We start from the raw sequence: 57,671 nt of genomic DNA on the forward strand, positions 1-57,671 counted from the left end.
CCTATGGGAACAGCGCGTGTCCGAAGACCCCGGAAGAATCGCTTTTTGATTCTGAGGAGGCTGAGGCCGTGCCCATGGAAAGCGAAGTATTCTGCCGGAACGGCATGTAAGCATTCAACTTTAATTACTGTCAGAGATAAAAGATACTACGACGTAGTCTATGGATATTCTGTCACAACAATGGTCTTATAAAAAAACATCTTTTCATACGCCAGATAGGCTATAACTCTCAAAAACTCCTCAATAGATTTATGCCCATTATTGCCTTGGGTGGTAGCGGAAATGATAATAAATGAATAGGTTAATCATGTAGATTGAATTTAGAGGGAGGAACAGTTCATAATGCCAAAAAGAGGAAATAATGGTTCTAATCCATATGGAAATCAAATGAATTGGGATCAACAACCATATCCACCAAACTTTGAAGGCCCGTTACCAGGCCCAGGCGGAGGAGGCTGGAATCAGCAGCCATACCCGCCAAACTTTGAAGGCCCGTTACCAGGCCCAGGTGGAGGAGGTTGGAATCAGCAGCCATACCCGCCAAACTTTGAAGGCCCGTTACCAGGCCCAGGTGGAGGAGGTTGGAATCAGCAGCCATATCCGCCAAACTTTGAAGGCCCGTTACCAGGCCCAGGTGGAGGAGGCTGGAATCAGCAGCCATACCCGCCAAACTTTGAAGGCCCATTACCAGGCCCAGGTGGAGGAGACTGGAATCAGCAACCATACCCGCCAAACTTTGAAGGCCCATTACCAGGCCCAGGTGGAGGAGGCTGGAATCAGCAGCCATACCCACCAAACTTTGAAGGCCCGTTACCAGGCCCAGGCGGAGGAGGATGGAATCAGCAGCCATACCCGCCAAACTTTGAAGGCCCGTTACCAGGTCCCAACAACGCAAACTGGAACCAGACGCCATCTAACCAGCAAGGCTTAAACAATGGAGCTTGGAATCAAATGCCATCAAATTTTGGGTCGTTACCGGGTCTTTATAACGAGTAAGAGAATAAGAAATTACCAAAAAAATTAAGAGAACTGCTTTAAGGTTAACTATTCGTTTAGTTAACCTTTTGTTTTGAATAAAACAAATAAGAGGAGCGGATACCTCTGGAATGTCCTAATGCTTTATATAATTTTTAAAAATATAATTTTGCTGTCGGTCTATCTAAGTGATAGACTATTAAGAAAACTGGAGATTGTTAGACTTATATTTTCATGAACAGAACGCGAGATAGTGATTTTTTAATCCTTTGATCCATAGATATGTGGGTAATTTAAGTGATGATGCTAGTTTGATAAAATAGGGGGTAATACTAAATGATTCAAAATGTAAAAGAACAAATTAAAACTACTAAAAGTTACTTAAGAAAACAAACACTAAATACAATTCTAGAACAATTTGATGGTAATTTAATGGGCCTTAGTCAGACAGAACGTCGCATTAAATATGACAAGATGAAGGTAGACGCTTATAGCTTTTTCCGAGGAAGTGCTTATTTATTTTATTATGATGTGACGAATATTCCATTTTCCTATCATACACCTGAAGATAAACCGACATGGGTGATGGGTGACCTTCATTTTGATAATTACAGCGGCTTTCAAAACGAAGATGAACAGATTGTATTTGATGTTGATGATTTTGATGAAGGTTATCTCGGTTCCTATTTATTTGATGTCTTACGCATGGTAGTCAGTATTCGCTTGTTCACGGAACAGCAAGGTTTTTCCGAAGCAGACCAAGACAAATTTGTGGAAGTGTATTTAAAATCCTATTGCAAGAAACTAAAGAAGTTTGCAGAAGGGGAAGCTGACCCGGTTACAACACAATTTACAACTGAAAATACAAAGGGCCGTATCAAGAAGATGTTAACAAAACTAGAAGACCGTAAAGCAACTCATGAACTTCATAAACAAACAACTATCGATGAAAATGGCAACAGAATATTTACTCGAGAGAGCATAAAGTTGGAATCCATATCGAATAATGAGTACAAGGGAATCATGAAGAACTGGAACCAATATCTCGAAAGCTTAACTGAAGAATCCTTTCTAAATGAAGAACACTATCAAATTAAGGACATTGTTAAGAAAAAAGGTTCGGGCATTGGTTCGACTGGATTAAAACGGTTTTATATATTGATAGAAGGACAACAGGATAATGTACATCATGATGACATCATTTTAGAGGTAAAGGAAGCACGTGCGCCTATTCCAACGTACTTCTTTCCCTATAATGAAGCATTTTGGAATGCAAATAAACATCAAGGAAAGCGCGTAATAACAACTCAACAAGCAATGCATCACAAAGCGGACCCGTATTTGGGTTACTTTACCATCAATAATCGGGAATTCTATGTCCGTGAACGCTCTCCTTATGAGAAGGATTTAAAACCCAAGCATCTTCAGGAGTGGAAGGAAGTAAAACGAACATTAAAGACGATGGGTAAAATAACGGCAAAAATTCACTCGCGAGCTGACACGGATATTGAGCATGGAATTCTTAATTATCATAGTGAACAGGAAATCCTAAAGGCAATCGACGGAGACAATAGTGGATTTGTAAAAGAAATGGTTATGTGGTCAAAGTTTTATAAAAACCGTGTGGAAGAGGATTACGGATTATTTAATGAATGGTTAACGGAGAGCTTCTACAAGAAATAGTTTTTTATAACTTTCTCACAGTCCATTTTTTTGCTCAACAAATTGGAGTGTGAGAAAGAATTTATTAGATCTTGAAATTTTAATAGAGGGGTTAAAATATGTTAGAAAAACACCGAAAAGTATCAGCTAAATCTGTTAACTGTACTATTATCACTGTTAGTGACACTAGAACAGAGGAGAATGATAAAAGTGGGCAGTTGATTAAAAAACTGTTAACTGAACAAGGACATGTCATATCAGATTATACAATTGTACATGATGAACAAGATGAGATTAATCGAGCGCTCGAAAAGGCAACTGAAGATTCGGGAGTAGCTGCGGTTATATTAAACGGAGGAACAGGTATAGCAAAAAGAGACGTGACGATCGAGGTAGTTCAATCATCATTAGACAAGGAAATTCCCGGGTTTGGAGAACTCTTTCGAATGTTAAGCTATCAAAAGGATATCGGGTCAGCTGCACTTCTATCACGTGCAATTGCAGGGGTGATAAACAATACGGCTGTCTTTTCAATCCCGGGATCTTCTGGTGCTGTTCGTTTAGCAATGAATGACCTAATCCTACCTGAATTAGGTCATATTGTAATGGAAGTAGAGAAAGATAACTGAAAAGTTGGCATTCGAGTCAATTTCATAATCACCTTACACAGCAATTTGCAACTCCCTATAATTTGAGTACGATTTGGCCCAATTATGTGTGATGACAATTTAGAAAATTAGTATTATGAAATTGACTAATTATGATTAATTGTTGTCTCGTTTGTAATCGCCACTTTTTCCGCCAGTTTTTTCTTGTAAGTATGTTTGTCCAATAACCATGCCTTTGTCAACTGCCTTACACATATCGTATATGGTTAGAGCAGTAACAGAAGCCGCGGTAAGTGCTTCCATTTCAACACCTGTATTCCCCTTAGTTTTGACCTCTACCGTTATTAATAACTCCTGATTTTCATGCTCATGTAACTGCCAATCAAAAGTTATGTCAACTCCGCTAAGTGGAAGCGGGTGGCACATGGGAATGATTGTAGAGGTTTGTTTGGCTGCCATAATACCAGCAACTTGGGCAACAGCTAATACGTCTCCTTTACCAACTTTATGATTAGTGATTTGTTGGTATATTTTTTTATTAACGAAGATGCTTGAATGGGCGATTGCTTTTCGGAATGTTGCTGATTTCTCTGTAATGTCGACCATCTTTGCTCGACCTTGTTCGTTCATATGTGTAAATTCTGACAAATTCATCACCTCAATATTACTTTTGTTAATCGTATCCTACATTATAACAAAAAAGTAGGTAAAGTATTTACTCCTAGTAGACCTATACTTATGCTATTGATAGAATTGGTATGTAAGTATTGTGAAAGGTCGGTCATCGATGAAAAAAAGTAGACATTACCATCTGTTCTTAATTGGTATAATTATTTTATTATCCGCATGTTCAATGAATTCAACTCCAAATGAGAATCAAGAAGAAAATATAGATTTAACTATTTCGGCAGCCTCTAGTATGGTAGAGGTCCTAGAAGAGCTTCGTACAAATTTTGAACAAGAAAACAACACAATTAATGTTTCATTTAACTTCGGCTCATCCGGATCCTTGCAACAACAAATAGCTCATGGTGCACCGGTGGACATATTTATCTCAGCTGCAGAGGATAAGTTTCACCCTTTGCTTGACCAAGGAATGATAGTAGATAACTACTATACAACTATTGTAGAAAATGAACTTGTCTTAATTGAACCAACCCATCAGGATAATAAAATGATGTCTTTTGATGATTTGCTGGGAGAAGAAGTTCAGACTATCGCCATTGGGACGCCAGAAACCGTTCCGGCAGGTTACTATGCAAAGGAATTACTAGAAAATTTAGAGCTATATGATCTACTTCAGGAAAAGTTGATTCCTACAAAAGATGTACGTCAGGTATTAAATTATGTAGAGACAGGTAATACTCGGGCAGGAATTGTTTATCGAACAGATGCATTAAGCTCTAATTTAGTTCGAATCGTTGAGACTGCGAGCAAAGAGAGTCACTCTCCTATTAATTATCCGATTGGGGTCCTAAAACAATCTCAACAAAAAGAAGCAGCTATTTTATTTTTTAATTACATAACGAGCGAGAAGTCTTTAAAAATTTTTGAAGAGTATGGGTTTGTGCCTGTGAGGGATTCTTGATGCTAACAAGTCAATTTTGGGAACCAATTCAATTATCACTACTAGTTGCTACTTGTGCAGCAATTATTGTTGCCTTTAGTGGTACGGTTATTGGTTGGTTTATGTCCAGAAAAAAATTTAAAGGGAAAACGGCAATAGAAACAATAATGCTATTACCTATTGTGTTACCACCAACAGTCATTGGCTTTTTGCTAGTCATTTTATTTGGTAGAAATGGGCCAGTTGGTGAACTAATTCATTCACTTTTCAATCAATCTATTTTATTTACAGTTTGGGCCGCGATCATCGCTGCGATTGTTGTTTCATTTCCTTTAATGTACCAATCAGCTAAAACAGGGTTTCAATCAATCGGAAAAGATATTCATGAAGCGGCCCGAATTGATGGTGCAAATGAACGGGAAATCTTAAGATATATATCAGTTCCACTATGCTATAAGTCACTCGTAGCGGGTGTAACATTAAGCTTCGCTAGAGCATTGGGTGAATTTGGTGCAACAATCATGTTTGCTGGAAATATCCCTGGAAGGACTCAAACAATCCCGACAGCTATCTATGTAGCTTTTGAGTCGAATCAAATGTCATTGGCATGGGCTTGGGTTCTTTCAATCATTGTAATATCCTACATTATGCTTTTTCTGTTACGCAGGTCTAATTAAATGTGACATTTTAGTGACAATAACCCTAATACAAATGGCGTGTGGGATATAACCCCCACACGCCATTGTTTTAGGATGGATTAATAGCTTCTTCTAAATCCTCTTCTTTTGGTACATCCTCACTGTCCTCACTATCTTCAGTATCACTATTGTTCATATAGTTAGTAATAACAGCGGTTACAGGGCAGTACCGGACGATTCCCTCAGCGATTTTCATTGCAGCTAAAACCACTAAAACCATCGATCCTTGATGATAAGGACGACGCATCATTTTAACGCTAGCATAGGTCAAAAGAGTAAAACCACATGTAATTCTTACTAGTGCATTCAATATACCGATATTTTGTCGAATCATTTCTTTCCATCCTTTCATAACTTAGTGCGTTGTATTTAACGGTGTGTTACTATAAAAAAAACAAGAGAATTTGGGGAGATTTCCATGAATGAGCATCTTTATCGTTGGAGAAATAAAGAGTTAAGAGAGCATGTATCTGTTGTTGATGGAACACTTGCACCAACCTTGGTTCTTAAAAATGCAATTTACTTAAATGTTTTTTTAAAACAATGGATTAAGGCACATATATGGATATACAAAGATAGAATTGTATATGTGGGAGACAATTTCCCGACGAATACATTAAATACGGAAATAGTTAACTGTGAGAAAAAATACATTGTACCAGGCTATATTGAACCACATGCACATCCTTTTCAACTATATAATCCCCTACAACTGGCAGAATATGCATCAAAAACTGGTACCACAACTCTGGTGAATGATAATTTGTTGTGGATGAATCTAATCACTCAAAAGAAAGCGTTTACACTATTGGATGATTTCATGACATTACCGATTTCTATGTACTGGTGGACTCGCTTTGATTCACAAACCTTGCTTCAAAATGAACATGAAATATTTCATGATTCAAATATTTTAGCCTGGCTTAACCATAAAGCTGTGATACAAGGAGGAGAGTTAACTTCTTGGCCACAAGTCTTAGCGGATGATGACCACATTCTTTATTGGATGCAAGAAGCTATCCGACTAGGGAAACCAATCGAAGGTCACTTTCCTGGAGCTTCTGAGAGTACATTAACTAAAATGAAATTACTTGGAGCCAGCGCTGATCACGAGTCAATGACAGGGGAAGAAGTGTTTAAACGTATTAGTCTTGGCTATCAGGTTGGTTTAAGGTATTCTTCCATCCGTCCAGATTTACCAAGAATTTTATCTGAACTCAAACAATTGGGGATGAATAACTTCGATGCGTTGACAATGACGACAGATGGCTCTACACCTGCTTTTTACGAAAAGGGATTGATGAATCAGTGTATTGAAATAGCAATACAACAAGGCGTTCCAATCATAGATGCTTACATGATGGCTAGTTTTAACGCAGCTAAACATTTTAATATGCATGAACGTTTAGGAAGTATTGCTCCGGGTAGAGTAGCCCATCTTAATATATTGGAATCGAAGGAAAATCCAACCCCAACGTCAGTAATAGCTAAGGGTCAATGGATGAAAAAGGATGGGCAATTCAGCAATGATAAAGTAAAGATTGACTGGAGAAGCTATGGAATCCAACCGTTAGAGCTAGACTGGGATTTAGAGGAATCAGATCTGCAATTTTCACTGCCAATTGGCTTGCGGATGGTAAATGATGTCATTATTAAACCATATGCAGTCTCGATAGACGGAAATGTAGAAGAAATAGATCGAAATCATGATGAATCATTTTTAATGCTTATTGATCGAAAAGGTAAATGGCGTGTAAATACACTAATTAAGGGGTTCACTACCAACCTCGGTGGACTAGTAAGTTCATATTCGACAACTGGTGATATCGTGCTTATTGGAAAAAGTAAACATGATTTAACAATAGCTTTTAACAGAATGAAAGAACTGGGTGGTGGAATTGTTCTTGCCGATAAAGGGGAGATTATTTTTGAACTTCCTTTAACACTGTCAGGTTTAATGTATGAAGGTAGTATGGAAAAGTTAATTGAGAAGGATAAGCAATTAAATAACACACTGAAACAATATGGATATATGTATAATGATCCCCCTTATAACTTGTTGTTTTTATCATCGATTCATTTACCCTTTATTCGTATTACCCCTCAAGGGATTGTTGATGTTAAAAAGAAAGAGATATTATTTCCTGCTATCATGAGGTAAGTTTGTTATAATCAAAAAAAGAGAAATTTCACTATAATGTATGATAGAAGGGGTGTACGGGGATAAATGAGAAACTATTATTGGAAATCTTTGATCTTAATTTTTTTAATTATGACTGTAATAGTAGCATGTTCAAAAGAGGAACAAGTGGCAGAACCTAATCCGAATAATGAAGTAGAGGACCCAGAACCAATCGAAGAACCGGAGGAACCGGAACCAGAAGAACCTGCTTTTAAAAACATGTATCCGTTTAGTGGAGAACCGACAAATGATGAGGTAAACGATCGTGCTGTAGCAGTGATGGTTAATAATCATCCACAAGCTAGACCACAGACTGGACTTAACAAAGCGGATATTGTCTTTGAAATATTAGCGGAAGGAAATATTACTAGATTGATGGCGATATTTCAAAGTGAGAAACCGGATGTTGTTGGACCAGTAAGAAGTGCGCGTCCTTATTACTTTAATATAGCCGATGATTATGGTGCTATCTATGTTCACCACGGTGCAGCTGGATTTATTTTAGATATGCTGAAGGCAGGAGCTGCTGATCATTTAGAAGGTATGTTTTATGATAATGACCGTCATCTTTTTAAACGTGAGGATTTCCGAGTTGCTCCTCATAACTCATATTTAATATTTGATGCTGTCTATGAAGTTGCACAGGGTAAAGGGTATGAAGTGGAAGAGGATCACAAAGCCATACCATTTTTAAATGAAGAAGAGATAATGGCAATTTCAGGAGAAGTTGCTAATGAAATTAGTTTTAATTATGAGGCGACTCCAGTAAGATACACCTATGATACTGAAAGCGAAAAGTACTTTCGGTTCAATGGAGAAGAACAAACTACAGATCTTGAAACAGGGGAACCGATTCAACTTGATAATGTTTTCTTTGTAGAAACTTATCACGAAGTAGTTGATAGTGCGGGAAGACGAGAAATAGACTTTAGTTCCGGCGGAAATGCTTATCTATTTCAAAAGGGTAAAGTTCAATCATTAGAGTGGCAAAACATAGATGGACAAATTATACCAGTTCAAAATGGCGAGCCGGTAGGTTTTGTACCGGGTAAAACATGGATTAATGTGATACCTACAAGTACAGGTTTAGAAGGTGCCTCCATTCAGTAATATGTCCAGTATAAAGAGAGGTGATCGGAATGCAAATTGATAAGTTGCGCGGGGAACAATTAGATCAATTGTTTGATGCAATTCTAACGCTACAGGATAGAGAGGAATGTTACCGTTACTTCGACGACATTGCAACAATGAGTGAAATTCAGTCGTTTGCCCAACGATTACAAGTAGCAAAAATGCTTAGAGAAGGTCGTACTTATCAAGCTATCGTTCAAGAGTCTAGCGCTTCTACTACAACGATTTCACGTGTGAAACGATGTCTAAACTATGGGAATGACGGCTATCAAATGGTGTTAGATCGCATCGATAATAGTGGTCTAAAAGATAAAGAAAAAGGAAAGTAACTAATTCTAAATCGTGATTACTCCCAAATCTTTAAAAGAGGTGTATCGATGGTTCGCTTTGGCATAATAGGAACAAACTGGATAACGGAAAAATTTATCAATGCAGCCTCTGAGGTTGATGATTTTTCATTGACAGCTATTTATTCAAGAACACAAGAAAGAGCAACTGAATTCGCAGACAAATTTAACGTAGATAGAACATATACGAGTTTAGCTGAATTTGTTCAAAGTGATGATGTAGATGCTGTTTATATTGCTAGTCCTACTTCCTTCCATGCGGAACATGCTATTGCATGTATGAAGGGTGGAAAACACGTTATCGTTGAAAAAGCGTTAGCTTCAAATTCTGAAGAAGTTAAGCTAATGATTGAAACTGCGAAACAGAACAATGTATTATTAATGGAAGCTTTGAAGACTACACACGTGCCTAATTATAAAGCAATTAAAGATAATCTACATAAGATTGGTACAGTACGACGCTATTTTGCAAGCTACTGTCAATACTCTTCACGTTATGATTCATATAAAGAAGGAACTGTTTTAAATGCATTTAAGCCAGAGTTTTCCAATGGTTCATTAATGGATATAGGTATTTATTGTATTTATCCTATGATTAATTTATTTGGTAAACCAACCAAGTTAAGCGCAAATGGTTTGATGTTAAAATCCGGTGTTGATGGGCAGGGTAGTGTCATATTTGATTATGAAAATTTAAATGGAGTTGTTATGTTTTCAAAAATTTCAAATTCCTATGTTCAATCGGAGATTCAGGGAGAAAAAGGTTCTATTCTATTAGATAGTATTAGTGAACCAACCCACGTGGAAATTAAGTACAAAGACGGCTCTACGGAAGACTTAACTCAAAATCAGAAAAGCAATACCATGTATTATGAAGCAAAGGCCTTTATTGAATTAATTATGAACAATCAAACAGAGTCGTTGATTAATACTTTTGAAAACTCCCTAAATATAGCAATTGTTTTAGAACAAGCGCGTAAGCAAATGGGAGTCGTATTCCCTGCAGATCAATCTAAAGTCTAACTAGTTTGGCTAGTCCTTATGTAATGAGGACTAGTTTTTTTCTGTAATTAGAAGTAGCACTTTGATAACGATTTTAAGAATCTTCCTTAATCCATTCAACTATGGTATTACTTTTTGATATAATGAATCAATGGATAACTAGTGCTAACTATATCATTAGTTACAGAAAAATTAATTAGTATCATGATCATCGTTTATAGAAGGAAATAGAGTTACTATTGCTATTCAATTTATACTAAACTTCGACGTTTTAGTCGGTTTACAATATACGGGAGGTTTATTGTGTATAACATGAAGGAATGGAAGCATGTTTTTAAGTTAGACCCCAATAAAGAAATTTCAGAAGGACAATTAGAGCAGGTCTGTGAATCTGGCACCGACGCTGTCATTGTTGGAGGTACAGACAATGTTACACTTGAGGATGTTTTACAGTTATTAAGTCGTATTCGTAGATTTACTGTTCCTTGTGTCCTCGAGATCTCCAATTTAGATGCAATAACCCCTGGGTTTGATTTCTACTTTATTCCAATGGTGTTCAATAGCAAGGACAAAAAGTGGATGTTAGATGTACAACACCAAGCGATCAAAGAGTTTGGAAATATAATTAACTGGAATGAACTTTTCGTTGAAGGTTATTGTATTATGAATCAACAAGCAAAAGCATTTCAGCATACAGATTGTTATCTGCCTGAAAAAGAGGATGTCATTGCATATGCGCAAATGGCTGAGAATATGTTGCATACACCAATCTTTTACTTAGAGTATAGTGGCGTTTATGGTGATCCTACTCTTGCAGAACAAGTGAAAAGAAATCTTTCGAATACATTATTATTCTACGGTGGTGGAATTAGATCAGCTAAACAAGCGCAAGAGATGGGAAAACATGCAGATGTAATTGTCGTTGGAGATGTACTATACGATGATTTTAAAAATGGATTAACGACTGTTGAAGCAGTAAAAGGAAAAAAGTAAAGGTGGTTCATTATGAGTCGAACAATGGATGATTTATTAAAAGGATTAAATAATAGACAAATAGAAGCAGTGAAACATACAGAGGGACCGCTCTTAATAATGGCAGGGGCAGGTAGTGGAAAGACTAGGGTACTAACACATCGAATCGCGTACTTATTGGGAGAAAAAGAAATTTCCCCTCGTAGTATTTTAGCTATCACTTTTACAAATAAAGCGGCAAGAGAAATGAGAGAGAGAGTATATAGACTAGTTGGTTCTGAAGGCTCAAGTATATGGGTTTCTACCTTTCACTCGATGTGTGTAAGGATACTAAGGCGAGATATTGACCGAATTGGGTACAACAGTAACTTCTCGATTTTGGATGGTGGGGATCAATTATCAGTTATTAAAAATATCCTTAAAGACTTGAATATCGACCCTAAGAAATTTGAGCCAAGAGCAATGCTTGGTGCAATTAGTTCTGCTAAAAACGAACTTATTACACCTGAGGAATATAGTAAACAGGCAGGGGACTTTTACGATCAGCAAATAGCGAAGGTCTATGAGAGTTATCAGAAAAGATTAAGAAAAAATCAGTCACTAGATTTTGATGACCTGATCATGCAAACAATTAATCTATTCGACCGTGTTCCAGAGGTACTAGAGTATTATCAACGTCGTTTTCAATACATTCATGTTGATGAGTATCAAGATACGAACCATGCCCAGTACTATCTTGTGAAGCAAATGGCCAATCGTTACCAAAACCTTTGCGTCGTTGGTGATTCAGATCAATCGATCTATCGTTGGAGAGGTGCGGATATTAAAAACATCCTTTCTTTTGAAAAAGACTATCCTAATGCTTCTGTTGTCATGCTCGAGCAAAATTATCGTTCGACTAAATCGATTCTTCAAGCAGCTAATACAGTTATTGAGAAAAACTCAGGACGTAAGCCGAAGAATTTATGGACGAATAATGATGAAGGTGCAAAGATTAATTATTTCCAAGCGGGAACCGAACAAGAGGAAGGTCTATTTGTTGCGAATAAACTAGATGAGTTAGTATCATCCAAGACTTTTAGCTATAAGGACATCGCAATATTATATCGAACAAATGCTCAATCCCGTTCGATAGAAGAAACATTTGTTAAGGCTAATATTCCTTATCAGATTATAGGTGGAACAAAATTCTACGATCGAAAAGAAATAAAGGACATGCTCGCTTACTTAAGATTGATTGCGAATCCTGATGATGATTTAAGTTTTGCGAGGGTTGCTAATGAACCAAAAAGGGGCGTTGGTAAAACGTCGTTAGAAAAATTACAAGCCTATGCTGCCGATCACGATATTTCCCTATACACTGCCGTACAAGAGGTTGATTTTGCAGGTGTTAGTGGTAAAGCGGCAAAATCATTAGCTGAGTTCGGTGCATTAATAAAAAACTGGATTGATCAGCAGGACTTTTTGTCAGCAACTGATATGGTTGAGGAAGTTTTAAAACGGACAGGCTATGAAGAAATGTTAATCAATGAAAGAAGTATTGAATCACAAAGCCGCTTGGAAAACTTAGAGGAATTTAAGACTGTAACAAAACACTTTGAGGAAAACAGTGAAGAGACGAGTTTAGTTTCTTTTCTAACTGACTTAGCACTTATTGCTGATATAGATCAAGTCGATGATGACCCAATGGCTGACGATAAAGTAACGTTGATGACATTGCATTCGGCTAAAGGATTAGAATTCCCTGTTGTTTTTTTAATAGGTATGGAAGAAAATGTCTTTCCTCATAGCAGGTCGATGATGGATGATGAAGAAATGGAAGAAGAAAGAAGATTAGCTTACGTTGGCATTACTAGGGCAGAGAAGCATTTACATCTTACTCATGCAAAAATGAGAACATTGTACGGTAGAACGAATATGAATTCCGTTAGTCGATTTATAAATGAGATACCAGGTGAGTTGTTAGAAGGTATGGAGGAAGAGAAGCAGACGACGTTCGGATCTGCAATTTCTCAACAAAAACCCAATCCTTTTGCAGCACCTCCAAAGCGGATGACGAAAAAAGTAAAAGCTACAACAGGTGGAGAATCTATTGGATGGCAACCGGGTGATAAAGCTAACCATAAAAAATGGGGTCAAGGGACTGTTGTTAGGGTTAATGGTGAAGGTGAAGCGATGGAATTAGATATTGCATTTCCAGCCCCAACTGGTATAAAACGACTATTAGCCAAATTTGCCCCAATTACTAAAGAAGAATAATAGAGGTGTCCGGGTATGGATCAAGAACAAGCCAAAAACCAGATTGAACAATTACGAACGGAAATTAATAAGTACAATTATCAATATCATGTAGAAGATAATCCAACGGTTTCTGATTATGAATATGATCAAAAGATGAACGAGCTTATTCGGATTGAAACAGAGTTTCCCGAGTTAATAACGTCTGACTCTCCATCACAGCGAATAGGTGGCCAGCCGTTAGATGGATTTGAAAAGGTACAACATACAGTTCCAATGCTAAGCTTAGGAAATGCCTTTAATCAAGAAGATTTAATAAGCTTTGACCGACGTGTTCGTGAAGGATTAGGTGTGGAACAGGTTTCTTATGTTTGTGAGTTAAAGATTGATGGATTAGCCGTTTCATTACGTTACGAAAATGGAGTGTTCGTCCAAGGAGCAACACGTGGGGACGGTTCTACTGGAGAAGATATTACAAACAATTTGAGAACCATTCGTAGCATCCCTTTGCGTATTGATCAGGGAGATACGATTGAAGTCCGTGGAGAAGCATTTATGCCACAAAAATCATTTCTTGGATTAAACAAGCAAAAAGAGGATAACGGTGAAGAAGCCTTTGCCAATCCACGTAACGCTGCTGCAGGTTCTTTGCGTCAATTGGATCCTAAAATTGCCGCGAAAAGAAATTTAGACATTTTTCTTTATGCAGTGGGGCAATGGGAAGCGGGGACATTAACTTCTCATAGTGAGCGATTAAAGTACTTGAAAGAACTTGGATTTAAAACAAATCCAGAGTGGAGAGTCTTTGATCGGATGGAGACTGTGATTGACTATGTAAACAGTTGGGTAGAAAAACGTCCTAACTTAAGCTATGATATCGACGGAATTGTTATAAAGGTAGATCGCTTAGACTATCAAGATACATTAGGATTTACAGCAAAAAGCCCGCGTTGGGCTATTGCCTACAAATTTCCAGCTGAAGAAGCTACTACTAAACTATATGATATCGAACTTAGTGTAGGTAGAACCGGAGTAGTCACGCCAACTGCACTACTCGAGCCGGTAAAGGTAGCGGGAACCACCGTACAGCGGGCTTCTTTGCATAATGAAGACCTCATACGTGAGAAAGACATACGTATTAACGACACAGTAGTAATAAAAAAGGCAGGAGATATTATTCCAGAGGTTGTTCGGGTGCTTACTGATCAACGCACAGGTCTAGAACAAGCTTTCCATATGCCCAAGGAATGCCCTGCTTGCGGAAGTGAACTAGTTCGACTTGAAGAAGAAGTAGCCCTCAGGTGCATCAATCCTAGTTGTCCTGCACAGCTAAAAGAAGGGTTAATTCACTTTGTATCGCGGAATGCAATGAACATAGACGGACTAGGTGAGAAGGTAATTGAACAGTTGTTTGACGAAAAGCTCATTCATACCATTGCTGATTTGTATAAGTTAGAAAGAGAAGAACTGCTAAAATTGGAACGAATGGGTGAAAAATCTGCGGATAATTTACTTCATGCAATAGATGTATCCAAAGACAATTCATTGGAACGGTTATTGTTTGGTTTAGGAATACGTTATGTTGGTTCAAAAGGGGCTAAGACGCTAGCCGAGAATTTTGAAACCATGGATCGTCTAGTTGAAGCAACATTTGAGGATTACATTTCCGTCTACGAAATTGGTGAGAAAATGGCTGATTCTATTGTACGGTACTTTGACGAAGAACAAGTAAAGGAACTAATTGGAGAATTAAGCTCTTTGGGTTTAAACATGGAGTATAAAGGTCCAAGGAAATCTGAGCAGCCGGAGGATTCTGTTTTTATGAATAAAACGGTTGTGCTTACAGGTAAATTGGAAGTATTATCAAGACAAGAGGCAATTGAAAAAATTGAAGCTTACGGTGGAAAAGTGACTGGAAGTGTTAGCAAAAAAACAGATATACTTGTTGCTGGAATTGATGCTGGTTCAAAACTAGATAAGGCAAAATCACTTGGTATTAGCATATGGGATGAGCAACAGTTGACAGAAGCCTTAGGGGAATAAGGAGTGAATATGGTGAGATTAAAAGTTTTTTTGATGATAATGATACTCCTAATATTAGCTAGTTGTGCACCATCTTTTAATAAGCAAGATGAGGTAATTGAAGAAAATCAGGATGAGTCACGGCAAGAAACAGCGATTATTCCTAGCTACAATATATCAGATGAAAATTATAGAGTTTTACTACCTTATAAAATAAGTAAGGCGAGAGGCGTTATTGTTAACCAAGTTGCAAATCGCCTGGACATTGATGAATTTGAGGAAGGTTTAATGCGCCATTCCAAAGATGCGTTTGAACCGGATAACTATTTTTTTCAAGAGGGACAGTACATTACACAAGATATGGTATATGGTTGGCTAGAAAGGTATGAAGAGGGAGAAGATGAACTTGGTCTTAACCCAGAGCTGAACATTGAATTGGACGAAAACGATCCTGATTATACAGAAGAATTAATAGATCAAGAAGAGGAAAATCCTAAGTATTTATCTCACATACTAGAACAGAATTATTTAACTAAAACAGACGAAAACGTAGTACAGCTTGGCGGAATCTCCATCGGGATTGCATTAAAATCAACTTATCGATTCCAAACTGAAATCGGTGGCCCATATTACTATGAGGATATTTCAGAGGATGAAATGTTAGAAGAAGCGAATGGAATTGCCCAAGAAGTATTGGAACGAATCCGACAAATAGCTGAATTAGAAACGGTACCAGTGATGATTGCCCTTTATCGTGAGGAATCCTATGACTCAATTGTTCCAGGAAGTTTCATCTCAAAAACAGTGGTATCAGAAGGTTCTTCAATTAATGAATGGGAGTCTATTGACGAAGAGTATGTCCTGTTTCCAACGACAACTGCCAAAGAAAATTATCCTGATACTTCAGCAAATTTAGCCGATTTTGAACAGGATGTAGCCGACTATTTTCCTAATTATACTAGTGTGATTGGTAAAGGATTTTATGCAGATGAACAGCTTCAAAAACTTACGATAGAAATACCAGTTTCATTTAATGGAAAAGCTGAAATAGTAGGCTTCACACAGTATGTATATGGGTTAGTCATGGATGGTTTTCAATCACATTATGCATTAGAAATTAATATTACATCAAATGATCGCCAAGAGGGTTTAATTTCCCGGAAAATAGGGGAAGACGAACCTACAGTTCATATTTATCACTAACTCTGAACTAGATTATTTGAAGTGTTAAAGACTATAGGTTAGAATTATTAGTGGCTAAGCCTTAGTAGTCTATTAAGTTAGTACAAAGGCAAATTGTCCGAAATAAAAAAGGAGGTCATTTCATGGTAACACCTTACAAGCACGAACCCTTCACAGATTATACAGTTGATGAAAATCGTAAAGCGTTAGAAGCGGAATTGAAGAAAGCTGAAAAGAACTTAGGTAAAGACTATCCACTTATTATTGGTGGAGAACGTATTACTACGGATGAAAAAATTATTTCATACAACCCTGCCAAAAAGGATCAGGTTGTTGGTTATGTTTCTAAAGCAAATAAAGAATTAGCTGAAAAAGCAATGCAAGTTGCTGATGAGACATTCCAATGGTGGCGCAAAACTAAACCAGAAATGCGCGCAGACATTTTATTCCGTGCTGCAGCAATCGTTCGCCGTCGTAAACACGAATTTACTGCTCACTTAGTGTTAGAAGGTGGTAAACCGTGGAAAGAAGCTGATGCAGATACAGCAGAAGCAATTGATTTCATGGAATATTATGGTCGCCAAATGCTTAAGCTAAAAGATGGCGTTGAAATTAATAGCCGTGAAATTGAAAATAATCGCTATAATTATATACCGTTGGGAGTAACAGTTGTTATTTCTCCGTGGAACTTCTTGTTTGCGATTATGGCAGGTACTACATTAGCACCTCTAGTAACTGGTAACACTGTATTATTAAAACCAGCTAGTACCACTCCGGTAATTAGCTATAAGTTAATGGAAGTATTAGAAGAGGCTGGTATGCCAGCTGGTGTCGTAAACTTCATCCCAGGTAGTGGTGCTGAAGTAGGAGATTACCTAGTAGATCACCCTCGTACACGTCTAATCAGCTTCACTGGTTCAAGAGAAGTTGGTACACGTATCTTTGAACGTGCGGGTATTGTACACGAAGGACAAAAGTGGCTAAAACGTACCATCATAGAAATGGGTGGTAAGGACACAATTGTTGTAGATAAAGGTTCTGATCTTGAACTTGCTGCAGAGTCAATCACTTACTCAGCATTTGGTTTCTCAGGTCAAAAATGTTCTGCATGTTCACGTGTAATTGCTCATGAAGATGTATATGATGATTTATTAGCTCGTGTAGTTGAATTAACAAAAGAAATAAATGTCTCAGACCCTACAAACCATGATACGTACATGGGTCCAGTTATTGATGAAAAAGCCTATAATAAAATTCTGGATTATGCAGAGACAGGCAAAAAAGAAGGTAAACTAATGGTTGGCGGAACAGGCGACAATTCTAAGGGTTGGTTCGTTAATCCAACAGTATTTGCTGATCTTGAGCATGATTCAACAATTATGCAAGAAGAAATATTTGGACCAGTAGTCGGCTTTTCAAAAGCAAAAGATTTTGATCAAGCGATTGAATTTGCTAATAATACTGACTATGGCTTGACTGGTGCGGTATTCACAAATAACCGTGCTAACTTAGAAAAAGCTCGTGAAGATTTCCATGTTGGAAACCTATACTTTAACCGAGGATGTACGGCGGCTATCGTTGGTTACCATCCATTTGGTGGTTTCAATATGTCAGGAACTGACTCTAAAGCCGGTGGCCCTGATTACTTGGTTCACCATATGCAAGGTAAAACTACATCTGAAATGCTTTAATAGCTCCGCCCCCTCATTCTATGTGAAAGAGGGGGCGTTTTTATTATAAGTAAGAACGAAATAATGCGTTTTCCTAAAGTTCTTTTTTAAAGGACAAATGTGTTATTATATAAACAATACATAAGTTAAAGTAGCTACAAATACTTGAAAATAAATGCACTTTTTGAGGTGGACAGGCAAATGGATGTAGGTCCTTTTATTAAACTACAAAGAATAAAACAGAATATGAAACAAGAGGATTTAGCGAAAGGGATTGTATCGGAGTCTTACTTGTCAAAAATAGAAAACCAAAAGACAAATGCCAGTTCCAAAGTTATTCAAATGTTATTCAGACGTTTAGGCGTAGGTAACAGTGATAATGAGGATGTATACATTAAAGAAAAATGTAATGAATGGTTCAAAATGCTGTTTGGTACAACGGATAAAGAAGAGCTAAGAAGAAGGTATGACGAGCTCGAGGGCTTAATTAGCCTGTGCTATACAGATATACAAACACAGTTTGAAATATTTAAAGTTCGTTACTATTTATTGATTGATGATCAATCAAAATCTTTGGAGCAACTACTTATGTTAAAGGAATTAAGAGATTCATTTAATGAAGTAGAATTATTCTTTTGGTATAAATTTGTTGGGAATTACCATTCTTATACGGAAGAATTTAATCTGGCGATGCGCTTTTATAAATTAGCAGAAGAGAAATTGGAGCTACTAGATTTAGATGAATCAGAATCAGCGGATCTAAATTATACTATTGCTGTAACATATAGTAAGCTTAGGGACACATTGAAGGTAATAGATTACATAACTAAGGCTTTGAAATTCTATAGAAAAAATTATCATTTAACAAGGTGTGGTCAAGGCCACATATTACTAGGAATCTCTTACAGGAGAATCCGAATGTTTGATAAAGCAATAGAGAACTATAATCTGGCTGATGAGATATCTAAAATAAACAATAATCAAGAGTTAAAACGGTTGGTAAACATTAACTTGGGTTATCTATATGCATCTAAACGAGAATCGAAGAAAGCAGTCAGTTACTTTGAGTTAGTGTTAGAGGATAAGGAAGCGACTAATAAGGATTTATTAATTGCTATAACTAGTCTTGCTGAGGAATATTATTATACAAATGAACTAGATAAAAAGAGAACGGTGATCGACCAGGGCTTGAAGCTATTAACAAAATTGGAAGCAAGTGGTGATAAATACCGCTATTTTCATATGAAACTGCATGCTCATTTCTATTTACTAACGGAAAAGTTTGATAAATTTGAAAGTCTCGTTATTGAGGAGCTCATCCCTTATTTACAGAAACAAAATGATATCGGTAGTATAGTGACTTATGGTACCTTAATGGGATGGTATTTTGAACAAGCAAAGAAATATAAATTTGCTACCCATTACTACAAATTATCTAATAATGCATACGGACAATTGATTCAAATATAGATAATTAAGGCCATCATTTGGCGTATTTGATTTAATATTTAAAGCTGTTTTCAATATAGTGACGTAAAATCCATAGACTCCGACGTAACTATCTGACTTCCTTACGGTTTTTAAAGTGTGTGCGCTACCTCGCCGCTGCGGAAAAACACTCGCTTTCCGTGGGGAACGCTTCAGCCTCCTCGCTCGTAAAGAACACTCACTGTGGGGTCTTCAGACTGTTCCTTTCCCACAGGAGTCTCGTATTTTTCCTCCGCTTCGAGTAGCTCACTGTTCAAGGGCGGATAAAGTCCTTGAGACAATAAATTCATGTGTTTTTTCTTAAATAAAAAAACACTACTAATAGCGTAGGCGGAATCCATAGACATCTTGAAAATACAAACAGTTTTTCTTTGTGTGGTGTTGATTTAGGTAGATAATTCTAGTCCTGCAGTTACTCATTGCATGAAAACGATTGCCTACACCATAATCAACCATTATAAGTATTTAGCTCTGGTTGGTTTAATGTAGTTATAAGACACAACACTATACTAACGGAGGAAATACACGGAGACTCCTGCGGGAGGAAAGGCCTAGATGAGACCCCGCCAGTGCGTAGCACGAGGAGACTCAGCAGCCACCCGCGGAAAACGTATGTATTTCCGTAGCGGTGAGAGAGTGATAAGTTACGTCGCAATTTCCATCAATAGAAACAATCTATGTGCAAAGTGCTTAAAAAAAGACTGAAATTTTAACATGTTCAGTCTTTTTTATTATATACTGTTTGTAAGCGCTTTAAAAATACAATCTAAAATTGTTGTTTTAGTGAAAAATGTTAGATTTAATTTTATAAGTTTTTATGAATACTTATAATCTATTACAAGGAAAAAGCATAAATATACATCATATATTGCATAATTATGCAATTGTGATATTGTGCACAAGTATTTGAATGTTCTAACTATTCAAGTTGTGTTATAGTATTTATGTTATGTGAGATTTTTTTCCTATTACTCTCTAGTAATTGGATGAAAATATATGCATACAAAATGAATAAAAGGGGGTTATCACATGGAAGACTTTGCACTCACCGGTGCTACCTGGTTTTGGTTGTTTGTGCCAATGCCAATCTTAATTATTTTATCAGCTATTTCATTATTCACTGAAGGGAGAGGAAAGTAAACCATGGAAACAGCTACATTAATAACGTTTATAGTATATTTATTAGGTATGCTCGCCATCGGGGTTATATCTTATCGTTTAACGAATAACTTATCAGATTATGTTCTTGGTGGAAGAAGATTAGGACCAGGTGTTGCGGCATTAAGTGCTGGCGCATCAGATATGAGTAGTTGGTTACTACTAGGTTTACCAGGTGCCATTTATGCTTCTGGCTTAGGAGGAGCTTGGATCGCAGTTGGACTTTCAATTGGTGCTTACTTAAACTGGCAATTCGTTGCTAAGCGTTTAAGAGTTTATACTGAAGTATCTAATAACTCAATTACTATCCCGGATTTCTTAGAAAATCGTTTCCGTGATACATCTCACTTATTAAGAGTTATTTCTGCAATTGTAATTTTGGTATTCTTCACTTTTTATACTTCATCAGGTATGGTTGGTGGCGCGAAATTATTTGAAGCGTCATTTGGCCTAACATATAGTCAAGCACTATGGATTGGTGCAATAGTTATCGTATCTTATACATTCCTTGGCGGGTTCTTAGCAGTAAGTTGGACAGACTTTATCCAAGGTATTTTAATGTTCTTAGCACTTATAGTTGTTCCAATTCGAGCTATTATGATCGTTGGTGGCTGGGATGCAACCATTGATGCAGTTGGTAACATTTCACCAGGACACTTGAACATGGTTGCAGGTGTTGGTGCAATAGGTATACTATCATCATTAGCATGGGGGCTAGGTTATTTTGGTCAGCCTCATATCCTTACTCGTTTTATGGCTTTACGTTCAGCTAAAGATGTACCAAAAGCACGTTTTATTGGTATGACTTGGATGATCTTAGGACTTTATGGAGCAGTATTTGTAGGTCTTGCTGGTCTTGCTTTCATTAGTACACAAGACGTAGGCATGTTAGCTCAATTTGGTGTTGAAGTTTCCACAAATGATGCTGGCGTACAGATGCTTGCTGATCCAGAGAAAATTTTCATTGCCTTTTCACAGATCTTGTTTGATCCAATTATCGCAGGTATTTTATTAGCAGCTATTTTGTCTGCCATCATGAGTACAATTGACTCTCAGTTGTTAGTATCATCTTCTGCAGTAGCAGAGGATTTCTATAAAGCTATCTTAAGAAAGAATGCTTCAGAGCGTGAATTAGTATGGGTAGGTCGTGGAGCAGTTGCTGTTATCGCATTAATTGCAACACTTCTAGCCACAAATCCTGATAGCTCTGTTTTAGAACTAGTTAGTTACGCATGGGCTGGTTTCGGTGGTGCCTTTGGTCCAATAGTGATCCTATCACTATTCTGGAAAGGAATTACTAGAAATGGTGCATTAGCAGGTATCATTGTTGGTGCCCTAACTGTTATCATATGGGGAGATTTCCTTTCAGGAGGAATCTTTGATCTTTATGAAATCGTTCCTGCTTTCCTACTTAACTTAATTGTTGCAGTAGTAGTAAGTAACATGGGTGGAAAACCAGCACCTGAAATTGAAGCAGAGTTCGACGAAGCTGTTAGTAAGTTATAAGTAATAGTAATAATAAAAAGAGTTCTTCTCAATATGGGAAGAACTCTTTTTTGCTTTGACGTAATTTTTTCTTATGGAATTATAAGGACTAGGCTAGACTTTATCATAGTAAATAAAAAATAGGCAAATGGGTTTAAGTAGAACTAGTTCGATTAGTAATTAAAACATGATAGAATAGTAAAGAATGAAAATTAGTACAAGTTGCCAATTCCCCTTAATTTTTGCTATTATCATAAGTATTGTTAGTAAAAATGTAAAGTAGTTGTTAAGACTTTGGAATTATAGGTGTCACCAGTTCAACATGCTATTTCAATGGCTGATACATAGTAAGTGATAAAATTTGGAGGTGAATATAATGGCTGAGATTTCTAAAGAACAAGTAAAGCACGTAGCACATCTTGCCCGTTTAGCTATTACGGATGATGAAGTAGAAAAAATGACAAAACAGCTTGGAGATATTATTAAATATGCAGAGCTTTTGAATGACTTAGATACGGATAATGTAAAGCCGACTACACACGTACTAGATCTAAAAAATGTGATGCGAAAAGATGAACCAAGAAAATGGATTGAAAAAGAGGATGCATTAAACAATGCACCAGATAAAAAGAATGGACAGTTCCGTGTTCCGTCCATATTAGAATAGGAGGGTTAAAGCATGTCGCTTTTTGATTATACATTGAAAGAACTGCAAGATAAGCTACATAAGAAAGAAATAACTGTTAGTGATTTGGTATCTGAATCGTATAACCGAATTAAAGAAGTAGATGGACAAGTGAAAGCTTTTTTAACATTAAATGAAGAAGCTGCGAAATCGAAGGCAAAGGAATTAGATGAGGGACAGAGTACTAGTAACTCATTTTTATATGGAATTCCACTTGGGGTGAAGGATAATATTGTCACAAAAGGCCTAAGAACAACGTGTGGTAGCCAGTTTTTGTCTAATTTTGAGGATCCACTATATAATGCAACTGTCGTGCAAAAGCTTCAATCCGAAAATACTGTAACAATTGGTAAGTTGAATATGGATGAGTTCGCGATGGGATCATCGAATGAAAATTCAAGTTACTTTACGACAAGAAACCCTTGGAATACAGATTATGTACCTGGCGGATCGAGTGGTGGTTCTGCGGCAGCTGTTGCAGCAAAAGAAGTGTTCTTTTCCCTGGGATCTGACACTGGTGGTTCTATCCGTCAACCAGCTGCATTTTGTGGTGTTGTTGGATTAAAACCGACTTATGGACTTGTTTCAAGATTTGGTTTAGTTGCTTTTGCTTCATCATTAGATCAAATTGGCCCTGTAACACGAACTGTAGAAGATAATGCTCATTTATTACAGGCTATTGTTGGGCATGATGAAATGGATACCACTTCTGCAAACGTTGAAATACCAAATTATAGTGATGCACTTAGTCAGGATGTAAAAGGATTGAAAATTGCTGTACCATCTGAGTATCTGCAAGAGGGAGTTGCTCCAGAGGTTAGAGAAGCTGTCTTAAATGCCTTAGAAGTTTATAAAGACCTTGGTGCTACATGGGAAGAGGTTTCTTTACCTCACTCTAAGTACGCTGTTGCTGCTTATTATTTACTTTCGTCCTCTGAAGCTTCGGCTAACTTAGCGCGCTTTGATGGAGTTCGCTACGGAGTCCGTTCTGAAAAAGCTGAAAACATGTTAGACATGTACAAATTGTCTCGTAGTGAAGGATTTGGAGATGAAGTAAAGCGAAGAATTATGTTGGGAACCTTTGCGCTTAGCTCAGGCTATTACGATGCATACTATAAGAAAGCACAAAAAGTACGTACATTAATAAAGAATGATTTTGATAAAGTATTCGAGGATTACGATGTTATTGTTGGTCCAACTACACCAACACCTGCTTTTAAAGTAGGAGAAAAAATCGATGATCCATTAACAATGTACGCAAACGATATCTTAACTATTCCGGTAAACTTAGCTGGTGTACCGGGAATGTCAATTCCATGTGGATTTTCTAGTGAAGGGTTACCGATTGGCCTTCAATTAATTGGAAAACACTTTGATGAAAGTACATTATATCGAGCTGCCTATGCATTTGAACAAGCGACTGATCACCATAAAAAGCAACCAGTATTAGGAGGTGACAGGTAATGAACTTTGAAACAATTATCGGGCTTGAGGTTCACGTAGAATTAAAAACAGATTCAAAAATATTTAGTCCAAGCTTCAACCACTTTGGAGCTGAGCCGAATTCAAATGTTAACCCAATTGATTTGGGTTATCCAGGCGTATTGCCTGTCTTAAATGAAGAAGCTGTAAATTTTGCAATGAAAGCAGCTATGGCATTGAATTGTGAAATTGCTACGGATACAAAATTTGATCGTAAAAACTATTTTTATCCAGATAATCCAAAAGCATATCAGATTTCTCAATTTGACCAGCCTATAGGGGAACATGGTTGGATTGAAATTGAAGTTCAAGGTAGAAAGAAAAGAATAGGTATTACCAGACTCCATTTAGAAGAAGATGCTGGTAAATTAACACATAGCAATGATGGCTATTCGTTGGTTGACTATAATCGACAGGGTACACCATTAATTGAAATAGTATCAGAACCGGATTTGCGTTCACCCGAAGAAGCATATGCATATTTAGAAAAACTTAAAAATATTATTCAATATACCGGTGTATCTGATTGTAAAATGGAAGAAGGATCCTTGAGATGTGATGCAAACATTTCTCTTCGCCCAATTGGACAAGAGGAATTTGGTGTAAAAGCAGAACTGAAAAACTTAAACTCCTTTTCATTTGTTCAAAAGGGACTAGAATTTGAAGAAATCCGACAACAAAAAGTACTACTGTCCGGTGGAGAGATTCTTCAGGAGACTAGGCGTTATGATGAACAAACAAAAGAAACTTTATTAATGAGGGTAAAAGAGGGCTCGGATGATTACCGCTATTTCCCTGAACCTGATTTAGTACCTCTGCATATTGACGATGCTTGGAAAGAGCGGATTCGCTTAGAGATTCCTGATTTACCGGATGTCCGTAAACAACGTTACATCACTGAGTTAGATTTACCAGCCTATGATGCGATGGTCCTTACAAGTACAAAGGAAATGTCTGATTTCTTTGAATCGACAATTGCACAGGGCGCAGATGTAAAGCAGGCGTCAAATTGGTTGATGGGTGAGGTTTCAGCTTATATGAATAAGGAGCAAAAAGAGTTGGAGGATCTTGCACTAACACCGGATGGTTTAGCAAAAATGATTAAACTAATCGAAGACGGGACAATTTCTTCTAAAATTGCTAAAAAGGTGTTCTCAGAACTTGTTGAAAAAGGTGGAGACCCTGGTAAAATTGTTAAAGAAAAAGGACTTGTTCAGATCTCAGATGAAGGTCAATTGACAGAGATTATTATAGCTATTCTAAATGAAAATGAACAGTCCATTATTGACTATAAAAATGGGAAAGATCGTGCACTAGGTTTCCTTGTTGGTCAAGTTATGAAGCAGACTAAAGGACAAGCGAATCCTCCTATGGTCAATAAGATAATAGTAGAAGAAATGGATAAAAGATAAGTTTAGATATAGGGGGCTGTCTGAATAGGACGGCCTACATATCTGAATAATGGTACAGTAATTAAAAATAAATGGAAGTCTGATTGGGGGAGACCTATGAATCGTGCACGTATTATCTATAATCCTACATCAGGGCGTGAATTGTTTAAAAAAGAATTACCCGACGTTTTGCGACGTTTTGAAGAAGCAGGTTACGAAACTTCAGCCCATGCAACTACTGGCGTAGGTGATGCAACAAAAGCAGCTAGAATTGCAATTGAGAGAGAATTTGATGTGATTGTTGCAGCTGGCGGGGATGGAACTATTAACGAGGTAATAAATGGGATAGCAGAAAAAGATAATCGACCGAAACTAGGAATAATCCCAGTGGGGACAACCAACGATTTTGCTAGAGCGTTAGCCATTCCAAGAAATATTCAAAAAGCAGTTGATGTCATTTTGGAAAACAAAACAAAAGCATTGGATATTGGTAAAGTAAATGACCAATATTTTATGAATATAGCCGGAGGCGGCAAGTTGACAGAATTAACTTATGATGTACCTAGTAAGTTAAAAACAATGCTAGGACAGTTAGCGTATTATCTTAAAGGGATTGAAATGCTTCCATCCCTAAGGCCTACCAAAGTTCAAATTGAATATGATGGTAAAATGTTCGAAGATGAGATCATGCTGTTTTTAGTGTCAAACACGAACTCGGTTGGAGGCTTTGAAAAATTAGCTCCAGAAGCGTTAATGGATGATGGTCTGTTTGACTTGCTAATTTTAAGAAAGACAAACCTTGCTGAATTTGTCAGGATCGCCACGTTAGCACTAAGGGGTGCTCACTTAGAGGATTCGCATATATTCTATACTAGGGCAAACAGAATTAAGGTACATTCAGATGAAAAGATTCAGTTGAATGTAGACGGTGAATTTGGTGGAGTATTACCCGGTGAATTTGTGAATCTTTATCGGCACATAGAATATTTTATACCAGATAAAACTGTAGAAAAGGAAGATAGCTAGTAATGGCAATCTTCTTTTTCTTTTATAGTGATTGCCTAGGCAAAAGATAAACAATGTCGAAACGGGTATTGATTGATGGAGCTAAGGAAAGATATTACTAACTTGTCTACATAATTTTAAGTTTGGACAAGCCATGTGATATAATTCGCTAAAAAGTCAATAAGTTCACGCATATTTCCCGGGAAATTTCGCGGATTGACAATCCATTTATTTACAAAAACAGTATGACTAAATTTTTAGCAAGGATTTGACATACATAAAAGGACGATGATATATGGAAAAGCAAAAACCACCTGTTCAAAAAAATGAAACCATAGACCTGACCTTTGTAGACTTAACTCATGAAGGTGATGGAGTTGGTAAAATCAATGGCTATCCACTATTTGTTCCTTATGCGCTTCCAGGGGAAACAGCCAAGGTTAAAGTTATTAAAGTTAAAAAGAATTTCGCCATTGGTAAATTATTAGAGATAGAAAAAGTGAGTCCAGAGCGTGTCGAACCTCCCTGTGATGTTTATATTCAGTGTGGTGGCTGCCAGTTACAGCATATGAGTTATGATCTACAACTTGATATGAAACATAATCAGGTGAAAAGTGCTCTAAAGAAAATTGGTCATATAGAAGGTATTCCCATTCACCCTACGATAGGTATGGAGGATCCTTGGAGATATCGCAATAAAGTACAAATTCCTGTTGCGCATCGACACGGTGAATTAATCACCGGATTCTACCGTAAAAGAAGTCATGAAATTATTGAGGGTATGGATCGTTGTGTAATTACTGCTGAAATTAATGATCGTATGGTCGAGGCAGTACGACGGATGGCTGATCGTCTTGGTATTACAGCTTATGATGAACAGTCTCATAAGGGAGTACTCCGCCATATTATGGTGCGTACTGGCCAAGAGACCGGTGAGACGATGATAGTTATTGTTACGAGAACAGAACAACTGCCTTACGAGGAAGAACTTGTGAAAGAGCTTCATGAAACTTATCCACAAATAAAGTCGATTATACAAAATGTAAATAAAGAAAAAACGAATGTGATTCTAGGTAAGAAAACAAAGGTTCTTTGGGGAGAAGAATACATTAATGACACAATCGGTGACATAAAATTTGCGATCTCGCCTAAATCTTTTTATCAAATAAATCCACCTCAAACTAAAAAATTGTACGACAAGGCATTAGAGTACGCTGATCTTTCAGGTGATGAAATAGTAATTGACGCCTATTGCGGGATTGGCACCATTTCGTTATTTTTGGCCCAAAAAGCGAAGAAGGTTTATGGAGTCGAAATAGTACCTGAAGCCATTTCAGACGCCAAAATGAATGCAAAACTAAACGGAATTGAAAACACGGAATTCTATGTAGGTGAAGCAGAAAAAATTATGCCTTGGTGGACTGCGCAAGGATTAAGACCTGACGTCATTGTTGTCGACCCACCTCGAAAAGGCTGTGACGAGGCATTATTGGATGCAATGCTAACGATGAAGCCAAAAAAGATTGTCTATGTCTCATGTAACCCATCAACATTAGCCAGGGATCTTCGTTTCTTAGAAGACGGTGGCTATGAAACGAAACAAGTACAACCAGTTGATATGTTTCCTCAAACGGGACATATTGAAGCAGTTGCAGAGGTTGTTTTGAAAGTGTAAGCCTAAATTAATGTCCTGTTAAAACTAATGATAATTAACGAAGTCGACCAAATAGTTTAAAACAATAGATTTGGTGGATTTTGTTGGAATTTAATATGTGTATTATGTCCCTCGGACCAATGGTTCGGGGGATTTTTAATTTTATAGAAATAAATCAGTTTTAAGCTATAATTATATTAAATTTGATAGTCCTTTTTACACACATCTGAATGAATGGAAGTGGTTTTTATGGTTTCAAAGAAAGATGATTTTGTTATTGAAAATGGAATAAGCGAAATTAACTCTATTAAGATTGGTGGTATTAATCAATCAATTCTTATTCAAGGAGAAAATCTTACTAAGCCTGTACTCTTATTTTTACATGGGGGGCCATCGTTACCATTACCAGGTGTATCAAGTAGAGGGAGTAATTATACGATTGTTACGGATACAAAAGAACTTGTAAAGCACTTTATTGTTGTATTTTGGGATCAGAGGGGTACGGGGAAGTCTTATCATAAATCTATACCAAAGCATTCGATGACATTCAGTCAATTTGTCTCAGATACAGTTGAGTTAACGGACTATTTAAGAAATCGATTTGATAAAGAAAAGATCTTCTTAGTCGGTCATTCATGGGGATCTCTTATAGGATTAAAGGCAGTCAGTGAGTATGCAGATAAATTTTATTCGTATATTGGATTATCACAAATTGTAAGTTGGACAGAGAACGATCGATTAGGACTATTATGGGCCAAAAATGAATCAAAAAGACGAAATAATAAAAAGGCAATTCGTCAATTAAATTCAGTAGGTGAACCGCCATTTGACAAAAACTTTAAACAGTGGGGTGTTTTACGTAAATGGCAGCAAAGATTCGGAACTATTATCTATTCTGATGATTTAATAAAAGGACCTAGTTTATTTTCTATTACTATTTCAATGTTAAAGTCAAAAGACTATTCATTAAAAGATATGTATCATACCTTTTATAAAGGGTTTAAACTCGTATATTCGGATGATTTTATTAAGGAAATACAAACGATTAATTTTTGCGAAACAACGAAAAAGATAGATATACCTGTAACCTTTATCCATGGTACAAAAGATATACATGTATTTGGTGAGTTACTTCAATCATACTATACTCAATTAGACGCAGTTAAAGGGAAGCGGATTATATGGATGGATAAGTCCGGCCATGTCTTTCATCCGGAGGATACGTCGAATATTGAACGACATTTAATAGAAGAATTAAAACATATTTAATAAAAGAGATAAGGAAATGAATCTGTAAAATACCACAGGAACGGTTCGTGTGTCATTATATAGATTAATTCTGAATAATACTTTAGTACATTTTAGCTACAAGTGCCCATGACGTTACATAATTAACGTCATGGGCACTTGCAACCTTTTGAATTGGTTGAATGAGATTTTTTGGGAGGAAAGTAGTAATTCAACCTAGCTTTTTTCCATAATCTTTAATACTAATAACGTTGTGATAGATGGAACACCTATATAAATACTTAAAGCCCCTAAACCAAGTCCAGTCCACCCTCCAACGATGTAACTAGATATTAGCAACACAATAGCTATTGATAACAAACTAATAAATATAATGTAAAAGGTTTTTCTTTTTAATCCAGTTTTCTTCTGTAGGAAATGAACGAGAAAGGCTAAAACAAGGGATATTATACTTATCCCTACTATAATTGATATATCCATACTAATGCTTCACTCCTTAAACTTGTTTTGTATAACCTACACTTATAATTACAATTCCTGTCTCGTCAGTTTTTTAAAAGTACTTTCAGAAACATTTATTAGTTTATTGTTCAAGCAGAGGACGGATCCACGGCTCTTTTGGATTACTGCTATCGTAGGACTTAACTTACTAATTTATCTATAAAACATATTTTATTTAAAAATGGAATACTTATATTTTTTCATTTCTGTGAACATTTTAGAGTTCAATGCTCAACTTTTCACATAACGTTCAATCTAATTACTAATTGTTTTTGTTATAGTTAAAGTATAAAAAACAAGAGGTGATTACTTTGAATAAAAATCGTTGGCTTATCGCTTTATCTGCAATAGCAATCCATTTATCTATAGGTTCTGCCTACGCGTATAGTGTCTTTAAAAATCCCTTATCTGACTTATTAGGCTGGAATAGCAAAGAAGTAACATTATCATTCACTATTGCCATTCTTTTTCTTGGATTATCTGCTGCAGTTTTTGGAAGGTTTGTGGAGAAATGGGGTCCGCGTAAATCAGCAACAATTGCTGCATTTCTTTTTTCAGCTGGTCTTTTAATTTCTGGATTAGCTATTCAGTTGGAGTCGTTGCTATTGTATTACGTTGGTTATGGAGTGATAGGGGGAATGGGTCTTGGAATCGGTTATATATCTCCGGTTTCAACACTTGTAAAATGGTTCCCTGATCGTCGAGGTCTTGCCACTGGAATGGCTGTAATGGGATTTGGTGCTGGTGCCTTAATCGCAAGTCCAGTTGCTGCCTATTTCATTCAATCTGTAGGTATTTCAACAACCTTCTACATTCTTGGTATCTCTTATTTCGTTTTAATGATAAGTGGTGCATCATATATTGCAAAGCCACCAGAAGGCTGGATGCCAAAGTCAATGCAAGAAGATTCAGCAGCAGCCATTACTGGCAAAACCAAACGTCGTCAGGAAGATCTGGCACAGTTAACTGCTAATGAAGCAGTTAAAACAAAAAGATTCTGGTTGTTATGGATTATGATGTTCATAAATATTTCGAGTGGAATTATGTTGATTTCGGTTGCATCACCAATGGCGCAAGACAAAGTCGGTATGACGGTTGTTGCTGCAGCATCCATGGTTGGATTAATGGGACTATTTAATGGTGCGGGTCGAATTTTATGGTCTTCTTTTTCCGACTATATAGGAAGAAGCAATATATTTATTATCTTCTTTTCAGTCCAACTAGTTCTGTTTTTCATGCTTCCGAGCATATCAAATGTAATTGTTTTTCAAATCTGTATCTTTATTATTCTTACCATGTACGGTGGAGGATTTTCGTCCCTTCCAGCATTTATTGGTGACTTATTCGGTACAAAACAATTAGGAGCTATCCATGGATATATTCTTACGGCGTGGTCGAGTGCAGGTATTGCAGGTCCGATGATTGTAGCCTCAATCTATGATGCCACTAATAGCTATAATGCAACGTTTTATATTTTTGGAATATCACTGGTTGTAGCACTTGCTACCGCGATTATGATGAAGTTAAATATCAATGAGGTCCGTGCAGGTGGAGTTGTTAAGGACCCAGTTAGCAAAAAGAAAATTGCGAAACTAGGTTGATCTAGTCATCAAGAAAGTCCGAATAAGAGATGAAGGCGAGTAACACTACTCACCTTCATCTTTTTTGTATTGTGATAATCCTATCAACATTTGGGAAATGTATTGGATAAAGGAGAATAGGTATGGATAACAAGATAGTTGAAGTAACAAATACAAAGCTTACAAACCAAATAGAACAAGAAATAAAAGGTTTAGTAATAACGAAAAATTTCAGATCTGCTACGGCAGAGGAATGGTATGTTTTCTTACCTAGCTACAAAGAACCAAAAAATGGCGGAGCAGCTGCCAAAGTAATTGTTCATTATAATCTTTATGGTAATCGCGATATCTTCATAAATACTACGATTATATTTGATGATCCTGCTTTATATAAAGCAGAGATTCATCCTATTGTATACGCAATATGTGATGAACTAGTTAACCGACTTGTTGGCTATGCGGATACGTTGCTAGCTGTGCATGCTGGAGAAAATTCATACCAGGCTGAATATAAACAATGAAAACACGGAGGTAGCTAACCAAATGGTAAAAAAGATAATTCAAGCAGTTCAAAAATATGCTAAACCTTTTCAAAATTCAGAAGATCTAACCCCATTAATTGACCAGATTGGTGATGCAAAAATAGTGCTGTTGGGTGAGTCAAGTCATGGTACGTCGGAATTTTATTCTGTCAGGTCTGAGCTTTCCAAAAGACTAATTATGGAAAAAGGCTTTTCAGTTATTGCAGTGGAAGGAGACTGGCCTTCGTGTCAGCATGTTAACCGGTACATAAAAAACTATAGTAATGCCAGTTCTACTCATGAAGTTTTAAAGGAATTTAAACGCTGGCCGACTTGGATGTGGGCGAATGAAGAAATAGCAGAGTTGATTGATTGGCTAAGGGATTATAATAATGAATCAGATCTAACTCAGAAGATTGGTTTTTATGGTATTGATGTTTATAGCTTATGGGAATCTTTAGATGAAATTATGAATTATCTTGAGAAAACAGAACCAAAAGGATCCAATATAGAACTAGCCCGTAAAGCTATTGCTTGTTTTGAGCCATTTAACAGGCAAGAGGATCAATACGCTATTTCCTCTTCATTTTTCTCGGAGGGGTGTGTGGAGGAAGTATCTAAGTTATTAGCTTCAATCCGTTCGGAACAAAAGAATTTCCAGGTCCAACAGGAAAGTGATTTAAATATAAAAGTGAACGCAATTGTTGCAAGAAATGCAGAAAACTATTATCGTGCGATGGTAAAAAGTGATTCAGAATCATGGAACATTCGTGATAGGCATATGGTCGAAGCATTGAACGAAATTAGAAGCTATTATGGAGATGATTCTAAAGTGATTGTATGGGAGCACAATACACATGTAGGTGATGCGTCAGCAACAGATATGAAACAAGAAGGCATGATAAATGTAGGTCAACTTGTTCGAGAGCAAAATAAGGCTGAGGATGTTTATATTATAGGATTCGGTACACATAGTGGCACGGTAACAGCTGCTGATGAATGGGGAGTAAACTTAGAGCAAATGCTAATCCCTCCAGCCCAGCGTGGATCTTGGGAAGACATAATGCATCGAGCGGGAGCATTTAATCAATTTTTAATTTTTAATGAAGAAAATAAACGCATATTTAGTGAGCTAATTGGTCATCGAGCAATCGGAGTGGTCTATAATCCTGCATATGAATCCTATGGAAATTACGTTCCATCAGTAATGTCGAATCGATATGATGCATTTATCTATATTGACAAAACAAATGGTCTTCACCCACTTCAGTTGTCAGAAACATCTATTATTAAGCAATAAAACAAGTTCTGCAACGTATCATCAATCGTTGCAGAACTTGTTATTAACCTATTATCTTATTGAGTTTGGCTACTTTTGTATCTATTGAATCAGTCAATTTTTGTTTCCCTTTGCTCTTCTTTGTGAAAATTCGATAAACAGCTGGAATAAGCAACAATGTGATTAAGGTAGCAAAAAGTAATCCTGATATAATAACTGTTGCCATCGGTGCTTGATAGTTCCCTGATGTGCCAGACGCTAAAGCTAATGGAAGCATGCCCCCAACCGTTGTTAGGGTTGTCATAAAAATTGGTCGAATTCGGTCTTTTCCAGCTACAACTAAAGCATCTTCAACAGCATATCCCTCATTACGAAGCTGGTTGGTACGATCCATTAAGAGTATTGCGTTGTTTAAGACAATTCCAATTAACATGACAATACCCATTCCTGACATGGCACTAAGTTCACGTTGAGTTAAGAAAAGTCCTACAATGACTCCGACTATAGTCATTGGTATAACAGACATGACTATAAGTGGTTGAACTAAGTGATTAAATTGGACGGCCATTACCAAATACACCAAAAATATCGCAATTGCTAACACAATAATCATGTCTTGAATCAATTGTTGTTGTTGCTCTAAATCTCCAGCAACAGAAACAGTATAGTCTGAAGGTGTTTCAAAATCATCAATTAATGCTTGAACATCACGATTGATTGCTCCTAAATCTTTGTCCTCAATATCTGCTGATACTGACATATAGCGTTCGCCATCTACGTGATTAATTTCGTTTGGTGTATTCACGTTAGTTAATGAGATAAACTCGGATAGATTTTTCTCGCCATCGCCACTAGGTACCTTGATATTGAAAAGGTCTGATTGTGTTTCAGTTTTTTGGTCCCATCTGACAGTAACAGGCAGATTTTCATCTTCAACAATTACTTCTGTTATTGGCATGTCTAGAAATGCTTGCTCGAGATACTGTTTTATTTGAGGTTGAGTTATACCGGCTTTGTCCATTGCATTTTGATCTAGTTCAATTACTTGTTCTTGAGTGGTACGTTTCATCGAACTAGTTGCCCCAACAATCCCTTCAATAGCACTAAGCTCTCCAATAAAATCATCACCTAGCGCTTGTAACTCTTCAAAATCAGATCCCTTAATATTTACCCGAACTGGATTGCCACCACCAGCACTCATAGGACTTTGGACATTTTCAATCGGATAATTTTCTTGAAGGTCTCGTAATGATCTGAATATCTCTTCATTTATATCTGCTTGTTCTCGAGTAATCCCTTCTTCTTTTGTCATATTGATGATCGTGTAAAACATCCCTCCGTTGTCCATTACATAGTTCGTTTCAACGTCCTGAATTAAGCTAAGCTCTTCGTTCATTTTCTGGACAAGCTGTTCCTTTTCTTCAGAGGAAAGTCCTGTTTCAAGATCTACCATTATTTCAGCATACCTATTAAATACATCAGGCATGATCGTCATCGGAATTTTTGTTACTAAAAATAAGGAACTGACAAACATCAATAGGAATAGTCCTAAAACTCCAAAACTGCGGCGTTTTTTCTTTACAGTCCATGAAACAAGCTTGCTGTATCCACTAAGCATCTTACTGGGTTTGTCTTGTTTAGTGTTCGTTTTAAGTTTTAGAAATTTTTCTGAAAGAGCAGGTATTAATGAAAATGAGACGATGACAGAACTAATCAGAGTGATTGCCACCACAACAGAAAGCATGATCATGATTTGACCCATTTCTCCACCTAGCATTCCAATCGGAAGGAAAACTACTATTGTCGTTAACATAGAGGCGATTACTGCTGTAGCAACCTCTTTTGTCCCTTCAATTACAGCACTAAACCGTTCAAGTCCTTGTTCTTTCTTGCGATAAATGGATTCAAGAATAACGATAGAGGAATCGACCATCATCCCAATCCCAAGCCCAAGTCCAATTAATGTTAAAATGTTCAAGCTGTAATCAAACATCCACATGGCAGTGAATGTCAAGAGTACTGAAGTAGGAATAGCTAATCCTACAATCAATGTTGCTCGGATATTGCGTAAAAATAGTAATAGAATAACGATAGCTATAATACTTCCAATAATTATGTTACTTGAAACCCCATCTATCGATTCTTTGACATAATCTGCTTGCGCTACCATCTCGTTTAATTCGAAATTTCCAACCAATCCTTCACTTCGAATACTGTTAATTTCTTTCCGCACGGCTTCAGCCATATCTAATTGTGTAACATCAGAAGTACGTCCAATTTGAACAAAAACTAAATCCTTGCTGCCATCTTTCCACACATAGGAGGAGCTTTCCATTGGTTGTAATGTTACATCAGCAATTTCATCTAACGTGATGAATTCACCCGAAACAGTGGGAATTTGAATATTTTCAATATCTTTAGCATTAGATAGTTTAGTGTTCCATCGAAGCGAAGTTAATTCATTCCCATCGTTAATTTCTCCGATGGTAGCCTCACTATTGGATTGTTGGATGGAAGTTACTACTTGGGATACATCTAATCCCTGTTGATATACTTTTTCACGGTTAAATTCGATTACCATTTCGTTCTCAACAGCACCAACTAATGATACATCACGTACTTCAGGTAGTTCTTCTAGCCGTGGTTTTAGGGTCTCTTTTGCAAAGCTAGTCATTTCGTCCATCTCTCCACCAGATACGTCCATATAAAACTCATACTTCTGGCTAGTTCCAATTTGACCAGTTTCAACCCCTTTAATCCCAGTAATCCCAGAGGTCGAAGAGTGAACAATCGATTCTACCTCTTTATAGACTTCATCACCTTTCCCGCGTTCAAGAGTTACTTGTAGTGAACTTCTACCTATATTAGTAGTCGATTGAATACCTTCTACACCATCAATGGATAGTATGCTTTGTTCCAGTGGTGTTGTAATTGTTCGTTCCACTTCGATTGCAGACATCTCTCCAGCATTAATTGACACATATGCACCGTCAAAAACCAAGGATGGCATCAATTCTTTGTCTAACTTTAATACAGCATAACTGCCAACAATAACAATCAATACAGCTAAAAGTCCAATCAAAATCTTCTTTTGTACAATAAATTTCACTAAATTCATAAAAATTCTCCGTTCTTCTTTAAATGAATTAAATTTCCACTAATTTCCTTTATCCATTTATTATCTTATCCTTATTGATAGTGCTTCATAATGAACCAGAGATGTATTTTTACTAAGACCAGAGACTTAGTTTTTGATTAAGATTCTTAGTTTTAAATTTAAAAACATGTAGTCAAAACTTTAATGGATGTTTCTATATGAAAAGGAGTTAATACCTAGTTGTAACAAAATGTTCAAAATTACGAATTGGTAACTTTGTGGTACAAGGGCTTTAATTAAAGGGTTTTGAAGCATTTTTTAAAAAATAAATGTTACCAATTAATTCCTTACATAATTCGTAACAATTGCAAATATGAAAATGTGATATTATCACTACCTAGATTAGAATTATTTTAATTGTATAGTTTACAAACTTAAGTGTTAAAAAAGTCTAAAAAATATCTAGGTCAATCTGGGATTTAGAAGTCGTGTTTCATACTTCGATGTTGTAAAAAAATTTTACTCCAGAGTTTCTGCACCCCCCAAGTTTTTGATTTTGATTTTAGACTCTGTTAAAGCTTTTTGTTGTTTTTAAATTAACTCTGAATGATAAACAGAGTTTTACTTTAAAAGGAGATGAAAGTGTTGAAGTATATTAAGTTGTTTGTCGCTCTATTCGCAGTTATCCCAGTCTTACTTCTCACTGGTTGTGAAACAAATATGGTTGTTTTCGAACCACAAGGTCCGGTAGCTAGAAGTATTATGGAACTTATCAATTGGTCTCTTATGTGGATGCTACTAGTGGTCGTAGTAGTATTTGCAATGTTTGGTTTTATTGTGTGGAAATACAGAGAGAGAAAAGAAAATATGAATTATGAGCCTCCGGAAGAACACGGAAACACATTATTTGAGATTATTTGGACTGCAATTCCAATTCTAATTGTTATTGCATTAATTATTCCTACAGTTAAAACTCTTTACGCACTGGAGGAAGTACCTGAAGGTTATGAAAATGAAGAACCATTAACGGTTCATGTGACAGCAGCTGATTGGAAATGGATTTTTAGTTATCCCGAGCAAGGAATTGAGACAGTAAATTATGTGAATATCCCTGAGGATAGACCGGTTAACTTTAAATTGACTTCTGCAGGCACCATGCAATCATTTTGGGTGCCAGCACTAGCTGGGCAAAAATATGCAATGGCTAAAATGGAAACGCAGCTTATTTTAGTTGCAGAGAATCCTGGTTCATATGTTGGTAAGAATTCCAATTTTAATGGTCGTGGCTATACTGGCATGGAATTTGAAGTTCTTGCTCAAACACAGCAAGATTTTAATCAGTGGATAGCCGATGTGAAGAATACGGCACCTGTATTAACAGAGGAGAAATATGAAGAAATGTTAAAACCAACTCACCTTGGCCGATTAACATTTAAAAATACTCATTTAGCTTGGGTAAATCATGCAGATGAGGATGCACAGACATATACAAATCCTGAATTGTATCGTTATAACGGATACCAAGGGAAGACCTTTGAAGAAGAAGATAATTATATGAACGAAAATAGCGAAACAGAATCAGGTGACCATCATCATGAAGAAAATCATGATGATCATGGTAATCATGGAGGTGACGATCATGGGCAACATTAAATGGGACGAGTTTTTTATTACCGGTGATCCACTTATTTTAGGAGCTCAAGTTTCTATTGCTCTTACGATGTTAGGTGTTTTATTTGGATTAACATACCTTAAGAAATGGAAATGGATTTGGAGAGAATGGATTACAACAGTTGATCATAAACGAATCGGAATCATGTATATTATTGCAGCTATATTGATGTTTTTCCGTGGTGGTATTGATGGATTATTAATGAAAGCACAAACCTCTAGACCTGAAATGGGGTTGTTAAGCTCTCAACACTATAATGAGATATTTACTACTCATGGTGTAATCATGATCTTGTTTATGGCTATGCCATTTCTAATTGGTTTAATGAACGTAGTTATTCCATTGCAAATTGGAGCAAGAGATGTAGCGTTCCCACAATTAAATGCATTAAGTTTTTGGTTATTCTTTAGTGGGGCAATGCTTTTCAATATCTCTTTTGTGATTGGCGGCTCTCCTGATGCTGGGTGGACATCTTATTTCCCGCTTGCAGGGAAAGAGTTTAGTCCTAGCATTGCAAATAATTACTATGCGATTGCCTTACAGATTGCGGGAATTGGTACCCTAATGACGGGGATTAACTTCATTGTCACTATTTTAAAGATGAGAACAAAAGGTATGACATTAATGAGAATGCCGATGTTCACATGGACTGCTTTAGTTACTTCAGGTATTATTGTCGCTGCTTTCCCGATCTTTACAGTAGCACTAGCATTAATGAAATTTGACCGTTTATTTGGAACTCATTTTTTCACTGTTTCTAGTGGTGGTTCGGATATGCTATGGGCTAACTTATTTTGGCTGTGGGGACATCCAGAAGTTTATATTGTAGCACTACCTGCCTTTGGTATATTCTCAGAAGTAATTGCGACGTTTTCACGTAAACAATTATTCGGGTATAAATCGATGGTATATGCAACTGTAGGAATTGCATTATTGAGCATGGTTGTCTGGGTTCACCATTTCTATACAATGGGATCTGGTCCGGGTGTTAACTCTTTCTTCTCTTTAACAACAATGCTAATTGCTGTACCAACAGGTATTAAAATATTCAACTGGCTTTTCACGATGAGAAAAGGAAGGATAAAATTGTCTTCAGCAATGCTGTGGGCGTTGGCATTCATTCCTACTTTTACTATTGGTGGTGTAACGGGAGTAATGCTAGCGATGGGTGCAGCTGACTTCCAATATCACAATACACTTTTCTTGGTAGCACACTTTCACTATGTTCTTATACCAGGTGTAGTATTTGCGGTGTTTGCAGGCTTGTATTATTGGTGGCCTAAGATGTTTGGTCATATGCTTAACGAGCGCCTTGGAAAATGGCATTTTTGGTTATTTAATATAGGTTTTAACGTAACATTTATGCCAATGTTCTTCTTGGGATTGAATGGTGCCGTCCGACGTTCTTACACGTACTCTGCAGAGTCAGGATTCGCGCCGTTATTCCTTCTTTCAGCAATTGGATCAGTTATTTTAGCAGCAGGCTTTGCAGTTTTCTGTTATAACATTTATTGGAGCATTCGCTACGCTGACCGCAACATTTCAAGTGACCCTTGGGATGCTAGAACACTAGAATGGGCGACAGCTTCACCAGTTCAGCATTACAATTTTGCTAAGCTTCCTGAAGTTAAATCGTTCGATGCATTCTGGCAAATGAAAAAAAATAATGAAGGATTAACGTTGAAAGATAGCGAAATTGAGGAGATTCACATGCCTAGTAACTCAGGCCAGCCTTTCATGATGTGTGTTATTTTCGGTGTTGTTGGGTTCTTCCTCGTGTTTGAATGGTTTATCCCTGCTGCCATAGCTTCTGTAGGGATTATCGTTGGATTAATCTATCGTTCGTTTGATTATAACGATGGATATCACATACCTGTTGAAGAAATCTCAAAAACTGAAAGTACTTGGAGAAATGAGAAAGGGGAGGTGCATAAACATGTCGGCTAATGTGAACACTTCTTTACCTTTGGAATATCAGACACATCAAAGTCGAATGAATATCCTTGGTTTTTGGATATTCTTAGGAGCTGAGATCGTTCTATTTGCCACGCTCTTCGCTGTTTATGCTGTACTTTACCAAAACTATGCAGGTGGCCCGACTCATCAAGACATTATTATGATTAAAGAAGTTATGATCCAAACACTTCTTCTATTAACAAGTAGTTTTACTTGTGGTCTAGCTATCTATGAGATGCGTCGTAATAACGTCAAAGGTTTAATAAGCTGGCTAGTCATTACCTTATTGCTCGGGGCAGGCTTCCTATTTATGGAGATTAACGAATTTATTCATTACATCCATGAAGGAGCAACCATGCAAACAAGTGCGTTCTTATCCAGTTTCTTTGTTTTGTTGGGTACTCACGGTGCCCACGTCACATTAGGTATTGGTTGGGCGATAATAGTTATTATTCAACTGATTAAAAGAGGTCTAACACCAGTGACCGCTCGTAAAATATTTATAATCGGTCTGTACTGGCACTTTTTAGATGTAGTGTGGATCTTTATCTTCACTTTCGTTTATTTGAAAGGGATGGTGGGGTAAATGGAAAAAGAAGTAAAAAGATTTCCGGTAAGTCATGTAATTGGGTTTCTAGCTTCATTGGCTTTAACTTTTATCGCAGCGGTGATTGCTCTAAAAACATCATTATCTTTTAAAGCGATCATGTGGATTATTGGTTCTTTAGCAGTGATTCAGGCAGGTCTTCAGTTATTCATGTTCATGCATATGACTGAAGGAGAAGATGGTAAAACGAATATTATTAACATCGCTTATGGAGTGTTTGTGGCGGTAGTTGTTGTTGTAGGATCTGTATGGGTGCTAACATCTGGACATGCTGCACACTAATAAGCGGTTGAATTAGAAAAATCCGGCTATTTTTAGCCGGATTTTTGTTTTCTTTAATTGTTTTATTGGGTTTTAAATTCATGCGTAGTTTGTTTAAGTTGACTATAGTTATTAGGGCTTTCAGTAATATCCTGCATCAAGTTTAGGCATAAACTACACCCAAAAGTCATCATTGAGGCTACTAAAATCCCTAGACCAATCGATAGTAAATAATCTGAACTGATACCGCTCGCAAAAAAGCTAGACATGAACACGATAAAACCTAGTAATAACCCAAAGGTTGTAATTCTTTTAATATGTAACATAAATCTTAACTCTTTGCTCACTTTACCCATCCCCTTTGAAATTTATTTTCACATTTGTTCACAAAATTGTCAAACATTTCGTTCACATTTTAGACAAATTTATTCAGGGCAATGGGGAAGACGTTGGAATCAAATTAATTGGAAAAGGGTGCCCTGTAAAAGGGCACCCTCTGTAATGTAACTTGTTTAGTTAACAAGTGTAAAAATTAAATTTATTTTTTCAATTGTATAAATTGCCGCGGTACAATTTCCACCTGGTGGTTTTAACCTATACGATGTAAGCCCTACCTCTCTTACATCCTTACGACTCCGAAGTCGATCCAGTGTGAATAAGTCTTGCTATACTATCAAAAATTATTAGTTAAGTTTTTAGTCAAACGATAGTATGAGAAAAACATGCTTTCGCTAGATTGGTGCGAAAAGCTGAAGTTTTTCTATAAAACTCTTGGCAGAATGCCAGTAATCTTTACATTTCCATTACAAGTTACTTCTATGGCGAAGTAGATTATGTATTATCTCATCTATTAAATATAATGTCAAGGTATGAATTTGATAATGATAATATTTTCAAAATGGATGGTTATCAATTGAAAAGATAAGGAACAATGGTATAGTTTCTTATGTGTAGGCTCTTTTCGTAATTATTGTGAAGTGTCGCATTTGATGGAAAATGCGTCGTATCGTAGCTACTAGTTAATTTGCGCTTCGGGCAGTCGCTTTCCGCGGGCAACGCTTCAACTTCCTCGGAAGAAAACCACTTCCTCGGAAGAAAACAACTTCCTCGGAAGAAAACCACTTCCTGCGGGATTTTCAGCCGTCGCTTTTCCCGTAGGAGTCGACTGCCCTACGCTCCAATCACCATCTTATTTACAACAAATGAAAGAGAGATGGATATAGTTTGAAAGCTAACGTAGTGTAGTTCCGTAGCTTAGAATAGCTTTATGTTTAAGAAGGAAAAACCTCCTCACATAGGAATATGGGCTTTAGTCTTTATCCTTAATTAATCAGAACGCTATAACAAGTGTAGGCAGAATACGTAGACTCCTGTGGGAACAGTGCGCTCCGAAGACCCCTCAGAAGCGTTCTGTGCTTCTGAGGAGGCTGAGGTCGTGCCCACGGAAAGCGAAGTATTCTGCCGAAACGGTGTATAGCATCTGTTTAAAGACAGAAGGTAAAAAGTAAATACCAAGCAAAAGTTACGCCGCAATCTATAGTTGATGTATCAAAAATAACAATCTTTTAGAAACAGTCTATGGATATAAAATTCCTCTTTTTCCTCCTACTTCTACAGTAATTCCTTTTGTTTTTTTCAACGAAAAGGAGTGTGACTAAAATAATAAAATTTAAAAATATATATTACGGATGGGTAATTGTGTTTATAGCAGCAATGGGTGCTTTTTTCTCGGGGCCAGGACAAACCTATTCCAACTCAGCATTTATTGATCAATATATTAATGATTTTGGCTGGTCTCGTTCTCAAGTTTCTGGTCTTTATTCGTTGGCGACCCTTATAGCAGGTATATGTATGATGTTTGTCGGACGATTTATTGATAGGCTTGGACAACGTTTTATGATGGTGTTAGTAGGGTCCGTCTTAGCTTTTGCCTGCTTCTATAATAGCTGGGTTTCAAGTATTTGGATGCTAGGATTTGGTTTTTTTATGATTCGCTTGTTTGGTCAAGGGAGCATGTCACTTATACCGAATACACTTGTAGCACAGTGGTTTATAAAGAAAAGAGGCTTGGCTTTAAGCATTATGACTTTGGGTAGTTTTGCCAGCGCAACCCTTTTTCCTATCCTAAATACCTGGTTAATCCAAACATGGAGTTGGCAAACGGCTTGGCGATTTTGGGGAGCGCTAATACTTATTATCTTTATACCACTGGTATTAGTGGGTGTTAGAAATAGACCTGAGGATATGGGATTAAAGCCCGATGGAGACCTTTCTAAGAAAACTAACAGCAAATCCAATCCTATGATAGGAACACCAATATCTGTAGCAGAAGAAGATTGGACTTTAAAAGAGGCAATGAAATCCAAAGCCTTTTGGGCTATTTTAGTCTGTGTTGGAATACCTGGTATGATTAATACTGGGATTACCTTTCATATCATTTCAATCTTTGGTACAAATCAATTGTCGCCAGAAATAGCGGCAATGGTTCTGAGTTTAATGGCTATTGTTGGAATACCGATATCACTAGTATCGGGATATATTACAGATAGAATTAAAACGAATTACTTATTATTATGTATTTTCGGGATAGAAGTGTTATTACTACTGATGCTACTAGTGACAACTAACTTCATAATGGCAGTTTTTTTTGGGACATTATGGGGGGTTGCTCATGGAATTGAGAGAATTGGTTTAAACATCATTTGGCCAAATTACTTTGGAAGAAAATATATAGGAAGTATAAATGGTGTTGGTGCAACTGTAGGTGTAATTGGATCGGCATTTGGTCCATTACCTTTTGGTGTTGGTTATGATTTGTTCAACAGCTATTCACCAATCTTACTTATCACGCTTATCTTTCCTGTTATCGGAGCAATTTGCGCATTAATAGCTAAGAAACCAGTTAAGTCACAAGTTCTAGGTTCATACCAATAGTAGCTTAACTCTTAAGAAGGGAGAAATTCGAATGAAAATTAATCAAAAAAACCATGATATCCGATTAATTGCTTTAGATATGGATGGAACTTTGTTAGACGCTGATCATAGGGTATCCGATGAAAACAAGAAAGCAATTACCGAAGCGAGGAATAAAGGAGTTGAGGTGATACTCTCAACCGGGAGGCATTATAGTACTTGTAATGAATACGCCAAAGAGTTAGGATTATCGTCTTATTTAATTACTGTCAATGGAAGTGAAATATGGACCGCATCGGGCGAATTAGTAGATCGTCAATTGTTAGATCTCTCATTAATTCAGTTGCTTGTTGACCTACATAAAAAGCATAATACGTCAGTGTGGATGATCTCTACCGAAAAGGTCTGGAGGGGAGAAGTACCAGATAACCTAGATGCTCACCAATGGCTAAAATTCGGTTTTGACATAGAAGATGAGCAAGTGATGAAATTAGTTATGGATGAGTTGGAAATCAATGAATCTTTTGAACTGAGCAACTCTAGTCTCACTAATATTGAGGTTAATGCAGCTGGAATTAATAAGGCTAGAGCAGTTGAGAAAGTCTGTCATCATTTAGGGATAACTATGGATCAGGTGATGGCGATTGGCGATAGTTTAAATGATATTAAAATGATTGAAGAAGCGGGTTTGGGTATTGCAATGGGTAATGCTCAAACGGATGTGAAAGATGTCGCGGATTGGGTAACAAGTAAACATACAGAGGACGGAGTTGCTAAAGCAATCCGCAATTGGGTGCTTTAGTTCCCGAAGTTTTTTCAACAAAAAAGGTATTTTACTTGCAGGTCACTGTGGCTTGTAATAAATTTATATAGAGAAGATTTCTAAAAATATAGCAAGTTATGTAGATTAGGTAGGAATAGAATACCTTACTCGTGTTGCAGTTATCAATACTAAAACGTATGATGGGTAGAGGAATGAATGAAGAGGGAGCGATAGTTTAATATGGCAAAACAACAACAAATGGGTGTAATTGGTCTAGCGGTAATGGGTAAAAACCTGGCATTAAATATTGAAAGCCGAGGTAATTCGGTTTCTGTATTTAACCGTTCATATGAAAAAACAGAAGATTTCTTAGCTAATGAAGCTGCTGGAAAGAATTTTTTTGGAGCAGAATCAATAGAAGATTTTGTAAATTCACTTGAAAAACCACGTAAAATAATGCTAATGGTTAAAGCAGGTGTTCCAACAGATGCCACAATCGAACAGCTAAGACCGTATTTGGAAAAAGGAGATATCCTAATTGATGGTGGAAATACATTCTACCAAGATACGATGAGACGTAACAAAGAACTAGAAGAATCAGGAATTCACTTCATTGGTACTGGTGTTTCTGGTGGCGAAGAAGGGGCATTAAAAGGACCTTCTATCATGCCTGGTGGTCAAAAGGAAGCATATGATTTAGTTAAGCCAATTTTGGATGCTATTTCGGCTAAGGTAGATGGAGAGCCATGTTCTACCTATATTGGACCAAACGGCGCAGGTCATTATGTAAAGATGGTACATAACGGGATTGAATATGGTGATATGCAATTAATTTCAGAAGCTTACTTTATTATGAAGCATGTCCTAGGTTTTGGTGCCGAAGAGCTTCATGAAGTATTTGCTGAATGGGATAAAGGTGAACTAGACAGTTATTTAATTGAGATTACAGCGGACATTTTCACTAAAAAAGATGAAGAAACAGGAAAGCCAATGGTTGATTTAATCTTGGATACTGCTGCTCAAAAAGGAACTGGAAAATGGACAAGTCAAAGTTCTCTTGATTTAGGAGTTCCTTTGCCAATTATTACTGAATCCGTATTTGCGCGTTTTATTTCAGCAATGAAGGACGAACGGGTGAAAGCAAGTAAGATACTACAAGGTCCTCCTGTTGGAAAAACTGCATATAAAGGGGATAAAGACGAGTTAGTTGAAGCAATTAGACAAGCTCTTTATATGTCTAAGATTTGTTCATATGCTCAAGGGTTTGCACAAATGCGTGCAGCTTCTGATGAATACGATTGGAACCTTCGTTATGGAGATATCGCAATGATTTTCCGTGGTGGATGTATTATTCGTGCTCAATATTTACAAAATATTAAAGAGGCTTACGATCGTGATCCTGGTTTGACGAACTTACTACTTGATCCTTACTTCCAGGATATAGTAGAAAACTATCAGTCATCTTTACGTAAGGTGCTTGCTATTGCAATTGAACGTGGAATACCAGTTCCAGGCTTCTCAAGCGCATTGGCTTATTTTGATAGTTATCGTACTGAAACGTTACCTGCGAATCTTATCCAGGCTCAACGTGACTACTTCGGTGCACACACGTACCAACGTATTGATAAAGAAGGTACATTCCACACAGAGTGGATGAAATAAAAAATAAGCGTCCTGCTCAATTTGAGCGGGACGCTTATTTTTTATGTTAAGAAGGCTGATTATCAAAAAGTATTACCCTTGCAGGTGCTGCTTCAGTTCCAACTAATTTAATTGGTGCAGCAACCATATAATAACTTTTCTCTTCAATTTCTTTTAGGCGAAGACCTTCAACAATAATGATATCGTTGCTAAATAATTTTCTGTGTGTAGGATTCTTTGGCTGACTTCGCTCGATACCGTGGGTGTCAATACCAACTCCGTCAATGCCGGCTTCAATTAAGAAATCAGCACCGTCTTCTTTGAGATAAATAAAGTTAGGATCAAAAGTGTCCTTTTCATGGAATGAATTTTTGGTTTTAAATAGGATAAAATCATCTTGTTTAATATCTAAGCCTTCTAAGTCTGAACGACTAATTCCGTCCTCAACATTAGTTAAATCAAAAACTTTAACTGGGCCTACCAGTCTTTCTAAGGCTATTGTTTCAAATGTATCTGCATCGTTAATCATGTGTAAAGGAGCATCAATATGGGTACCTGTATGAAGGTTGATGTCGATGTTTGTTGTTGTAATATGTTCATTAGTGCTACGAGCAAATTCTGGCTGTGCACCAGACAAATTATCCCATACCGACATTCCTTTGTACACTGACATCGAAATATCATGCATTTTCATACTTATTCCTCCAAGCATAGTTTAATCGTCTCGTGTAACAGACCACCAATGGAAACCATCTTTTTCTAATAAGTCATCTGAATCTTTAGGACCGTTTGATCCAGATTCATAATTTGGAAACTGGTCTGATGATTTATTCTCCCAAGCATTTGAGATAATGTCGACATATTTCCAAGAGAGAGCGACTTCATCCCAATGGGTAAAGTTCGTCGAATCACCTCTCATACAGTCATAAAGCAGCACCTCATATGCTTCTGGTGTATTCATCTTATCGTTACTATTGTTATTATAGCTAAGCTGGATTGGAGTAGATGTACTGCTATAATCTCCTTTTTTGGCATTAAGGTGTAGAGTTACCCCCTCGTCTGGTTGTATGTGAATAACAAGAAGATTAGGATGAATATTTTCACCCTTGTCATAGTATAAGTTCATCGGAAGATCTTTAAATTGTATTACAATTTCAGTGGATTTTTGTTTCATTCGCTTACCTGTGCGTATGTAAAAAGGTACGCCGGCCCATCTGAAATTATCGATCAACAATTTACCTGAAACAAATGTTTCCGTATTAGAATGAGGATCAACGGAGTTGCTATCTCGATAAGCATTTATTTCATTGCCATCGACAGTACCACGGTCATATTGTCCTCGTACGAAATACTTATCGACTTTTTCTTCGGTAATTGATCTTAATGCTCGAAGAACCTTCACTTTTTCACTACGGATTTCATCTGTAGTTAGCTTGATCGGTGGTTCCATCGCAAGCAATGCCATCATTTGCAAGATATGATTTTGTACCATATCTCTGAGTGCCCCAGACGATTCATAATAACGGCCACGATCCTCGACGCCAAGTGTTTCACTGGATGTAATTTGAATGTTAGAGATAAACTGATTGTTCCATAACGGTTCGAATATAGCATTAGCGAAGCGGATCACTTCAATGTTTTGTACCATCTCTTTACCTAAATAATGGTCAATGCGATAAATTTGGTCTTCAGTAAATGCTTGTCTTATTTGATCATTTAACTCTCTAGCCGACTCAAAGTTATGGCCGAATGGCTTTTCAATTACAAGCCTAGACCAACCCTTTGTTGTTGTTAGACCTTCTGATTTTAAGTTTGCAGCTATTGTCCCGAAGAAATTAGGTGCCATCGCTAGATAGAAAATGCGGTTTCCTTCTGTACGGTACTCAACGTCCAAAGTACTTATTAGGTCGTTTAGTCTCTGGTATGACTTTAGATCCGTTACATCAAAAGGGTGATAATGAAAATGAGAAGCAAAAGTATCATGATCGACTTTTTCATCCTCAAAATGATTTACGGATTTTCTTACATTACTACGGAACTCATCATTGGTTAAAGGACGTCTTGCTACACCAATAACCGCAAAGTCTTCCGAAAGTTCTTTGTTTCGGTACAGTCTATAAATGGAGGGATATAATTTTCTGTTTGCTAAGTCACCTGTTGCACCGAAGATAACTATTATTGATTTAGGAGCATTCGTTGTCATTACTTAACTACCTTTCTATATTCGTGATAGGTTTACACATAATATGTAGCATGTTCATTAATAATACAAGAAAACACATGGAAAGAAATTAAATATATGTCTCATTATACAATACCATGATAAGGGACGTTTATAAAATTATTTACTTAATCGTGAACATTTTCACTATTTCATTTTAACAAAATTTCTTATACACTATGTAAAGTGGTATTCCGTTGAACTAAATGTCACGGGGAATATAGGAGGATTTTAATATGAAGAATTATAAAGGATTCTTAATTGATTTAGATGGAACAGTATATCGTGGTACAGAAAAAATAGAAGAGGCAATAACCTTTGTTAAAGAACTAGAACGAAGGAATCTTCCATACTTATTCTTAACAAATAATTCTACCAAACATCCAAGTAAAGTATCCGAAACTTTGGAGGATATGGGGGTACCATCCACCCCTGAGCATGTCTTCACAACAAGTATGGCGACAGCAAAGTATGTTTCGGAAAGGCATCCGGGTGCTAATGTATATCCGATTGGTGAAGAAGGACTTATCACAGCCATTGAAGACGAAGGATTGAATATAGTGGAAACAGGAGCCGATTTTGTTGTAATGGGATTAGACCGAGCAATTACATACGAAAAACTTGCTGGTGGGGCCTTAAACATTCGGAATGGTGCAAGCTTTATTGCAACTAATGGTGATGTAGCCTTACCAACTGAAAGAGGATTTCTACCAGGTGCCGGTTCACTAATTTCAGTTCTATCGGTGACAACAGGAGTGAACCCGAAATTTATTGGTAAACCTGAATCAATTATCGTTGAACAGGCATTAGAAGTACTTGGTACATCCAAGGAAGACACTTTAATGGTAGGAGATAATTATCATACAGATATTTTGGCGGGTTTGAATGCGGGTATTGACTCGCTCCTAGTCCACACAGGAGTTACAACAAAAGAACATTTGAAAGCCATTGATGTAAAGCCGACCTATTCGATAGAGACGCTTGCTGAGTGGGTGTTTGGCCAAGATTAAAAAGAGGGTGTTTCCAAAATACAACTTTTGGAACACTCTCTTTTTTTATTATGAAATTATACTTTTAAGAATTCACGTACGTCATCAATAGTTATACCCATTTCTTTTGCAACAAGTATAAGTGAGATCCATTCCTCATCTAGTTCTTTTGCTTCTTTATCCCCCATCATTATCCCCCTGTAATGGTCTTTAAGATCCTTCTTTCCAATTTTTATACATTATGTAGTCTCGAACCTGAAGAAAATCCTCTTTACTCATTCCTTCATCAATTGATTGCTTTAAAATATCTTCCCATTCCTTATCTATTTTTCTCTTGAAATTAACAGATGGATCTGATTGTTCTCCCATTAAATATTCAATTGATGTATCTAGCCTGACTGCGACCTTTGAAAGGATTTGTAAGGATGGATTTTTTTGTATTCCTCTTTCTATGTAGCTTAAATAGGACTTTGAAACTCCCGCTAAGGAAGCAAGTTTAGTAATAGAGTATCCTTTTATTTTTCTTTGTATTTTCATCCTTTCCCCAATCATGTTCTATCCCCTTACTGTAATTAGTTATGAGTTGAATGCATAGGTCCTCTTCGTTCATTATATAGCACAAAAAGTATTTTAAAAAATACAAAATAGTAAGAAAACAAGAGAAAGGACGAGATAACGAACGAAAAGTGTTCTTAATAAAGTAAAAATGAAGATATTTAAGGTTTTTAATTTTAAAAAGCATCGCATATACTCCATTTAAATAGTTCGTTAAATAGAACGAAACTGCTTCGGAATGTAATTTTACTTAATTTTTTGTTCTTCAAACAGAACGAGGAGGTATTTTAGTGGAATTCAGTAGAGTAAGCAAATGCTTGAAAAGAAGGAATAAAACTAGACTGGCATCAATAGTGTTGATTTTTATGCTCGTTGGTCTAAGTAATCTTGTCCATGTACCAGATTATGTAAGTGCTAGTAATGACCATGGTGATTGGGGAAAGAGTTCTCTTGAATTCGTTGGCCAGGGTTGTGAAAAAGATGGAATCTTTGCATATGTGAAAAATGGTAAGGATTCAGAAAAGATGACAGGAACAGTTGTTTATGAACTCTTCTGGAGTGAAGAAGGTGAACCCAAAAATGGTCAGATTATTCATGAAGGAATTATAAAAGCATTAGGTATGGATGAACAAACGACTCTAACCTATAAGCCTACTGAAATGACAGGAGTTTATATGTTTAAGGCCTATCAAGAAGAAGGGCACCCTGGTACAGGAGAACTTTGGAGTGAAGCAATAAATAGTGGGGATTGTAGCCAAGAAGAACCACCAGTGACAGACCCGCCAGTAGAGCCTCCAGGTGAAGGTGATTCACCAATTGAAGAAGAGCCTCCAGGTGAAGGTGATTCACCAATTGAAGAAGAGCCTCCAGGTGAAGGTGATTCACCAATTGAAGAAGAGCCTCCAGGTGAAGGTGATTCACCAATTGAAGAAGAGCCTCCAGGTGAAGATGATTCACCAATTGAAGAAGAGCAACCGGGTGAAGACGATTCACCGGTTGAAGGTGAGCAGCCAGGTGAAGACGATTCACCAGTTGAAGAGGAACAGTCAGGTGAGGAACCAACAGTTGAGGATAGTACTGACAAGGATGAGCAAGCAGGTAGTGAGGATGACTCTGATTCTATTACTGAAGGAAACAGACTACCTAATACAGCTTCAAATGCATTTAACATAGTGCTTTCTGGATTATTTCTTTTACTAACTGGTTCACTATTTTATTTGATTCAAAGAAGAAAGCTTAACGTTTAAAGAAACTAATGGTAAATAAGGAGCGAAAAATATGAATTTTTTATTTGATCCTGAGGAAATGCCAATTGACTTGTAAAGAAGAGAGCAGAGACCTTGATTGCTGATATAACAATCAAGGTCTCTTTTAAACAAGTATATTCTACTAAAAGCTTTGGAATGGTGATGTTATGTTCAGAGGATTACTTTTATATTTGGCAGTTTTGAATGTATTAGATTGCTTGGTTACATTTTACGGACTAAAAAACACTTACATAACGGAATTTAACCCCATTATGAACAGTTTTTATCAATTTAGTCCATTTTTATTTATTTTAACTAAGTTCGGGCTCTCTATCTTTTTACTCTTAATTTTTGTGAATAAAAAGATACCTAATTCAAATTTACTAACAGGACTAGCTTTTACGGGTTCAATTTTATACACATTTACATTTTTATTGCACGGTTATTGGTTATCTCAAGTATTTTAAAGGAGGAGTAGATACCGTGTATAAAAAAACTTGTCACAACTGTTACCAACCCTCTTTTAGTAGTCGAAAGTCTGGAGAGTGGATCTGTCCAATCTGCCGGACAGATTTAATTACTGTTAAGCTAAGAGATGCAGAATACAAATTTAGTGGTAATTCAACCAAAAATCAAATAAACTTGCAGAAACGCTATTTAAAGCAGGATAAATCAGATTCAAACTTTACAACATATATATAAAAAGCAGCGAAAAACTAGGCGTTTTTTGCTGCTTTTTCTTTGCGATGCATTTTCTTTTTATTGGTAATGGCAACCCCTGTAATAACTAGTAAACCCCCGACGATTTGAACCCAAGTGATTATTTCTCCCAAAAATAGAACTGCGCCAATCATCGTGAAAACGGGAATTAAGTTAAGAAATATCGATGCCTTAGACGGCCCTATTTCGGAAACGCCCTTATTATAAGCCATTAATGCAACGAGTGAAGGAAACACACCTAGATAAAGCAATCCGAGAATAACGGGTGTTGACCAACTAATCGAATCGATCCGTTGATACTCCGTGGCCGATAAAGGGATCAAAATAACTATTGCAACGATGCACATAACTAATAACCCGCCATATAATGGGAATTTCCAAGTATGCTGCTTGATAAATATGGAATAGATGGACCAGGTTAACATTGCACCAAGCATGATTAAGTCACCAGGATTAAAAGATTGAGACAAAATAACCTCCAACGAACCCTTCGTAATAACTGCAAAGACCCCTAATAATGATAAGATAACTCCAATTAACTGGACCTTTGTAAACCTTTCCTTAAAGAGAATAAATCCTAGTAATAGTGCAAAAACAGGGGTAGATGACTCTACTATTGCTGCATTAACAGACGTTGTATAGTTAAGGGCCAAATATACTAATATATTAAATAGAACTAGCCCTGAGATTGCGAGTGATAAAATTGCTTTCCATTCTCTTTTCCATAACTTCTGGTTTCGTTTCCATTCAAAATACCCAAATGGAAGTACCGCGACAAATGCAATCAGATAACGGAATAATGTCAAAGTAATCGGCGGTATTTCCTGGGATACTGGTTTTCCTACTAGCAGATTACCTGCATAAAGCATCATTGCAAATGCTAGTAAAATATATGGATTCCGCATTGAAACCCCTCCCTAATTTAGCCAAGATGTTCTCTATAGTAACATGTTTTTCATTAGGTGACCTATTGGAAAGTGTTTTATTATTAGGAATGGTATGGGGTGTATGGGCAGTAGGATCTTATCCGAGTATGAAAAGAAGCGACAGAAGTCACTCCTATTCATACTCGTTTATTCTAATCTAGCGATAAGCTGATTTGGCCTTACCTTCCATGTTTCATAAGGGACAGACTGAGTAGAATTCATCGCATCTAACGTTCTTGACTTCATATCTGGTCTTGTAATAAATTGGTCAATAGTCGCTTCATTTAAATTAATAAATTTACCATCCTTTATTTCTTCTTTTTGAATGACAAGTTCGCCTTCAATATAATTTGCACAGAATACAACACATAGAATCGAAGAGGTTGCATTGTAATAGATGCCCGAAACACTTATTGGATTGATTTTAATTCCAGTTTCCTCAAAAAACTCTCTTTTAACTGCTTTATCTAGTGGTTCGCCTTCTTCTACTTGTCCACCAGGCAGTTCCCATGTATCTGATCGATTGTGAGTTTTTACAAGCAATACCTGACCTTGTTTATTTGTTACGTAGGCGCAAACCGATACAATATGACGTGGTATATGTTTGTTAATCAAGAACATCCCCTCTCTAATTTTGTGGGTAATTTTTTAAAAAAAGATATCTATGGACGCCCACCAGCTTTAGGATTAGATAATTAAATTAGTAGGTTCTTAGTGTTTATTGATATGATAATGGTAAGACTATTATCTATTCCCAAGTTTAATTGGTAAGTAATGACTACCTATATTTTTTCATATGTTGAAAAAAATAGCTATATATGGGGAGAAATTGTTGTTTGGGTGGGGGTGTCTCTATGGAAAAAATCCTGATTACCAATCGATTGTCTTTTAGAAAGATGCATGAGGGTGATGTTGGTTTTTTGCTGAGAATATTTTCAGATCCAATTGCAATGAAATATTATCCTTCAGTAAAGAATAAAGAAGAGACAGTACGATGGATTAACTGGACGTTAGATAATTATAGGAAGTTCGGAGTTGGTTTGTTTATAGTCGAGGATCGCATCACAGGAGATTTCTTAGGTCAATGTGGTCTTGTTCCTCAAAAGATTGATGGGGAAGTAAAAATGGAGATAGGATACCTATTCGTGCGAGACCATTGGGGGAATGGGTATGCAACTGAAGCGGCAAAGGCATGTAAACACTACGGCTTAGAAAAGTTAAAGGTGCCTACGCTTGTCTCCTTAATCGATCCACTTAACGTTGCATCAATAAAAGTTAGTGAAAAAATTGGAATGGAACGAAAAAGCACGGTGCAACGAAAAGGTAAATTGTTGTGGGTCTACGGCTTAGATGCTTAGGTTGAGTAAGATAACTTATTTTTGTAATTCGAATATTTCCTCAAGCTTACTATTGATGTATGTATGTGCGTCTTCAATCCCAATATTATAAAATAAGGGTGCTAGTTCTTCAGTAAAGAAATCCAGAATCAGAGATGCAGCTAAGTCACCTAATTCTTCATTTCTCTCTCTTTTAAAGTACTCTTTTATTGATTCAATCATAGCTTCCTTATCAACTGATTTTAGATTGAATTTTTGATTCATGGTAAAACTCCTTCGGCGCGGTTAGTAAAATCCTACTATGAGTATAACAGAACATACGTAATGAAATACAAAATGAAGAAAGGGTGTAGGTTGATGGCAGAACTTAAGTATGAAATCATAGAAACTTTAGGTGTTATTTCAGAATCAGCTAAAGGGTGGAAAAAAGAGCTTAATTTGGTTAGCTGGAATGGAAGAGAAGCTAAATATGACTTGAGAGATTGGGCTCCTGATCACGAAAAAATGGGCAAAGGAATTACTTTATCAAATGAAGAGGTTGAAAATTTAACAGCAATATTGCAAAAACTTCAGAACTAGCCTATGGCCAGAGAAAACTATACAAACGTTTGATTAATGAAAAAATGAGGAAGGCCCCCATTGCGAGGGACTTTTTCTATGCATTATATTTGATTAAGCAATGTTCTTTTGCGATTTCCAGGTCGCTATGCGGCACTTTTTCACTACCTACGATTTGATAATCTTCTTGGCCTTTGCCAGCAAAAATTATGATGTCTCCTGGTTCACTTAGATCAATTGCATGGGAGATTGCCTCTTTGCGATTTTCCATCAAAGTGTAGTTATCATGCAACATCCCTTTTTCCATATCCTTTAATATAACAGTGGGATCCTCATGACGAGGATCATTAATTGTTAGCACGACGTAATCAGCTGCTGATGCTTTTTCTGCCATAAACGGACGCTTAAAAGCATCCCTGTCACCACCAGTTCCAACTAAGAAAATCAGCCTGTTATCTTTGAAAGGTAGGACAGTATTAATCGATTTTTCAATAGCATCTGGTGTATGTGCGTAATCAATGTACATGGTTACGGGAGCATCTATTTCGACCTTCTCCATGCGACCGTTGATTGGCTTAAGGTCTTTTAGGGCGTCGACCAATTGTGATACAGGCGTTCCCTTTGCAAATAAGGCTGCCATTGCAGCTAAAATATTATAAACATTAAATTCACCCAGTAAACTCATTCTAATTTCAAATGTACCCTCAGGTGATTCTAAGGTGAATTGTGTTTGGTCTCTTTTGTAAGTTATTTTCTCTGCTCTAAAGTCTGCACCTTCTTGTAATCCATAAGAAATAACCTCAAAAGGTGACCAATAACTATAAATTCTGTACCATGGGTCATCTTGATTTAACACCAAATATTTATCTTGTGTTAAATCTTGCCCCAACTGAGCAAACAGAAGGCCTTTCACATACCCGTATTGTTCCATTGTTTCATGGTAATCCAAATGATCCTGGCTTAGGTTTGTAAAAACAACTACATCAAAGTCGATTCCCCATAACCTTCCTTGTGATAAACCGTGAGAGGAAACCTCCATGATCATATGATCTATATTTTGTTTTACAGCTCGATCCAACAATCTTTGATTAGTTAGCACGTCACAGGTTGTGTTTTCGGTAATTATTTGCTCTCCAGCAATCTCTAATCCAATTGTCCCTGCCAGAGCCGATTTTTCACCAATATTGCCCAAAAGAGAATGGATTAGGTTTGTAACAGTGGTTTTTCCGTTTGTTCCAGTAACACCAATGACGCTTAGTTTCGATGAAGGATAATTGTAATATTTAGCTGCAAGGTGAGCAACTGCTTTAAATGTATCTTTGACTATGATTAATGTAGCTTGGGTTGAATCAACATCCAATTGCTTTTCAGCTACAATCACAGATGCTCCTTTTTCAATTGCCTCTTGATAAAAATCATGTCCATCTACAGTAAAGCCTCGAGTACAAATGAACAAGCTTCCTTGTTTAACTTCACGCGAATCGTTATAAATTCCACTGATTTTCTTTGGTAATACCCCAATTATCTGTTTTATTTTAAAGTAGGAAATTAGTTCGGAAGTATCCATTGTTTAACCTCTCACTGTAATTATTGTGTAGTCTAGTTTGTCCATTTTCTAATTCTGTAGTACTAGAAATTTTTTCTTAATCAACCTCTAGACCGACTAATAATTTAGTATAAAAAAAATAATAACACAGCAACTATTAATCCCAAAAGAAAAGACCTTAACTGATATGGGTTAAGGTCTCTTGTCCTATTTGATAGCTTTTTGAAGCTTGTGAATCATCTTTAATGATCTTCCAGTACCAATTGCTACGGATTCTAGAGGGTGTGGGGCTAGATGAACTGGTACGAATATTTCACTAGCTAGCCATTCTTGCATTCCTTTAAGCAGTGCACCGCCACCAGTTAAAGTGACGCCTCGATCTACAATATCTCCACTTAGTTCTGGGGGACAGCTTTCCAGAGTCGAACGGACAGTATCTAAGATTGCTTCTAAAGATTCTCTGATAGCTTGTTGTATTTGAGTTGAAGTAACTGTGATTGTTTTTGGTAAACCAGTTACTAGGTCTCTTCCTCTTACATCCATTGATTGTTCTTCATGTTCAATCAGTGCATAACCAATCTCTATTTTTATGTTTTCAGCTGTTCGTTCACCAATTAAAATATTAAAATGTTTACGAATATAATGAATGATTTCTTCGTCCATTTTATCTCCACCTGTACGAACAGATTTACAAGATACAACGCCACCAAAGGAGATTATTCCAACTTCGCTTGTTCCTCCCCCAATATCGACAATAACATTCGCGGTAGGCTCGTCAACAGGTAGATCTGCCCCAATTGCAGCTGCAATTGGTTCTTCGATTAAATGGACCTCTTTTGCGCCATAACTCTTAACGGCATTATGGATAGCTCTACGTTCTACTGATGTACTGCCTGAAGGTGTACATACCACAACAGTAGGCTTTCTCA

52 protein-coding genes (1 of these 52 running past the window's edge) are annotated in these 57,671 nt (G+C 36.9%); 38 read left to right on the forward strand and 14 right to left on the reverse strand.

Going from position 1 to position 57,671, the window contains the following annotated elements; all coding sequences use genetic code 11:
- Positions 1–342: 342 nt before the first annotated feature.
- The 3 genes from GH741_RS18075 to GH741_RS18085 all read left to right on the forward strand — a co-directional run bounded on the left by GH741_RS18075 (position 343) and on the right by GH741_RS18085 (position 3,266).
- Entirely contained in the window at positions 343–996 is a 654-nt protein-coding gene (locus GH741_RS18075) for a hypothetical protein (RefSeq protein ID WP_153738170.1), read from the forward strand.
- Between the two features lie 315 nt (positions 997–1,311).
- Positions 1,312–2,658, forward strand: coding sequence for a DUF2252 domain-containing protein (locus tag GH741_RS18080; protein WP_153738171.1), 1,347 nt, complete (start codon positions 1,312–1,314; stop codon positions 2,656–2,658).
- 98 nt (positions 2,659–2,756) lie between these two features.
- A complete protein-coding gene (locus GH741_RS18085) occupies positions 2,757–3,266 on the forward strand; it encodes a MogA/MoaB family molybdenum cofactor biosynthesis protein (protein WP_153738172.1) in 510 nt (169 codons plus the stop codon).
- 135 nt (positions 3,267–3,401) lie between these two features.
- Here GH741_RS18085 and moaC read toward each other — a convergent pair whose 3' ends face one another.
- A complete protein-coding gene (gene moaC, locus GH741_RS18090; protein ID WP_153738173.1) occupies positions 3,402–3,893 on the reverse strand; it encodes a cyclic pyranopterin monophosphate synthase MoaC in 492 nt (163 codons plus the stop codon).
- A gap of 139 nt (positions 3,894–4,032) precedes the next feature.
- Here moaC and modA point away from each other — a divergent pair, with 139 nt between their 5' ends.
- Positions 4,033–4,833 carry a molybdate ABC transporter substrate-binding protein gene (gene modA / locus GH741_RS18095; RefSeq protein WP_153738174.1) on the forward strand — a complete coding sequence of 267 codons (801 nt, stop codon included), beginning with the start codon at positions 4,033–4,035 and terminating at the stop codon, positions 4,831–4,833.
- Positions 4,833–5,489 carry a molybdate ABC transporter permease subunit gene (modB, locus tag GH741_RS18100; protein WP_153738175.1) on the forward strand — a complete coding sequence of 219 codons (657 nt, stop codon included), beginning with the start codon at positions 4,833–4,835 and terminating at the stop codon, positions 5,487–5,489. The genes modA and modB overlap by 1 nt, the downstream gene beginning before the upstream one ends.
- A gap of 70 nt (positions 5,490–5,559) precedes the next feature.
- On the opposite strand, the gene GH741_RS18105 is transcribed toward modB, so the two are convergent.
- Positions 5,560–5,844 (reverse strand): YgaP family membrane protein, encoded by a 285-nt coding sequence (locus GH741_RS18105; protein ID WP_153738176.1) that lies wholly within the window; start codon positions 5,842–5,844, stop codon positions 5,560–5,562.
- A gap of 84 nt (positions 5,845–5,928) precedes the next feature.
- Between GH741_RS18105 and GH741_RS18110 the strand changes: the two genes are divergently transcribed.
- The 17 genes from GH741_RS18110 (at position 5,929) to GH741_RS18190 (ending at position 29,873) form a co-directional block, all read left to right on the forward strand.
- Complete coding sequence (locus GH741_RS18110) at positions 5,929–7,671, forward strand: adenine deaminase C-terminal domain-containing protein (protein ID WP_153738177.1); 1,743 nt, start codon at positions 5,929–5,931, stop codon at positions 7,669–7,671.
- Positions 7,672–7,737: 66 nt separating this feature from the next.
- On the forward strand, positions 7,738–8,802 hold the full coding sequence (locus GH741_RS18115; RefSeq protein ID WP_153738178.1) for a DUF3048 domain-containing protein: 1,065 nt from the start codon (positions 7,738–7,740) through the stop codon (positions 8,800–8,802).
- A 29-nt stretch (positions 8,803–8,831) separates the two neighbouring features.
- A complete protein-coding gene (locus GH741_RS18120) occupies positions 8,832–9,152 on the forward strand; it encodes a YerC/YecD family TrpR-related protein (RefSeq protein WP_153738179.1) in 321 nt (106 codons plus the stop codon).
- 48 nt (positions 9,153–9,200) lie between these two features.
- Positions 9,201–10,193, forward strand: coding sequence for a Gfo/Idh/MocA family protein (locus tag GH741_RS18125; RefSeq protein ID WP_153738180.1), 993 nt, complete (start codon positions 9,201–9,203; stop codon positions 10,191–10,193).
- Positions 10,194–10,475: 282 nt separating this feature from the next.
- Positions 10,476–11,165 (forward strand): heptaprenylglyceryl phosphate synthase, encoded by a 690-nt coding sequence (gene pcrB, locus GH741_RS18130; protein ID WP_338079554.1) that lies wholly within the window; start codon positions 10,476–10,478, stop codon positions 11,163–11,165.
- Positions 11,166–11,177: 12 nt separating this feature from the next.
- Positions 11,178–13,403: a DNA helicase PcrA gene (pcrA, locus tag GH741_RS18135; protein ID WP_153738181.1), complete on the forward strand. Its 2,226-nt coding sequence runs from the start codon at positions 11,178–11,180 to the stop codon at positions 13,401–13,403.
- 15 nt (positions 13,404–13,418) lie between these two features.
- Positions 13,419–15,425: an NAD-dependent DNA ligase LigA gene (ligA, locus tag GH741_RS18140; protein ID WP_153738182.1), complete on the forward strand. Its 2,007-nt coding sequence runs from the start codon at positions 13,419–13,421 to the stop codon at positions 15,423–15,425.
- Positions 15,426–15,434: 9 nt separating this feature from the next.
- Positions 15,435–16,607, forward strand: coding sequence for a CamS family sex pheromone protein (locus GH741_RS18145; protein ID WP_153738276.1), 1,173 nt, complete (start codon positions 15,435–15,437; stop codon positions 16,605–16,607).
- Positions 16,608–16,729: 122 nt separating this feature from the next.
- Entirely contained in the window at positions 16,730–18,277 is a 1,548-nt protein-coding gene (pruA, locus tag GH741_RS18150; RefSeq protein ID WP_153738183.1) for an L-glutamate gamma-semialdehyde dehydrogenase, read from the forward strand.
- 180 nt (positions 18,278–18,457) lie between these two features.
- The gene (locus GH741_RS18155; protein WP_153738184.1) at positions 18,458–19,726 is read left to right on the forward strand and encodes a helix-turn-helix domain-containing protein; all 1,269 of its coding nucleotides are present in this window, start codon (positions 18,458–18,460) and stop codon (positions 19,724–19,726) included.
- A 1,161-nt stretch (positions 19,727–20,887) separates the two neighbouring features.
- Positions 20,888–22,408, forward strand: a complete 1,521-nt coding sequence (putP, locus tag GH741_RS18160) for a sodium/proline symporter PutP (RefSeq protein WP_153738185.1) — start codon at positions 20,888–20,890, stop codon at positions 22,406–22,408.
- 355 nt (positions 22,409–22,763) lie between these two features.
- Positions 22,764–23,054, forward strand: coding sequence for an Asp-tRNA(Asn)/Glu-tRNA(Gln) amidotransferase subunit GatC (gene gatC, locus GH741_RS18165; RefSeq protein WP_153738186.1), 291 nt, complete (start codon positions 22,764–22,766; stop codon positions 23,052–23,054).
- Positions 23,055–23,066: 12 nt separating this feature from the next.
- Positions 23,067–24,536 carry an Asp-tRNA(Asn)/Glu-tRNA(Gln) amidotransferase subunit GatA gene (gatA, locus tag GH741_RS18170; protein WP_153738187.1) on the forward strand — a complete coding sequence of 490 codons (1,470 nt, stop codon included), beginning with the start codon at positions 23,067–23,069 and terminating at the stop codon, positions 24,534–24,536.
- A complete protein-coding gene (gatB, locus tag GH741_RS18175) occupies positions 24,536–25,966 on the forward strand; it encodes an Asp-tRNA(Asn)/Glu-tRNA(Gln) amidotransferase subunit GatB (RefSeq protein ID WP_153738188.1) in 1,431 nt (476 codons plus the stop codon). Before gatA ends, gatB begins: the two co-directional genes overlap by 1 nt.
- 96 nt (positions 25,967–26,062) lie before the next feature.
- Positions 26,063–26,971 carry a diacylglycerol kinase gene (locus GH741_RS18180; RefSeq protein ID WP_153738189.1) on the forward strand — a complete coding sequence of 303 codons (909 nt, stop codon included), beginning with the start codon at positions 26,063–26,065 and terminating at the stop codon, positions 26,969–26,971.
- 274 nt (positions 26,972–27,245) lie between these two features.
- Positions 27,246–28,625 carry a 23S rRNA (uracil(1939)-C(5))-methyltransferase RlmD gene (gene rlmD, locus GH741_RS18185; RefSeq protein ID WP_153738190.1) on the forward strand — a complete coding sequence of 460 codons (1,380 nt, stop codon included), beginning with the start codon at positions 27,246–27,248 and terminating at the stop codon, positions 28,623–28,625.
- 228 nt (positions 28,626–28,853) lie between these two features.
- Positions 28,854–29,873, forward strand: a complete 1,020-nt coding sequence (locus GH741_RS18190; RefSeq protein WP_240795563.1) for an alpha/beta fold hydrolase — start codon at positions 28,854–28,856, stop codon at positions 29,871–29,873.
- A 195-nt stretch (positions 29,874–30,068) separates the two neighbouring features.
- Here the strand turns inward: GH741_RS18190 and GH741_RS18195 are convergent, their stop codons facing one another.
- Positions 30,069–30,332 carry a YesK family protein gene (locus tag GH741_RS18195; RefSeq protein ID WP_153738192.1) on the reverse strand — a complete coding sequence of 88 codons (264 nt, stop codon included), beginning with the start codon at positions 30,330–30,332 and terminating at the stop codon, positions 30,069–30,071.
- Between the two features lie 326 nt (positions 30,333–30,658).
- Here GH741_RS18195 and GH741_RS18200 point away from each other — a divergent pair, with 326 nt between their 5' ends.
- From GH741_RS18200 to GH741_RS18210, 3 genes are all read left to right on the forward strand, one after another.
- Positions 30,659–31,954, forward strand: a complete 1,296-nt coding sequence (locus tag GH741_RS18200) for an L-lactate MFS transporter (RefSeq protein ID WP_338079564.1) — start codon at positions 30,659–30,661, stop codon at positions 31,952–31,954.
- A gap of 122 nt (positions 31,955–32,076) precedes the next feature.
- Entirely contained in the window at positions 32,077–32,454 is a 378-nt protein-coding gene (locus GH741_RS18205) for a hypothetical protein (protein ID WP_153738194.1), read from the forward strand.
- A 22-nt stretch (positions 32,455–32,476) separates the two neighbouring features.
- The gene (locus tag GH741_RS18210) at positions 32,477–33,754 is read left to right on the forward strand and encodes an erythromycin esterase family protein (protein ID WP_153738195.1); all 1,278 of its coding nucleotides are present in this window, start codon (positions 32,477–32,479) and stop codon (positions 33,752–33,754) included.
- Between the two features lie 43 nt (positions 33,755–33,797).
- Here the strand turns inward: GH741_RS18210 and GH741_RS18215 are convergent, their stop codons facing one another.
- Entirely contained in the window at positions 33,798–36,851 is a 3,054-nt protein-coding gene (locus GH741_RS18215; protein ID WP_153738196.1) for an efflux RND transporter permease subunit, read from the reverse strand.
- A 615-nt stretch (positions 36,852–37,466) separates the two neighbouring features.
- Here GH741_RS18215 and qoxA point away from each other — a divergent pair.
- Genes qoxA through qoxD form a run of 4 tightly spaced genes read left to right on the forward strand, consistent with a single transcriptional unit; the run spans position 37,467 to position 41,347 of the window.
- Positions 37,467–38,483 carry a cytochrome aa3 quinol oxidase subunit II gene (qoxA, locus tag GH741_RS18220; protein ID WP_153738197.1) on the forward strand — a complete coding sequence of 339 codons (1,017 nt, stop codon included), beginning with the start codon at positions 37,467–37,469 and terminating at the stop codon, positions 38,481–38,483.
- Positions 38,425–40,449: a cytochrome aa3 quinol oxidase subunit I gene (gene qoxB, locus GH741_RS18225; RefSeq protein ID WP_420809409.1), complete on the forward strand. Its 2,025-nt coding sequence runs from the start codon at positions 38,425–38,427 to the stop codon at positions 40,447–40,449. Before qoxA ends, qoxB begins: the two co-directional genes overlap by 59 nt.
- Positions 40,439–41,044: a cytochrome aa3 quinol oxidase subunit III gene (qoxC, locus tag GH741_RS18230; protein ID WP_153738198.1), complete on the forward strand. Its 606-nt coding sequence runs from the start codon at positions 40,439–40,441 to the stop codon at positions 41,042–41,044. The genes qoxB and qoxC overlap by 11 nt, the downstream gene beginning before the upstream one ends.
- Positions 41,045–41,347, forward strand: a complete 303-nt coding sequence (qoxD, locus tag GH741_RS18235) for a cytochrome aa3 quinol oxidase subunit IV (protein WP_153738199.1) — start codon at positions 41,045–41,047, stop codon at positions 41,345–41,347.
- Between the two features lie 62 nt (positions 41,348–41,409).
- Here the strand turns inward: qoxD and GH741_RS18240 are convergent, their stop codons facing one another.
- Positions 41,410–41,673: a hypothetical protein gene (locus tag GH741_RS18240; RefSeq protein WP_338079555.1), complete on the reverse strand. Its 264-nt coding sequence runs from the start codon at positions 41,671–41,673 to the stop codon at positions 41,410–41,412.
- A 1,303-nt stretch (positions 41,674–42,976) separates the two neighbouring features.
- On the opposite strand from GH741_RS18240, the gene GH741_RS18245 reads away from it, so the two are divergent.
- The 3 genes from GH741_RS18245 to gndA all read left to right on the forward strand — a co-directional run bounded on the left by GH741_RS18245 (position 42,977) and on the right by gndA (position 46,664).
- Positions 42,977–44,260 (forward strand): MFS transporter, encoded by a 1,284-nt coding sequence (locus GH741_RS18245; protein WP_338079556.1) that lies wholly within the window; start codon positions 42,977–42,979, stop codon positions 44,258–44,260.
- Between the two features lie 31 nt (positions 44,261–44,291).
- On the forward strand, positions 44,292–45,041 hold the full coding sequence (locus GH741_RS18250) for a Cof-type HAD-IIB family hydrolase (RefSeq protein WP_153738200.1): 750 nt from the start codon (positions 44,292–44,294) through the stop codon (positions 45,039–45,041).
- Between the two features lie 201 nt (positions 45,042–45,242).
- Positions 45,243–46,664 (forward strand): NADP-dependent phosphogluconate dehydrogenase, encoded by a 1,422-nt coding sequence (gene gndA / locus GH741_RS18255; protein ID WP_153738201.1) that lies wholly within the window; start codon positions 45,243–45,245, stop codon positions 46,662–46,664.
- A gap of 46 nt (positions 46,665–46,710) precedes the next feature.
- On the opposite strand, the gene GH741_RS18260 is transcribed toward gndA, so the two are convergent.
- Both GH741_RS18260 and zwf read right to left on the reverse strand, forming a co-directional pair.
- Positions 46,711–47,337, reverse strand: coding sequence for a cyclase family protein (locus GH741_RS18260; RefSeq protein WP_153738202.1), 627 nt, complete (start codon positions 47,335–47,337; stop codon positions 46,711–46,713).
- A gap of 21 nt (positions 47,338–47,358) precedes the next feature.
- Positions 47,359–48,846: a glucose-6-phosphate dehydrogenase gene (gene zwf / locus GH741_RS18265; protein ID WP_153738203.1), complete on the reverse strand. Its 1,488-nt coding sequence runs from the start codon at positions 48,844–48,846 to the stop codon at positions 47,359–47,361.
- A 254-nt stretch (positions 48,847–49,100) separates the two neighbouring features.
- Here zwf and GH741_RS18270 point away from each other — a divergent pair, with 254 nt between their 5' ends.
- Positions 49,101–49,874, forward strand: a complete 774-nt coding sequence (locus tag GH741_RS18270; protein ID WP_153738204.1) for a TIGR01457 family HAD-type hydrolase — start codon at positions 49,101–49,103, stop codon at positions 49,872–49,874.
- Positions 49,875–49,930: 56 nt separating this feature from the next.
- Here GH741_RS18270 and GH741_RS18275 read toward each other — a convergent pair whose 3' ends face one another.
- Both GH741_RS18275 and GH741_RS18280 read right to left on the reverse strand, forming a co-directional pair.
- Complete coding sequence (locus GH741_RS18275) at positions 49,931–50,041, reverse strand: anti-repressor SinI family protein (protein ID WP_153738205.1); 111 nt, start codon at positions 50,039–50,041, stop codon at positions 49,931–49,933.
- Positions 50,042–50,063: 22 nt separating this feature from the next.
- On the reverse strand, positions 50,064–50,405 hold the full coding sequence (locus GH741_RS18280; RefSeq protein WP_153738206.1) for an XRE family transcriptional regulator: 342 nt from the start codon (positions 50,403–50,405) through the stop codon (positions 50,064–50,066).
- Between the two features lie 293 nt (positions 50,406–50,698).
- On the opposite strand from GH741_RS18280, the gene GH741_RS22520 reads away from it, so the two are divergent.
- From GH741_RS22520 to GH741_RS18290, 3 genes are all read left to right on the forward strand, one after another.
- Positions 50,699–51,655 (forward strand): LPXTG cell wall anchor domain-containing protein, encoded by a 957-nt coding sequence (locus tag GH741_RS22520; RefSeq protein WP_153738207.1) that lies wholly within the window; start codon positions 50,699–50,701, stop codon positions 51,653–51,655.
- A 167-nt stretch (positions 51,656–51,822) separates the two neighbouring features.
- The gene (locus GH741_RS22455; RefSeq protein ID WP_420809410.1) at positions 51,823–52,122 is read left to right on the forward strand and encodes a DUF5658 family protein; all 300 of its coding nucleotides are present in this window, start codon (positions 51,823–51,825) and stop codon (positions 52,120–52,122) included.
- Positions 52,123–52,138: 16 nt separating this feature from the next.
- Entirely contained in the window at positions 52,139–52,357 is a 219-nt protein-coding gene (locus GH741_RS18290) for an Sjogren's syndrome/scleroderma autoantigen 1 family protein (protein WP_153738208.1), read from the forward strand.
- A 14-nt stretch (positions 52,358–52,371) separates the two neighbouring features.
- Here GH741_RS18290 and GH741_RS18295 read toward each other — a convergent pair whose 3' ends face one another.
- Complete coding sequence (locus GH741_RS18295) at positions 52,372–53,280, reverse strand: DMT family transporter (protein WP_153738209.1); 909 nt, start codon at positions 53,278–53,280, stop codon at positions 52,372–52,374.
- Between the two features lie 168 nt (positions 53,281–53,448).
- Entirely contained in the window at positions 53,449–53,913 is a 465-nt protein-coding gene (locus GH741_RS18300; RefSeq protein ID WP_420809414.1) for an NUDIX hydrolase, read from the reverse strand.
- Positions 53,914–54,155: 242 nt separating this feature from the next.
- Here GH741_RS18300 and GH741_RS18305 point away from each other — a divergent pair, with 242 nt between their 5' ends.
- Complete coding sequence (locus GH741_RS18305; RefSeq protein WP_153738211.1) at positions 54,156–54,659, forward strand: GNAT family N-acetyltransferase; 504 nt, start codon at positions 54,156–54,158, stop codon at positions 54,657–54,659.
- Between the two features lie 15 nt (positions 54,660–54,674).
- Here GH741_RS18305 and GH741_RS18310 read toward each other — a convergent pair whose 3' ends face one another.
- Positions 54,675–54,902 (reverse strand): DUF2164 domain-containing protein, encoded by a 228-nt coding sequence (locus GH741_RS18310; protein WP_153738212.1) that lies wholly within the window; start codon positions 54,900–54,902, stop codon positions 54,675–54,677.
- A 93-nt stretch (positions 54,903–54,995) separates the two neighbouring features.
- Between GH741_RS18310 and GH741_RS18315 the strand changes: the two genes are divergently transcribed.
- Positions 54,996–55,217 (forward strand): YdbC family protein, encoded by a 222-nt coding sequence (locus tag GH741_RS18315; protein WP_153738213.1) that lies wholly within the window; start codon positions 54,996–54,998, stop codon positions 55,215–55,217.
- Positions 55,218–55,293: 76 nt separating this feature from the next.
- Here GH741_RS18315 and GH741_RS18320 read toward each other — a convergent pair whose 3' ends face one another.
- Both GH741_RS18320 and mreBH read right to left on the reverse strand, forming a co-directional pair.
- Positions 55,294–56,763 (reverse strand): UDP-N-acetylmuramoyl-L-alanyl-D-glutamate--2,6-diaminopimelate ligase, encoded by a 1,470-nt coding sequence (locus GH741_RS18320; protein WP_153738214.1) that lies wholly within the window; start codon positions 56,761–56,763, stop codon positions 55,294–55,296.
- 186 nt (positions 56,764–56,949) lie between these two features.
- On the reverse strand, positions 56,950–57,671 hold the 3' portion of the coding sequence (mreBH, locus tag GH741_RS18325) for a rod-share determining protein MreBH (RefSeq protein WP_153738215.1). It continues 286 nt past the right edge of the window; 722 of the gene's 1,008 nt are visible here — the last part of the coding sequence; the start codon falls outside the window, past its right edge; its stop codon occupies positions 56,950–56,952.

This window comes from Aquibacillus halophilus (genome assembly GCF_009649745.1).
Taxonomy (GTDB): Bacteria; Bacillota; Bacilli; order Bacillales; family Amphibacillaceae; genus Aquibacillus; species Aquibacillus halophilus.

Bases quoted from the DNA above. Each gene is read 5' to 3' on its own strand.
- GH741_RS18075 (WP_153738170.1), top strand. From the start codon at position 343: ATGCCAAAAAGAGGAAATAATGGTTCTAATCCATATGGAAATCAAATG.
- GH741_RS18080 (WP_153738171.1), top strand. From the start codon at position 1,312: ATGATTCAAAATGTAAAAGAACAAATTAAAACTACTAAAAGTTACTTA.
- GH741_RS18085 (WP_153738172.1), top strand. From the start codon at position 2,757: ATGTTAGAAAAACACCGAAAAGTATCAGCTAAATCTGTTAACTGTACT.
- modA (WP_153738174.1), top strand. From the start codon at position 4,033: ATGAAAAAAAGTAGACATTACCATCTGTTCTTAATTGGTATAATTATT.
- modB (WP_153738175.1), top strand. From the start codon at position 4,833: ATGCTAACAAGTCAATTTTGGGAACCAATTCAATTATCACTACTAGTT.
- GH741_RS18105 (WP_153738176.1), bottom strand. From the start codon at position 5,844: ATGATTCGACAAAATATCGGTATATTGAATGCACTAGTAAGAATTACA.
- GH741_RS18110 (WP_153738177.1), top strand. From the start codon at position 5,929: ATGAATGAGCATCTTTATCGTTGGAGAAATAAAGAGTTAAGAGAGCAT.
- GH741_RS18115 (WP_153738178.1), top strand. From the start codon at position 7,738: ATGAGAAACTATTATTGGAAATCTTTGATCTTAATTTTTTTAATTATG.
- GH741_RS18120 (WP_153738179.1), top strand. From the start codon at position 8,832: ATGCAAATTGATAAGTTGCGCGGGGAACAATTAGATCAATTGTTTGAT.
- GH741_RS18125 (WP_153738180.1), top strand. From the start codon at position 9,201: ATGGTTCGCTTTGGCATAATAGGAACAAACTGGATAACGGAAAAATTT.
- pcrA (WP_153738181.1), top strand. From the start codon at position 11,178: ATGAGTCGAACAATGGATGATTTATTAAAAGGATTAAATAATAGACAA.
- ligA (WP_153738182.1), top strand. From the start codon at position 13,419: ATGGATCAAGAACAAGCCAAAAACCAGATTGAACAATTACGAACGGAA.
- GH741_RS18145 (WP_153738276.1), top strand. From the start codon at position 15,435: ATGGTGAGATTAAAAGTTTTTTTGATGATAATGATACTCCTAATATTA.
- pruA (WP_153738183.1), top strand. From the start codon at position 16,730: ATGGTAACACCTTACAAGCACGAACCCTTCACAGATTATACAGTTGAT.
- GH741_RS18155 (WP_153738184.1), top strand. From the start codon at position 18,458: ATGGATGTAGGTCCTTTTATTAAACTACAAAGAATAAAACAGAATATG.
- putP (WP_153738185.1), top strand. From the start codon at position 20,888: ATGGAAACAGCTACATTAATAACGTTTATAGTATATTTATTAGGTATG.
- gatC (WP_153738186.1), top strand. From the start codon at position 22,764: ATGGCTGAGATTTCTAAAGAACAAGTAAAGCACGTAGCACATCTTGCC.
- gatA (WP_153738187.1), top strand. From the start codon at position 23,067: ATGTCGCTTTTTGATTATACATTGAAAGAACTGCAAGATAAGCTACAT.
- gatB (WP_153738188.1), top strand. From the start codon at position 24,536: ATGAACTTTGAAACAATTATCGGGCTTGAGGTTCACGTAGAATTAAAA.
- GH741_RS18180 (WP_153738189.1), top strand. From the start codon at position 26,063: ATGAATCGTGCACGTATTATCTATAATCCTACATCAGGGCGTGAATTG.
- rlmD (WP_153738190.1), top strand. From the start codon at position 27,246: ATGGAAAAGCAAAAACCACCTGTTCAAAAAAATGAAACCATAGACCTG.
- GH741_RS18190 (WP_240795563.1), top strand. From the start codon at position 28,854: ATGGTTTCAAAGAAAGATGATTTTGTTATTGAAAATGGAATAAGCGAA.
- GH741_RS18195 (WP_153738192.1), bottom strand. From the start codon at position 30,332: ATGGATATATCAATTATAGTAGGGATAAGTATAATATCCCTTGTTTTA.
- GH741_RS18205 (WP_153738194.1), top strand. From the start codon at position 32,077: ATGGATAACAAGATAGTTGAAGTAACAAATACAAAGCTTACAAACCAA.
- GH741_RS18210 (WP_153738195.1), top strand. From the start codon at position 32,477: ATGGTAAAAAAGATAATTCAAGCAGTTCAAAAATATGCTAAACCTTTT.
- GH741_RS18215 (WP_153738196.1), bottom strand. From the start codon at position 36,851: ATGAATTTAGTGAAATTTATTGTACAAAAGAAGATTTTGATTGGACTT.
- qoxA (WP_153738197.1), top strand. From the start codon at position 37,467: ATGAAAGTGTTGAAGTATATTAAGTTGTTTGTCGCTCTATTCGCAGTT.
- qoxB (WP_420809409.1), top strand. From the start codon at position 38,425: ATGAAGAAAATCATGATGATCATGGTAATCATGGAGGTGACGATCATG.
- qoxC (WP_153738198.1), top strand. From the start codon at position 40,439: ATGTCGGCTAATGTGAACACTTCTTTACCTTTGGAATATCAGACACAT.
- qoxD (WP_153738199.1), top strand. From the start codon at position 41,045: ATGGAAAAAGAAGTAAAAAGATTTCCGGTAAGTCATGTAATTGGGTTT.
- GH741_RS18250 (WP_153738200.1), top strand. From the start codon at position 44,292: ATGAAAATTAATCAAAAAAACCATGATATCCGATTAATTGCTTTAGAT.
- gndA (WP_153738201.1), top strand. From the start codon at position 45,243: ATGGCAAAACAACAACAAATGGGTGTAATTGGTCTAGCGGTAATGGGT.
- GH741_RS18260 (WP_153738202.1), bottom strand. From the start codon at position 47,337: ATGAAAATGCATGATATTTCGATGTCAGTGTACAAAGGAATGTCGGTA.
- zwf (WP_153738203.1), bottom strand. From the start codon at position 48,846: ATGACAACGAATGCTCCTAAATCAATAATAGTTATCTTCGGTGCAACA.
- GH741_RS18270 (WP_153738204.1), top strand. From the start codon at position 49,101: ATGAAGAATTATAAAGGATTCTTAATTGATTTAGATGGAACAGTATAT.
- GH741_RS18275 (WP_153738205.1), bottom strand. From the start codon at position 50,041: ATGGGGGATAAAGAAGCAAAAGAACTAGATGAGGAATGGATCTCACTT.
- GH741_RS18280 (WP_153738206.1), bottom strand. From the start codon at position 50,405: ATGATTGGGGAAAGGATGAAAATACAAAGAAAAATAAAAGGATACTCT.
- GH741_RS22455 (WP_420809410.1), top strand. From the start codon at position 51,823: ATGTTCAGAGGATTACTTTTATATTTGGCAGTTTTGAATGTATTAGAT.
- GH741_RS18295 (WP_153738209.1), bottom strand. From the start codon at position 53,280: ATGCGGAATCCATATATTTTACTAGCATTTGCAATGATGCTTTATGCA.
- GH741_RS18305 (WP_153738211.1), top strand. From the start codon at position 54,156: ATGGAAAAAATCCTGATTACCAATCGATTGTCTTTTAGAAAGATGCAT.
- GH741_RS18310 (WP_153738212.1), bottom strand. From the start codon at position 54,902: ATGAATCAAAAATTCAATCTAAAATCAGTTGATAAGGAAGCTATGATT.
- GH741_RS18315 (WP_153738213.1), top strand. From the start codon at position 54,996: ATGGCAGAACTTAAGTATGAAATCATAGAAACTTTAGGTGTTATTTCA.
- GH741_RS18320 (WP_153738214.1), bottom strand. From the start codon at position 56,763: ATGGATACTTCCGAACTAATTTCCTACTTTAAAATAAAACAGATAATT.